At 68.4% G+C, this 55,548-nt stretch carries 53 protein-coding genes (2 of these 53 cut by a window edge); 26 read left to right on the top strand and 27 right to left on the bottom strand.

Annotation, left to right across the window (positions count from 1 at the left end; genetic code table 11):
* The 10 genes in view from BM198_RS09400 to BM198_RS09355 are tightly spaced (at most 55 nt apart) and all read right to left on the bottom strand, a layout consistent with a single transcriptional unit that may run on beyond the window.
* Window positions 1–381, bottom strand: partial view of a helix-turn-helix domain-containing protein gene (locus BM198_RS09400; RefSeq protein ID WP_074969462.1) — the start only. It extends 561 nt beyond the left edge of the window; only the first 381 of its 942 coding nucleotides appear in the window; the start codon lies at window positions 379–381; its stop codon lies beyond the left edge, outside the window.
* Between the two features lie 55 nt (window positions 382–436).
* Window positions 437–1,210: a 2-keto-4-pentenoate hydratase gene (locus BM198_RS09395; RefSeq protein ID WP_074969459.1), complete on the bottom strand. Its 774-nt coding sequence runs from the start codon at window positions 1,208–1,210 to the stop codon at window positions 437–439.
* Window positions 1,207–2,814: a bifunctional 3-(3-hydroxy-phenyl)propionate/3-hydroxycinnamic acid hydroxylase gene (locus BM198_RS09390; protein ID WP_074969457.1), complete on the bottom strand. Its 1,608-nt coding sequence runs from the start codon at window positions 2,812–2,814 to the stop codon at window positions 1,207–1,209. Before BM198_RS09390 ends, BM198_RS09395 begins: the two co-directional genes overlap by 4 nt.
* A complete protein-coding gene (locus tag BM198_RS09385) occupies window positions 2,811–3,680 on the bottom strand; it encodes an alpha/beta fold hydrolase (RefSeq protein WP_074969455.1) in 870 nt (289 codons plus the stop codon). Before BM198_RS09385 ends, BM198_RS09390 begins: the two co-directional genes overlap by 4 nt.
* A gap of 28 nt (window positions 3,681–3,708) precedes the next feature.
* Window positions 3,709–4,311 (bottom strand): amino acid synthesis family protein, encoded by a 603-nt coding sequence (locus BM198_RS09380; RefSeq protein WP_074969453.1) that lies wholly within the window; start codon window positions 4,309–4,311, stop codon window positions 3,709–3,711.
* A 10-nt stretch (window positions 4,312–4,321) separates the two neighbouring features.
* On the bottom strand, window positions 4,322–4,771 hold the full coding sequence (locus tag BM198_RS09375) for a VOC family protein (protein WP_074969451.1): 450 nt from the start codon (window positions 4,769–4,771) through the stop codon (window positions 4,322–4,324).
* 10 nt (window positions 4,772–4,781) lie between these two features.
* Window positions 4,782–5,837, bottom strand: coding sequence for a WD40/YVTN/BNR-like repeat-containing protein (locus tag BM198_RS09370; RefSeq protein WP_074969448.1), 1,056 nt, complete (start codon window positions 5,835–5,837; stop codon window positions 4,782–4,784).
* A gap of 12 nt (window positions 5,838–5,849) precedes the next feature.
* Complete coding sequence (locus BM198_RS09365; protein ID WP_074969446.1) at window positions 5,850–6,644, bottom strand: SDR family NAD(P)-dependent oxidoreductase; 795 nt, start codon at window positions 6,642–6,644, stop codon at window positions 5,850–5,852.
* Between the two features lie 25 nt (window positions 6,645–6,669).
* Window positions 6,670–8,157 (bottom strand): aldehyde dehydrogenase family protein, encoded by a 1,488-nt coding sequence (locus tag BM198_RS09360; protein WP_074969444.1) that lies wholly within the window; start codon window positions 8,155–8,157, stop codon window positions 6,670–6,672.
* A gap of 13 nt (window positions 8,158–8,170) precedes the next feature.
* Window positions 8,171–9,712 (bottom strand): acetolactate synthase large subunit, encoded by a 1,542-nt coding sequence (locus BM198_RS09355; RefSeq protein ID WP_074969442.1) that lies wholly within the window; start codon window positions 9,710–9,712, stop codon window positions 8,171–8,173.
* A gap of 188 nt (window positions 9,713–9,900) precedes the next feature.
* Here BM198_RS09355 and BM198_RS09350 point away from each other — a divergent pair, with 188 nt between their 5' ends.
* Window positions 9,901–10,665: an IclR family transcriptional regulator gene (locus BM198_RS09350; RefSeq protein WP_074969440.1), complete on the top strand. Its 765-nt coding sequence runs from the start codon at window positions 9,901–9,903 to the stop codon at window positions 10,663–10,665.
* Window positions 10,666–10,752: 87 nt separating this feature from the next.
* On the opposite strand, the gene BM198_RS09345 is transcribed toward BM198_RS09350, so the two are convergent.
* The 5 genes from BM198_RS09345 to BM198_RS09325 all read right to left on the bottom strand — a co-directional run bounded on the left by BM198_RS09345 (window position 10,753) and on the right by BM198_RS09325 (window position 17,487).
* A complete protein-coding gene (locus BM198_RS09345; RefSeq protein WP_139233595.1) occupies window positions 10,753–12,072 on the bottom strand; it encodes an alginate export family protein in 1,320 nt (439 codons plus the stop codon).
* Window positions 12,073–12,167: 95 nt separating this feature from the next.
* Window positions 12,168–13,517, bottom strand: coding sequence for an aminotransferase class III-fold pyridoxal phosphate-dependent enzyme (locus BM198_RS09340; RefSeq protein ID WP_074969438.1), 1,350 nt, complete (start codon window positions 13,515–13,517; stop codon window positions 12,168–12,170).
* An 11-nt stretch (window positions 13,518–13,528) separates the two neighbouring features.
* A complete protein-coding gene (locus tag BM198_RS09335) occupies window positions 13,529–14,950 on the bottom strand; it encodes an aldehyde dehydrogenase family protein (RefSeq protein ID WP_074969436.1) in 1,422 nt (473 codons plus the stop codon).
* Between the two features lie 68 nt (window positions 14,951–15,018).
* Window positions 15,019–16,473, bottom strand: coding sequence for an APC family permease (locus BM198_RS09330; RefSeq protein ID WP_074969434.1), 1,455 nt, complete (start codon window positions 16,471–16,473; stop codon window positions 15,019–15,021).
* Between the two features lie 210 nt (window positions 16,474–16,683).
* On the bottom strand, window positions 16,684–17,487 hold the full coding sequence (locus BM198_RS09325) for an AraC family transcriptional regulator (protein WP_044407889.1): 804 nt from the start codon (window positions 17,485–17,487) through the stop codon (window positions 16,684–16,686).
* Between the two features lie 84 nt (window positions 17,488–17,571).
* On the opposite strand from BM198_RS09325, the gene panB reads away from it, so the two are divergent.
* Window positions 17,572–18,402: a 3-methyl-2-oxobutanoate hydroxymethyltransferase gene (panB, locus tag BM198_RS09320; RefSeq protein ID WP_074969432.1), complete on the top strand. Its 831-nt coding sequence runs from the start codon at window positions 17,572–17,574 to the stop codon at window positions 18,400–18,402.
* Between the two features lie 34 nt (window positions 18,403–18,436).
* Here the strand turns inward: panB and BM198_RS09315 are convergent, their stop codons facing one another.
* From BM198_RS09315 to BM198_RS09305, 3 genes are all read right to left on the bottom strand, one after another.
* Window positions 18,437–19,444: a response regulator gene (locus tag BM198_RS09315; protein ID WP_074969430.1), complete on the bottom strand. Its 1,008-nt coding sequence runs from the start codon at window positions 19,442–19,444 to the stop codon at window positions 18,437–18,439.
* On the bottom strand, window positions 19,441–23,139 hold the full coding sequence (locus BM198_RS09310) for a PAS domain S-box protein (RefSeq protein ID WP_074969428.1): 3,699 nt from the start codon (window positions 23,137–23,139) through the stop codon (window positions 19,441–19,443). The genes BM198_RS09315 and BM198_RS09310 overlap by 4 nt, the downstream gene beginning before the upstream one ends.
* Window positions 23,140–23,284: 145 nt before the next feature.
* Entirely contained in the window at window positions 23,285–24,010 is a 726-nt protein-coding gene (locus tag BM198_RS09305; protein ID WP_074969426.1) for a dienelactone hydrolase family protein, read from the bottom strand.
* Window positions 24,011–24,269: 259 nt separating this feature from the next.
* On the opposite strand from BM198_RS09305, the gene BM198_RS09300 reads away from it, so the two are divergent.
* Window positions 24,270–24,872: a YajG family lipoprotein gene (locus tag BM198_RS09300; protein WP_074969424.1), complete on the top strand. Its 603-nt coding sequence runs from the start codon at window positions 24,270–24,272 to the stop codon at window positions 24,870–24,872.
* Window positions 24,869–25,456 (top strand): hypothetical protein, encoded by a 588-nt coding sequence (locus BM198_RS09295; protein ID WP_074969422.1) that lies wholly within the window; start codon window positions 24,869–24,871, stop codon window positions 25,454–25,456. Before BM198_RS09300 ends, BM198_RS09295 begins: the two co-directional genes overlap by 4 nt.
* 68 nt (window positions 25,457–25,524) lie before the next feature.
* Here BM198_RS09295 and htpG read toward each other — a convergent pair whose 3' ends face one another.
* From htpG to BM198_RS09275, 4 genes are all read right to left on the bottom strand, one after another.
* Window positions 25,525–27,429 carry a molecular chaperone HtpG gene (gene htpG, locus BM198_RS09290; RefSeq protein ID WP_074969638.1) on the bottom strand — a complete coding sequence of 635 codons (1,905 nt, stop codon included), beginning with the start codon at window positions 27,427–27,429 and terminating at the stop codon, window positions 25,525–25,527.
* Between the two features lie 157 nt (window positions 27,430–27,586).
* Complete coding sequence (locus BM198_RS09285) at window positions 27,587–28,828, bottom strand: MFS transporter (RefSeq protein WP_074969420.1); 1,242 nt, start codon at window positions 28,826–28,828, stop codon at window positions 27,587–27,589.
* Window positions 28,829–28,876: 48 nt separating this feature from the next.
* Window positions 28,877–29,320, bottom strand: a complete 444-nt coding sequence (locus BM198_RS09280; RefSeq protein ID WP_069561226.1) for a PaaI family thioesterase — start codon at window positions 29,318–29,320, stop codon at window positions 28,877–28,879.
* Window positions 29,317–29,781 (bottom strand): PaaI family thioesterase, encoded by a 465-nt coding sequence (locus tag BM198_RS09275; RefSeq protein ID WP_044407910.1) that lies wholly within the window; start codon window positions 29,779–29,781, stop codon window positions 29,317–29,319. Before BM198_RS09275 ends, BM198_RS09280 begins: the two co-directional genes overlap by 4 nt.
* Window positions 29,782–29,920: 139 nt before the next feature.
* On the opposite strand from BM198_RS09275, the gene BM198_RS09270 reads away from it, so the two are divergent.
* Together BM198_RS09270 and BM198_RS09265 are read left to right on the top strand one after the other, a co-directional pair.
* Entirely contained in the window at window positions 29,921–30,145 is a 225-nt protein-coding gene (locus tag BM198_RS09270) for a hypothetical protein (RefSeq protein ID WP_074969418.1), read from the top strand.
* 67 nt (window positions 30,146–30,212) lie between these two features.
* A complete protein-coding gene (locus tag BM198_RS09265) occupies window positions 30,213–30,431 on the top strand; it encodes a hypothetical protein (protein ID WP_074969416.1) in 219 nt (72 codons plus the stop codon).
* Between the two features lie 93 nt (window positions 30,432–30,524).
* On the opposite strand, the gene BM198_RS09260 is transcribed toward BM198_RS09265, so the two are convergent.
* The 4 genes from BM198_RS09260 to BM198_RS09245 all read right to left on the bottom strand — a co-directional run bounded on the left by BM198_RS09260 (window position 30,525) and on the right by BM198_RS09245 (window position 35,140).
* Window positions 30,525–30,914: an MAPEG family protein gene (locus tag BM198_RS09260; RefSeq protein WP_074969414.1), complete on the bottom strand. Its 390-nt coding sequence runs from the start codon at window positions 30,912–30,914 to the stop codon at window positions 30,525–30,527.
* The gene (locus BM198_RS09255) at window positions 30,911–31,639 is read right to left on the bottom strand and encodes a DUF599 domain-containing protein (protein WP_044407922.1); all 729 of its coding nucleotides are present in this window, start codon (window positions 31,637–31,639) and stop codon (window positions 30,911–30,913) included. Before BM198_RS09255 ends, BM198_RS09260 begins: the two co-directional genes overlap by 4 nt.
* 135 nt (window positions 31,640–31,774) lie before the next feature.
* The gene (locus BM198_RS09250) at window positions 31,775–33,919 is read right to left on the bottom strand and encodes a 3-hydroxyacyl-CoA dehydrogenase NAD-binding domain-containing protein (RefSeq protein WP_074969411.1); all 2,145 of its coding nucleotides are present in this window, start codon (window positions 33,917–33,919) and stop codon (window positions 31,775–31,777) included.
* A 15-nt stretch (window positions 33,920–33,934) separates the two neighbouring features.
* Window positions 33,935–35,140, bottom strand: a complete 1,206-nt coding sequence (locus BM198_RS09245; RefSeq protein ID WP_074969409.1) for an acetyl-CoA C-acetyltransferase — start codon at window positions 35,138–35,140, stop codon at window positions 33,935–33,937.
* A gap of 661 nt (window positions 35,141–35,801) precedes the next feature.
* On the opposite strand from BM198_RS09245, the gene BM198_RS09240 reads away from it, so the two are divergent.
* From BM198_RS09240 to BM198_RS09180, 13 genes are all read left to right on the top strand, one after another.
* Complete coding sequence (locus BM198_RS09240) at window positions 35,802–36,161, top strand: rhodanese-like domain-containing protein (RefSeq protein ID WP_044407931.1); 360 nt, start codon at window positions 35,802–35,804, stop codon at window positions 36,159–36,161.
* Entirely contained in the window at window positions 36,161–36,955 is a 795-nt protein-coding gene (locus BM198_RS09235) for a cytochrome c (RefSeq protein ID WP_074969407.1), read from the top strand. The genes BM198_RS09240 and BM198_RS09235 overlap by 1 nt, the downstream gene beginning before the upstream one ends.
* 90 nt (window positions 36,956–37,045) lie before the next feature.
* Window positions 37,046–37,489, top strand: a complete 444-nt coding sequence (locus BM198_RS09230) for a hypothetical protein (protein WP_074969405.1) — start codon at window positions 37,046–37,048, stop codon at window positions 37,487–37,489.
* 25 nt (window positions 37,490–37,514) lie between these two features.
* Window positions 37,515–40,337 carry a DUF4132 domain-containing protein gene (locus BM198_RS09225; RefSeq protein ID WP_074969403.1) on the top strand — a complete coding sequence of 941 codons (2,823 nt, stop codon included), beginning with the start codon at window positions 37,515–37,517 and terminating at the stop codon, window positions 40,335–40,337.
* Window positions 40,334–40,600, top strand: a complete 267-nt coding sequence (locus tag BM198_RS09220; protein ID WP_044407944.1) for a hypothetical protein — start codon at window positions 40,334–40,336, stop codon at window positions 40,598–40,600. Before BM198_RS09225 ends, BM198_RS09220 begins: the two co-directional genes overlap by 4 nt.
* A 254-nt stretch (window positions 40,601–40,854) precedes the next feature.
* A complete protein-coding gene (locus BM198_RS09215; RefSeq protein ID WP_044407947.1) occupies window positions 40,855–41,454 on the top strand; it encodes an amino acid synthesis family protein in 600 nt (199 codons plus the stop codon).
* Between the two features lie 26 nt (window positions 41,455–41,480).
* On the top strand, window positions 41,481–42,314 hold the full coding sequence (locus BM198_RS09210) for an alpha/beta fold hydrolase (protein WP_044407951.1): 834 nt from the start codon (window positions 41,481–41,483) through the stop codon (window positions 42,312–42,314).
* Window positions 42,311–43,792: an aldehyde dehydrogenase gene (locus BM198_RS09205; RefSeq protein ID WP_074969401.1), complete on the top strand. Its 1,482-nt coding sequence runs from the start codon at window positions 42,311–42,313 to the stop codon at window positions 43,790–43,792. Before BM198_RS09210 ends, BM198_RS09205 begins: the two co-directional genes overlap by 4 nt.
* A gap of 10 nt (window positions 43,793–43,802) precedes the next feature.
* On the top strand, window positions 43,803–44,288 hold the full coding sequence (locus BM198_RS09200; RefSeq protein ID WP_074969399.1) for a flavin reductase family protein: 486 nt from the start codon (window positions 43,803–43,805) through the stop codon (window positions 44,286–44,288).
* A gap of 60 nt (window positions 44,289–44,348) precedes the next feature.
* On the top strand, window positions 44,349–45,800 hold the full coding sequence (locus BM198_RS09195) for an NAD-dependent succinate-semialdehyde dehydrogenase (protein WP_074969397.1): 1,452 nt from the start codon (window positions 44,349–44,351) through the stop codon (window positions 45,798–45,800).
* A 19-nt stretch (window positions 45,801–45,819) separates the two neighbouring features.
* On the top strand, window positions 45,820–46,224 hold the full coding sequence (locus BM198_RS09190; protein ID WP_044407962.1) for a carboxymuconolactone decarboxylase family protein: 405 nt from the start codon (window positions 45,820–45,822) through the stop codon (window positions 46,222–46,224).
* A 65-nt stretch (window positions 46,225–46,289) separates the two neighbouring features.
* A complete protein-coding gene (locus BM198_RS09185; RefSeq protein WP_044407964.1) occupies window positions 46,290–47,042 on the top strand; it encodes a GntR family transcriptional regulator in 753 nt (250 codons plus the stop codon).
* Window positions 47,043–47,044: 2 nt separating this feature from the next.
* Window positions 47,045–47,608, top strand: a complete 564-nt coding sequence (locus BM198_RS09180; protein ID WP_044407968.1) for an NUDIX hydrolase — start codon at window positions 47,045–47,047, stop codon at window positions 47,606–47,608.
* A gap of 54 nt (window positions 47,609–47,662) precedes the next feature.
* Here BM198_RS09180 and BM198_RS09175 read toward each other — a convergent pair whose 3' ends face one another.
* A complete protein-coding gene (locus BM198_RS09175) occupies window positions 47,663–47,956 on the bottom strand; it encodes a DUF1330 domain-containing protein (RefSeq protein WP_074969395.1) in 294 nt (97 codons plus the stop codon).
* Between the two features lie 69 nt (window positions 47,957–48,025).
* Here BM198_RS09175 and ribBA point away from each other — a divergent pair, with 69 nt between their 5' ends.
* The 7 genes from ribBA to BM198_RS09140 all read left to right on the top strand — a co-directional run.
* Window positions 48,026–49,135 (top strand): bifunctional 3,4-dihydroxy-2-butanone-4-phosphate synthase/GTP cyclohydrolase II, encoded by a 1,110-nt coding sequence (gene ribBA, locus BM198_RS09170; RefSeq protein ID WP_074969393.1) that lies wholly within the window; start codon window positions 48,026–48,028, stop codon window positions 49,133–49,135.
* Between the two features lie 273 nt (window positions 49,136–49,408).
* A complete protein-coding gene (locus BM198_RS09165) occupies window positions 49,409–50,434 on the top strand; it encodes an ABC transporter substrate-binding protein (protein WP_074969391.1) in 1,026 nt (341 codons plus the stop codon).
* The gene (locus tag BM198_RS09160; protein WP_139233594.1) at window positions 50,419–51,357 is read left to right on the top strand and encodes an ABC transporter permease; all 939 of its coding nucleotides are present in this window, start codon (window positions 50,419–50,421) and stop codon (window positions 51,355–51,357) included. The genes BM198_RS09165 and BM198_RS09160 overlap by 16 nt, the downstream gene beginning before the upstream one ends.
* 6 nt (window positions 51,358–51,363) lie before the next feature.
* Complete coding sequence (locus BM198_RS09155) at window positions 51,364–52,176, top strand: ABC transporter permease (RefSeq protein ID WP_044407982.1); 813 nt, start codon at window positions 51,364–51,366, stop codon at window positions 52,174–52,176.
* A 19-nt stretch (window positions 52,177–52,195) separates the two neighbouring features.
* Window positions 52,196–53,347 (top strand): ABC transporter ATP-binding protein, encoded by a 1,152-nt coding sequence (locus tag BM198_RS09150; RefSeq protein WP_074969387.1) that lies wholly within the window; start codon window positions 52,196–52,198, stop codon window positions 53,345–53,347.
* A gap of 280 nt (window positions 53,348–53,627) precedes the next feature.
* A complete protein-coding gene (locus BM198_RS09145) occupies window positions 53,628–54,650 on the top strand; it encodes an ABC transporter substrate-binding protein (protein ID WP_083422360.1) in 1,023 nt (340 codons plus the stop codon).
* Between the two features lie 692 nt (window positions 54,651–55,342).
* Window positions 55,343–55,548, top strand: the beginning of a protein-coding gene (locus BM198_RS09140; RefSeq protein WP_074969385.1) for a glutamate/aspartate ABC transporter substrate-binding protein. 703 nt of this gene lie beyond the right edge of the window; only the first 206 of its 909 coding nucleotides appear in the window; it begins with the start codon at window positions 55,343–55,345; its stop codon lies off the right edge, out of view.

Genomic DNA, 55,548 nt, shown 5'->3' with positions numbered 1-55,548 from the left:
CTCGACCTCCGCCAGGCGGGCGAACCGCTCGGCGTCGATGTTGATGGCGAAGAAGCTCATGCCCTCCGGCGCGTGCAGCAGGAACTCCTCGCCGTCGCGCAGCAACGGCACGCTCTGCGGGCCGGCCTCGTAGCCCTGCACCACCGGGAAGCGCCCCGTCCCCAGCGACATGGCGATGCACAGCCGCCCACGGGGCGCGCAGCCGTGCTGCACCACCCGCTTGTCCAGGGTTTCCTGGAAGATCTGGAAGCGCTCGGCGGCCACCTGCTGCAGCTCGCTGGACAGGTGGCCCCGCCCCAGCTGGTCGTAGACCTGGTTCCAGCCCAGGATCGAGCCGGCGTGTTGCTGGGAATCATCGAAGGAACGCACTTCAGCCAACATCTGGGTCTCTCCTCCGGCGCCGAGCGGCGCCAGCCATTGAGCACGCCTCCCTGGCTCAGGAATCGTCCTGGACGAACCTCAGGGCAAGTTCCGTGCCCAGCATCCGCAAGCGGTACTCCACCGGCCGGATGTCCAGCGGCGGCAGCAGCGCCCCGCTGAGAATCACCTGGCCGGGCTGCAACGAGGCGCCGTCGGCCAGCAGGCGACGCAAGGCCCAGCAGGCATTGGGCAACGGCGCATCGCCCTCCCCCGGGCTGCTGCCCGCACCCAGCACGGCGCCCTCGGATTCCAGTTGCCAGTCCAGCCCGGCGTGATGCGCCGGGCCGAATGCCTGGGGTTCGCCCAGGCAGTAGAGGGCCGCCGCCGCGTTGTCCGCAAGGAACGCCCCCGCGCCGAACCTCCATCCCGACCAGCGGCAATCCGCCACCTCGAACGCCGGCGCCACCGCCGTCACCGCCCCGAGCAGTGCCGCGTCGTCCCAAGTGCCCGGCCGCAGCGGCGCACCGAGGATCAGCGCCAGTTCCACCTCCAGCTTCGGCTGGACCAGCCCGCTCAGCGCCAGCGTGGCACCCGGCGGCACGCACATGGCGTCGGTCAGCGTGCCGTACACCGGCTCGCTCAGGCCGAAGCGGCGCTGGGCAGCGGCACCGGCGAAGGCCACCTTCCACCCCGTCAGGCGCTCACCTGCTGCCAGGCGCCGGGCCAGCGCCTGGTGCTGCACCTGCAACCCGTCGTCCAGCGTCAGCCCCTCGCCGCAGGCGGGCGCCAGCGGCGTCGCGCTGGCCTGGGCCTGCAACAGGGCGGCCGCCAGCCCGGCACCCCGGCTCACGCCAGTTGCCTCGCCAGCTTGCCCAGCACTTCGTCCAGGCGCTCGGGGGTGGTGATGGCGGCGATGAAGCGATCCGGCCGCACCACCACGATGCTGTCGCGGGCGCTGGCGAACCAGTCGCCCAGCTGGTTATCGACGTCCTCCACGCTGATGGCGCCCTCGGCCACCAGGGGCTGGTGACGACCAGGGCCGCTGCGCGAGCGGTTGACCTGGATGAAGCGCGTCTCCAGCCCGTCCCAGAAGGCACGGGTCTGTGCCGACAGCCCCGCTGCGGGGTTGACCCGGTAGCCGATCACCGCGAACCAGGGGCCCAGCACCTCGTCCAGGCGCTCGCGGCGGCCCTTGCCGTCCTCGACAAAGGGCTGGATGAACAATTGCCCTTCCAGGTCGCCTTCGCGCAGGTCGGGGCGCTCGTGGTGGACGAAGCCCTTGGAGATGGTCGCCTTGGGCTTGAACTTGAACTCCAGCAGGTGCGAACGCAGGCTGTCGACGGTGTTCACCGCTTGGAACATCCAGTCCCGCACTCCGGCCATCAGCGGGTTGGTCAGGCCCAGCACGGCGCCCATGTTGTCGGCCAGCGAGATGAGGTCCAGCGCGTGCCCACGGCGCTCGGTGTCGTAGGTCTGCAGCAGCGCCGGGCGCGCACGGCCCTTGAGCACGGCGGCGATCTTCCAGCACAGGTTGGCCACGTCGCGCAGGCCGGAGTTGAGCCCCTGCCCGGCCCAGGGCGGGGAGATGTGCGCGGCATCGCCGATCAGCGCCACCCGCCCTTCCACGAAGCGCTCGGCCACCCTCGAGTTGTGGGTGTAGGCGCGGATGCGGACGATCTCCAGCTGGTCCACGGCCTCGCCGATGTGGCCACGGATGAGCCGGCGGATGTTGGCCTCCTCGCACATCTTCGCCTCGTCCTCGTGCTCCATCAGCATGAATTCCCAGCGGCGCTGGCGGTACGGCAGGTAGATGCACACGAAGGGCCGCTGCGGGTCGGCGTGCAGGGCCGTGTAGGGCGCATCCAGGGAATCGTTGGTGGCGTCCACCACCACCCACTTGCGCGGGTGGGTCAGCCCCACCAGCTCGATGCCCAGCTGCTTGCGCACCGCCGAACGACCGCCGTCCGCCGCGATCACGTAGCGGGCCTGGAGCGCGTAGACCTCGCCCTGGCGATCCTTGACCTGGAGCGTCACGCCGTCGTCGTCCTGCTCCAGCGCCAGCATTTCATGGCCCAGGCGGACATCCACGTGCTCGCGCCCGGCCAGTTCGTCCCGCAGGGTGCGTTCGAGCAACTGCTGCATGAAGATGTTGCGCATCGGCCAGCCGTACTGGGCGGTGCTCGGCTTCACCTCGGCGAAGCACACGCCCCGCGCGTTGTAGTAGCGCAGCGGGACGTTGCTGATCATGTCGCGGTGGGCCAGGTCGGCCACGCCGACGGTCTGCAGCACCCGCAGCGCCTCGTCGTCCATGCCCACCGCGCGTGGATAGGGCAGGATCTCCTCGGCCAGTTCCAGCACCACGCAATCGATGCCGTACAGGCCCATGTAGTGGGCCGCCGTGATGCCGTTCGGCCCCGCGCCGACGATCACCACCTCCGTGCGTTCGCGTCTCATGCTCTCTCACCCGCTTCTTGTTGTTGTCGTGCCAGCTGCTCGTCGAGGTACAGGGCCACCAGGCGATTGAAGGCCGTGCCCTGCTCGTCGTGCACATAGTGGCTGGCATTGGCGATTTCCGCCGTCGCAATGTTCGGATTGGCCTCGCGCAGGGCCGCCAGCATCGCCGGTGGCAGGAAGTCCGAGCGGCCGCCGCGGATGAACAGCGCCGGGCAGTCGAGCGCCCGCACCGCCGGCCACAGGTCCGTCGGCTCGATGCTCAGGCGGGCCTCGGCGATGCCCTGCTGGTCATGCCGCCAGGTGACGCCCTGGCCATCGGCTTTCATCGAATGGGCCAGGCGCGCGGCCAGCCCCTGCGCCGAGAGCCCGCTGCGCGCCTGGCGCCAGAAGGCCTCCGCCTCGGCCCAGTCGGCGAAGCGCAGGGGCGTCTCGCGCATCTCCCGGCGGATGCGCTCGGCGCCCTGGCCGCTGCTGGACGAGCCGGGGCCGATGTCCTCGATCACCAGCGCCCGCAGCCGCCCCGGATTGCGCCGCGCATACTCCAGCGCGTTGGCGCCTCCCAGGGAGTGCCCCACCAGCACGAAGCGCCCGAGCCCCAGATGCGCCACCCAATCCTCCAGGTCGTCCACGTAGACCTCGGTGCGGTAGCTGGGCCAGTCGGCCCAGTCGCTCAGGCCCCGGCCGCGCTGGTCCAGGGCATGACAGCAGTAGCCCGGCCCCAGGGCGCCGGCCAGCGCCTCCCAGGTCTGGGCATAGGCGCGCAAGCCGTGCAGCAGCAGCACCGGAATGCCGCCGGGCTCGCCCCAGCGCAGGTGGTGCAGCCGCAGGCCGCTGCGGTTGTTGAAGAACAGGCTGTGCGCAACCATCACGTCTCCCCCGGCGCCAAGGCGCTACTCAGACCAGGCCGTTGTCGCCCTGGATGTCCTTGGCTGCCAGGCCGCCCAGGCGCGCATGCAGGCGGCCACGGGTGGCGAAGGCCCAGATGATGATCACCTCGTCCGGCGCGGGGCCGTCGCCGAAGGACACGGAAACCGTGTCGTAGTGGGAGCGCACGTAGAGTGCGTCCTTGTGGGCCAGCGGCACGTCGATGGTCGCCCCCGGCGCGCCCCGCTTGCCAGTGGACGGCACCCAGGACTTGCCGCCCCCGAGCGCCACGCGCACCGGGTCGGCCGCCGGGTTGGTGAGGAAGGCGTTGCCGTGCTCGTACTCGCACTGGGTGCCCACCAGGCAGGCCTTGCCGTAGCTCTCGATGGCACGCTCCCCGGCCAGTTCCCGGATGCGCCGACCGAACTCGCGGCCCAGTTCCGGCGAGCCTTCCACCAGCTCGGCGAGGTCCTGGCTGAAGCGACTGGCATAGGGGTTGTGGATCGCCGCCGCGACCACGTACTTGAACAGCGGCTCGCCGTCGGCCAGCTGGCCGCTCTCGTTGGCCAGGGTTTCCTCGACGAAGCTGTACCACTTGCGGATGTGGTAGTGGGCGAAGGTGTTCGGTTTCATCAGTGGCTCCTCAGAGGGGGTCGAGATGGAAATGACGGCTCGGTGCGCCGGCGGCCTTGAAGCGCGCCTTGGCCCGTGCGTCGTCGTGGTCGGTTTCGAGGAAGAATTCGAGGCGGTTGCCGTCCGGGTCGTTGAAGTACACCCCGTGGCCGATCTCGTGGTCGGTGATCTTCACCACCTCCACGCCCTTGGCCAGCAACATGCCGTAGAGGCCCCGCAGCGTGTCCATGTCGCCGGCGATCTCCAGCCCGTAGTGCTGCAACCCCAGGCCGCCCTGCTGGGCGCCGGGCTCGGCCTCGATCAGGGCGATGTCGTGGTGCTTGCTGCCGAACGCCATCATGATCCAGCGCTCGCCCCGGGCGCTCTCGTGCATCCCGAGGATGTCCGCGTACCAGCGCGCGGAGTGCGCCGGGTCGCGCACGAAGAGCGACAGGTGGGTCCGTACGACCTCGACTTTCATGGCGGTCTCCTCAGGGTTGGGTGGCGATGGTCGGGGTGACGATGGACTGGTGCGCCGGACGGATGTCGGCCACCGCCGGGGTCCAGAGCACGTCGGCGATCTCGCTGAAGTCGCGCCACTGCTTCTGCCAGCCATCGCCGCCGTTCTCCGAGGTGAACAGGTGGCCGTACTTGGTCCCGGCCACGATGCGACGCGGGTTGGACGGGTCGAAGGCGATGGCCCAGACACAGGAGTTGGGCTGCTGCGGCAGGGGCAGGACCTCCCAGCTCGCCGCGCAATCGCGGGAGACCAGGATCTTGCTGGTGGTGCCCGGCGTGCCGTCGGAGATGCTCAGGAAGAGCGTGTCCTGGCTGCCCAGCGGGGCGTTCAGCGCACGCACGTAGTAGAGCCCGAAGGCTTCGCGGGCCAGGGTGCCCTCCCAGGTCAGGCCCTCGTCGACACTGCGGTAGACGGCGTTGACACAGGCGACCACGATCACCTTGCGCCCGTGGTTGGGCAGCACCTGGATGTTGTGGATGTCCGAGTGGTAGTCCCACAGCAGGCGGTCATCGACGCGGGTGAAGGTGTCGCCGCCGTCGCGGCTGTGGAACAGGCCGCCCTCCTCCAGGCCGAACCAGACCTGCTGGCGGTCGGTCGGGTCATAGGCGAAGGCCAGCAGCCGGGGGCGGTTCACCCCGCCGCAGAACTCGGGGATCTCCACCGGCACCCGGTACCAGCTGGCGCCGGCATCCAGGCTGCGCCAGAGCACCGCGCGGGACGGGGCGCCGGTGCCGACGAAGATCCGCTGCGGGTCCTGCGGGTCCACGGCGACCTTCCACACGGTCTGGCCGTTGAACGGCGACTCCACCCGCGTCCAGCTGTTGCCCACGTCGCGGCTGACGATCAGGCCCACGTCGGCGCCGGCGTAAATCACCTCCGGCGCCTGCGGGCTGAGGCTCAGCGAGCGGGTGATGGCGTCGAACTCCAGCGGCTGGCCGAGCCCCAGGCGGTGCCAGCTGCGGCCCTGGTCGGCACTGCGGATCACGGCCTGGCCGACGGTGGCGACGAGCAGCGTTCCGTTACTCATGTCTGGTCCTCCTCAGATGAAGATGCCGCGGGTCAGGCCGCCATCGATGCCGATGGATTCGCCCGTGACCGCGCCGGCCTTGGGTGATGCCAGGAAGCCGATCAGCCAGCCCATCTCGATGGGTTGCAGGGTGCGGCGGATGGGCGTGGCGTCGATGTAGCCCTGCTCCACCTGCTGCGGCGTCTTGCCCTGCTTGAGGCCTTCACGCTCGTACAGCTCCTGGATGTGCGGGGTGTCCACCACGCCGGGGTGGATCAGGTTGACGGTGACGCCGAAGGGGCCGAGCTGGTCGGAGAGCGTCTTGGTCATGTGGGCGATGGCCAGGTTGCGCATGCCCGACAGCACCTTGCTGCCGCGCCCGGTGAGGCCACCGATGTTGATGATGCGGCCGAACCCGGCGGCCTTCATGTGCGGCGTCACGGCCTTGGCACAGCGGAAGTAGCCGATGACCTTGGTGTTCAGGTCCGCCAGCAACTCATCGTCGCCGGCGTGCTCGATGTCGTTGCGCACCACGCCCGAGGGCGCGGCGGCGCCATTGACCAGGATGTCGATACGGCCGAAGTGGCGCTGGGTCTCGCTGACCATGTCGGCCACGGCGGACATGTCGTTGGTGTCGCAGAACAGCGGCAGCACCTCGTTGCCGGTTTCGGCGCTGATCTCCTCGGCGGCCTGCTTCAGGTATTCCATGCGCCGCGCACAGACCACCACCTTGCAGCCCTCCTGGGACAGGAAGCGGGCGACCTCCTTGCCGATGCCCATGCCGCCGCCGGTGACGATGGCCACGCGGCCGTTCAGTTCCAGATCCATGTTCGTTCCTCTTGTCGTGGGTGCGTCAGGCGAGATCGACGTACACGCTCTTGGTCTCGGTGTACGCGTCGATCACGTGCTTGCTCATTTCCCGGCCCCAGCCGGATTGCTTGTAGCCGCCGAAGGGCGAGGCCGGGTCGACCACGTTCCAGCAGTTGATCCACACCGAGCCGGCCTTGAGCGCGGCGGCGATGCGGTGCGCCGAGCGCAGATCGCGGGTCCAGACCCCGGCGGCCAGTCCGTAGGGCGAGTCGTTGGCGCGCAGCACCAGGTCGTCCAGGTCGGACCAGCGCATCACCGTGAGCACCGGGCCGAAGATCTCTTCCCGGGCGATGCAGGCGCGCTCGGCGCGGTCGAGGAACACCGTCGGTTCGATGAAGTGGCCGCGCTCCAGGTGCCCGGGGCGAGCACCGCCGCACACCAGTTCGGCACCCTCGGCCAGGCCACGCTGCAGGTAGCCGCTGACGGTGCCCCATTGGCGGCCGGAGACCAGCGGCCCGAGGGTGGTGGAAGGTACCAGGCCCGCGCCCAGCACATGGGCGGCGGCGTGCCGGCGCAGTTCGTCCAGCACCGGCTCCAGCACGCTGTCGTGGACATAGAGCCGGGAGCCGGCGGTGCACACCTGGCCCTGGTTGTAGAAGATGCCGTCGGCAGCGCCCTTGGCGGCGCGGGCGATGTCGGCATCCGGCAGGATGATGTTCGGCGACTTGCCGCCCAGCTCCAGGGACACCTTCTTCATGTTGCCGGTGGCCGCCTGGGCGATCAGCCGGCCGATCTGGGTCGAGCCGGTGAAGGCGATCTTGTCCACGTCCGGGTGCTGCGCCAGCGGCGCGCCGGTGTCCACGCCGAAGCCGGTCACCAGGTTGACCACGCCGGCGGGGAAGCCCGCCGCCTCGATCAGTTGCACCAGGCGCACCGCCACCAGCGGGGTCTGCTCGGCGGGCTTGAGCACGGCGGTGCAGCCGGTGGCCAGGGCCGGGCCGAGCTTCCACACGCACATGGTCAGCGGGAAGTTCCACGGCACGATGAGCGCGCAGACGCCCACCGGTTCGCGCAGGGTGTAGTTGAGCATCGGCCCGCTGGCCGGCGACACCGGCAGCGTGCCGCCCTCGATCTTGGTGGGCCAGCCGGCGAAGTAGCGAATGATGTTGGCCGCGCTGGCGGCCTCGCCCCGGGCATTGGCGATGGGCTTGCCGTTCTCCAGGGTGATCAGCTGCGCCAGCTCCTCCTGGTGGGCCTCGATCAGCTCGGCCAGGCGCCACAGCAACAGGCCACGCCGGGCGGGGGTCTCGCGCCGCCAGGGGCCTTCGAAGGCGGCACGGGCGGCGGCGACGGCGGCGTCCACATCCGCCGCCGCGCCCTGGGCCACTTCGGCGATCGGCGACTCATCGGCCGGGTTCTCGACGCTGAAGCGGCGCCCGCTGGCGGCCTCCTGCCAGGTGCCGCCGATGAACAGCTGGCGGGGCGTGGCGAGGAACGCGCGAACACTGGGAAGCAAGGGAATCGGGTGCATGGGCGGGCCTCCGTCAGAGTGCCATTTCGATCAGGCAGGGACCGTCCGCCGCGCTGGCGAGCGCCAGGGCGCGCTGCAGCTCGGCGTTGCTGTGGACGGTGCTGGCGGGCACACCGTAGCCCTTGGCCAGGGCCTTCCAGTCGACCCGGGGGCGGTCCAGCTCGGTGAGGCTCAGCGCTTCGGGGCCGAGTTCGCTGACGCCGAAGCGGCGCAGCTCGTTCTGCAGGATTGCGTAGCGGTGGTTGGCGGCGATGAGGATCACCACCGGCAATTGCTCGCGGGCGATGCTCCACAGCGTCTGGATGGTGTACTGGGCGCTGCCGTCGGACTGCAGGCAGAACACCCGGTTGCCGCGCTCGGCCAGGGCCGCACCGAAGCCCACCGGAATCCCCTGGCCGATGGCGCCGCCGGTGTTGGTCATCACCCGGTGCCGCGCGGCGTTGGCCGAGGCGGTGAAGAACGGGTAGCCGCAGGTGCCCCCCTCCACCGAGACGATGCTGTCTTCCGGCAGGGCCGCCGCCAGCACCCGGCCGACGGACTGCGGCGTGAGGGCGGCATCGGCCGCCGGCAGCTCGACACCCACCGGGGTCGCCACCCAGTCCGGCGCCTCCATCAGCTCGGCCAGCGCATCGAGGGCGGCGGCCACGTCGTCCCCCACCTCGGCCAGGTGCAGCAACCGGTCGCGCTCGGCGAGGCGCGAGGGGATGCCCTCGTAGCCGAAGTAGCTGATGGGCTCGGGCACGCCGGCACAGACCACCGCGTCGTACTGGTCGAGTATCTCGATAGCCACCTCGGGGAAGTACGGCAGCCGATCCAGGTCGGGCAGGCCGCCGCCCCGCTGGCTGAGACGCGGGAAGGTCTCGGCGAAGCAGCGCACGCCCGGCAGGCAGGCCAGGCGACCGGCCGCCTTCAGGCCGACGTCTGACAGGCCGCTGTCGCCAACGATGAACACCAGGCGCTTGCCGGCACGCAGTGCGCGGGCCAGCGCCTCCACCTTGGCGTCGTCGTAGCGGCGCTGCGGCGCGCGAATGGCCGTAAGGGGCCGCAGCGGGCCGACCGCCTGGGCCTGGAAGTCCATCGGCAGCACCAGGCTGGCGACCTGGCCACGGGGCTGCCAGGCAGCCTGCACGGCGCTCTGCAAGTCCTCACCGATCAGCGCGGCACTGCGGGTGGTGCGCACCCAGCCGGACACGGCGCCGGCCAGGGCATCGATGTCGCTGGCCAGGGGCGGGTCGTAGTTGACGTGCCAGGAGGCGTGGTCGCCGATCACGTTGACGATCGGCGTGTGGGCGCGGCGGGCGTTGTGCAGGTTGGCAATGCCGTTGGCGAAGCCCGGCCCCAGGTGGGTCAGGGTCAGCGCCGGCCGCTCGGCGATGCGGCCGTAGCCGTCAGCAGCGCCGGTGCAGACCCCTTCGAACAGCGACAGCACGGGCTTCAGGCGGGGCTCGCCGGCCAGGGCGGCGACCAGGGGAATCTCGGTGGTCCCGGGGTTGGCGAAGCAGTATTCGATCCCGCTGGCGACAGCGGCCTTGATGAGCAGTTCGGCACCATTCATGGGAAGCGATCTCACTGGGTTGCATGACTCGATGTGAGATTTATTCCACTCGGAATGACGCGCTACAACGCATTACGATTCGAAAAGCTCAAAATACGAGATAAATGAGATTTTTCAGCCCCTTTCAAACGCCATAACGCGGTATCGTTCCGTCCACCGCCCAGCCCGCCCCGCAGGTACGCCCCCCAATGAGCAGCTTGAGCAAGACCCTGGCCGTCCTCGACCTCTTCGGCCCCGACCAACTCCAGGTGGACCCGGACACCATCGCCTCGCGCATGGGGCTTTCCCGCGCCACGGTGTACCGCTACGTGAAGGACTTGTGCGAAGCCGGCCTGCTCACCCGGGTGGGTGCCGGCAGCTATGGGCTGGGGCCACGCATCATCGAACTGGACTGGATGATGCGGCAGTACGACCCGATCCTCAGCGCCGGCCGCGAGCTGATGCATGCCCTGGCGGAAGAGACCGGGCTGGCGGTGTTCGCCAGCGTCTTCTACGACGACCGCATCATCAACACCTACATCACCGAGAACAGCGACACCTACCACTTCGCCTTCGGCCGGGGGCAGCCGCTGCCCCTGTTCCGGGGCGCACAGTCGAAGGTGCTGGTGGCCTACCAGAAGGGCAAGCGCCTGCAGAAGCTGTTCGAGGAACGCATTTCGAAGGACCCCGGCAACCCCTACAGCGCCGGCAGCTGGTCGGAGTTCGCACGGGCCGCCAAGCGCATCCGCAAGGACGGCTACTGCCTGACCCGCGACGAGCTGAACATCGGCCTCACCGGCATCGCCGCGCCCATCCTCAGCCTCGATGACAAGAGCATCCTCGGCAGCCTCTCCGTGGTCGGCCCCACCCACGACTTCAAGCTGCTGCGCCAGGAAACGGTGACCGACATGCTGGTGGACACCACTCGCCGCATCGCCGCCAACATGCAGCGGCAAGGGGGTTCGGGCGGCTGACGCCGGGGGAACATGCAGCGGATTTGCAATCCGCTGCATGGGGTCGATTGCGGGCCTGAACGCCAGCGGCCAGGCCCGCCTTCTGTCCTAGAACGGCACCGCCACCACCAGCTGGCTGTAGACATTGGTGCCATTGCCGCCCGCCTGGTTGCCGCCGTTGCTGGCGCTTTTGTCCGGCTGGTAGAGACCGATCAGCGGCGTGATGATCAGGTGCTCGGTGGCCGCCCATTCGACGTAGAGGTCCAGCTCGCGGGCATCCAGGTCGAGGCTCTGGCGGTCGTGCAGGGTGTGGAAGTCGAAGTACAGCGCGCCGACCTTCACCGTCTCGGTGGGTTGCAGCGTCAGGCCAAGGTGGTGGATGCCGGTGTTGCGGTTGAACGGCCCAGCGTAGTTGGCCGCCACCTCGCCCTGGAACCAGGTGCCGTAGGTGGTGCTGAGGCCGGTGAACAGCGCATCCCAGCCTTCGGAGTAGCGGGTGTAGCGGTAGGTGAGGTCCGGGGTCCAGGGCAGCTCGGCGAAGGTGTAGCCGGCCTCGGCGTACCAGGCCTTCTCGCGGCCGGCGTCCTTGTCCTGCCAGGCGTATTCGAAGGCGAAGTGGGCGTGTTCGATGCCGGCATCGCCCTCCCCGCGCAGGCTGACGATGTCCATGCCTTCGCGCTGCTTCTGGAAGTCGCTGGCCCAGCGGTCGGTCACGTCGAGGCCATGCACCCAGGTCAGGCCCAGGGTGCCGGCCTGGCCGGTGTAGTCCAGGGTGCCGGCGGCAAGCTCGGTTTCGGCCTGGGCGCGGTTGTCCGACTTCAGCCACACCGCGCTGCCGTGCAGGCCGTCCTCGCCGCCCAGGCGCACGACGGCGGTGCGGTCGAAGGCATGGCGTGCGGCAATGTAGTAGGCACCGCCACGGTCGAGGGCACCGTCGGCCGGGCCCTGGCCGAGGTTGGGGCCGTCGTCGTTGACGATGAAGCCGCGCCCCAGCTTGACCACCTGGCGGCCGGCGGAGAGGTCCAGGCCGTCCTGGCCCAGCTGCGGCAGCAGGTCGCCGGAGCGCCAGCCCAGGTAGGCGTCCTCGATCCGGGTGGTGCGCTCGCGGCCGATCGTGTTGCCGCCGGCATCGCCATCGCCCCAGGTGCCGGAGCTGACCCAGTTGAGGGCGCCGTAGGCGCTGCCACGGTCGCCAAGCCCCTGGTCGCCGCTGAGGCCGTACTTGACGAAGCCTTCGCGCCAGGTGGAGCCGCCCGAGGTGCCGTCGTAGTTCTTGCGGCTGTTCATCCAGCCGAACACGGCGAGGACATCCGCGTTCAGGTGGGTGTCGTCGTCGGCGTAGAGCTCATGGACGCTGGCCTGGCCGCCGAGCCCCAGGGCCAGGATGAATCCGCCGGTGATGGCCTTGCCGGTTTTTCGTTGCTGCATGACTGATGCTCCTCATCCGCGCTGGGAGGTTGTTGTAGGTCTTCTGGGCAGAGGAAGGCCCGCGCGGCGCTGGCCGCGCGGGCGGGGCCGCGTGGTCAGCGGTTCTGGGCGAGCGCTGCGTCGAGCGCGGCCGCGAGGGTGCCGGCTTCGTCCAGGGTCAGGGTCAACGGCGGCGAGAGGATGATCTTGTTGCCCACCGGGCGTACCAGCACGCCTTCGGCACGGGCGCTCTCGGCAATGCGTGCGGCGTGGCCGGCAGCCGGGTCCAGGGGTTGCCGGGTGCGTTTGTCGGCCACCAGGTCGAGGGCGATCATCAGCCCCTTGCCACGCACCTCGCCCACCACGTCGTAGCGTTCGGCCAGGGGCAGCAGCTGCTCGATGAGCGCCGCCCCGACCCGTGCGGCGTTGCCGGGCAGGTCCTCGGCTTCGACGATGTCCAGCACCGCCAGGGCGGCGGCGCAGGCGGTGGGGTGCCCGCTGTAGGTGTAGCCGTGCATGACCACGTTGCTGAAGCCGGGGCCGTGCTCGATGGCGTCGCTGATGCGCTGGTTGAACAGCGTGGCGCCCAGGGGGATGTAGCCGGCGGAGATGCCCTTGGCCAGGCAGAGGATGTCGGGGGCGACGCCCCAGCCACGGCTGCCGAGCATGCAGCCGGAGCGGCCGAAGCCGGTGACCACTTCGTCGGCGATCAGCAGGATTTCGTGGCGGTCGCAGACCTCACGCAGGCGCTTCCAGTAGGTGGCCGGCGGCACGATCACGCCACCGGCGCCCTGCACCGGCTCGGCGATGAAGGCGGCGATGGTCTGGGCGCCGAGCAGGGCGATCTGCTCTTCGAGCTGGCGGATGCAGTGCTCCACCAGTTGCTCCGGGTCGCGGCAGTCCCAGGGGTTGCGGTAGAGCCAGGGGGTGTCCAGCAGGTGGCAGCCGCCCAGCAGCGGGCCGTGGTTGTAGTGGTACACGCCGTTGCCCCCCACCGAGGTGCCACCGATGTGCACGCCGTGGTAGCCGTTGCGCAGCGACAGGAAGCGCGTGCGACCGGGCTGGCCGGCGGCGATCCAGTACTGGCGGGCCATCTTCAGGGCGGTTTCCACGGCGTCCGAGCCGCCGGAGTTGAACAGCACCCGGGTCATGCGCTCCTGGGCGAACATCGCGGTGAGCCGGTCGGCCAGGTCGAAGACCCGGGGGTGGGCGATGCCGTCGAAGGTCTGGTAGTAGGCCAGCTCGTCCAGTTGCGCGGCGATGGCGACCTTCACTTCGGCGCGGTTGTGCCCGACGTTGACGTTCCACAGCCCGCCGACGCCATCCAGCAGGCGGTTGCCGTCGATGTCGGTGATGTGGTTGCCGTCGCCCCGGGCGATGACCAGGGTCTTGCCGCGATGGGCGGCGGCGGAGGCACTCATGGGGTGCCAGAACTTCTTCTCGGCGGTCTTGTAGCGCTCGTACATGGTGCTGCTCCTCACTGGCCTTGTTGCTTGCGTACGTAGAGCAACTGCTGGGTGGTGAACTCCAGCAGGCCCTCCAATCCGAACTCGACGCCGAAGCCGGAAAGCTTGCAGCCGCCGAAGGGGGTGTTGGGCTGGATCTGGGCGTGGCAGTTGACCCAGGCCACGCCGCTTTCCAGGCGCTGGGCGAGTGCCTGGGCCTCGCCGGCATCGGCGCCCCAGACGGAGCCGCCCAGGCCCATGTCGCTGGCGTTGGCGCGGGCCAGGACGTCCTCGACATCGCGGTAGGCGATCAGCGGCAGCACGGGGCCGAACTGCTCCTCGTCCACCAGGCGCTGGCCGTCGGTGACGTCGGCAACCAGGGTCGGCGGGTAGAAGAAGCCCTCCCGGTCCAGCCGTGCGCCGCCACACAGCACGCGGCCGCCCCGGGCCTGGGCATCGGCCACCAGGTTCTCCACCAGCGCCAGCTGCTCGGCGTTCTGAACCGGGCCGAAGGTGACGTCGGCTTCCAGGCCGTCGCCGATCACCTGGCGCCCGGCCAGTTCGACCAGGGCCTGGGAGAACGCCTGGTACTGGGACTCATGGATGTAGAGGCGCTTCAGCGCGGCGCAGGTCTGCCCCATGTTGAGGAAGGCGGCCTGGAAGATGGCCTCGGCCACCTGCTCCACTGGCGTGCCGGGCAGGACGATGCCGGCATCGTTGCCGCCCAGTTCCAGGGTCAGCCGCTTGAGGTTGCCGGCGGCGGCACGCATCACGCTCTGGCCGGTGGCGGTGGAGCCGGTGAAGACGATCTTGCGGATGCCCGGGTGGCTGGCGATGGCGCCGCCGAAGCCGCGCTCGCCGGTGACGATGTTGATCACGCCCCGGGGCACGTGGCGGGCGATGATTTCCACCAGCTTGAGGGTGCTCAGGGGCGTGAGGCTGGAGGGTTTGCTGACCACGCAGTTGCCGGCGCGCAGGGCGGGCATGATGTGCCACACGGCGATCATGAACGGCCAGTTCCAGGGGGTGATGGAGGCCACCACGCCCAGCGGCTTGTGGTGCAGTTCGATGCGCTGGGTCGGGGTGTCCTCCACCAGCCGCACGGGGATCTCGCTTTCGGCGCTGTAGCGGGTCCAGGCGGCGCCGCCCATGATCTCCGACATCGCCAGGGCGAAGGGCTTGCCCTGCTCCTGCACCACCAGGGTGGCCAGGGCCTCGGCTTCGGCCTCGATGTCGTCGGCAATGCGCTGCAGGGCCGTGCAGCGGGTGGCGTGGCTGCTAAGCCGCCATTGGCGGAAGGCCACCTGGGCCGCGTGTACGGCCTGGTCGACCTGCTCCAGGGAGCCGGCGGGACACTGCGCGAAGGCACGTCCGCTGGCGGGGTTGATCACCTCGAAGTGACCGTTTTCGCCTGCTACCCAGGCGCCGTCGATGAGCATTCGATAGTCGTGCATGACCGTCTTCCATTCACGTGCCACCGCTTGGGCCGGCGGCTACAGGGTTTGCGTTGGGAAAGGCGCCGCTACAGCTTGTGGCTGCCCAGGGCGTGGAAGCGCTCGGGGGAGAGCTTGCGCAGCCGCGCCGCCATGGCGACGCCGAGCAGCAGCGCCACCGGGATCACCGCGCACAGCCCGTAGGACAGGAGCTTGCTGGAGCCGGTGAGCACGTCGAAGTGCAGCACCGCGATGCCCAGCACACCCAGCAGGGCGATGCAGGAGAAACCCGGGAGGATGCGGCTGCGCAGGATGCCCAGGCGCAGCTCGGGGTGGCGGCTGAAGTACACCAGCACCGCCGCCGAGGTCAGTGCCATCAGCAGCACCAGGCAGAGGGTGGCGAGGCTGGAGAACCAGGCGAACAGCTGCAGGATCGGGTCGGCCCCCAGGGCGGCGAAGGCCAGCACCACCACCGCCGCGATCAGGCTCTGCAGGGCCGACCCCATGTGCGGGCTCTGGTGCAGCCGGTGGGTGGTGCCGAGCTGGCGCGGCAGCAGGCCGTCGCGGCCGATGGCGTAGAAGTAGCGGGCGGCGGCGTTGTGGAAGGCCAGCAGGCCGGCATAGATGCTGACCATGAACAGCACGCGGATCAGCGAGGTCAGGCCCGGCCCGACGAAGTGGTCGGACATGCCGTAGATGAAGGTGGTCGGGTCCGGCAGGGCCAGCAGGGTCGGGACGATCTTGTCGACCCCGACGCCGATCACCAGGGACCAGATGGACAGCGCATAGAAGCAGCCGATCAGCAGGACCGAGGCGTAGGTGGCGATGGGGATGGTGCGCTGCGGGTCCTTGGCCTCCTCGCCGTAGATGGTGGTGGCCTCGAAGCCGATGAAGGCGGCGAAGCAGAACAGCAGGCCGATGGCGGGCGCGCCGCTGAGGACGTGGGACGGCTCGAAGGAGGCGAAGTTGATGCCGCTGTCGCCGCCGCTGCGCAGGATCGCCACGTCGAGAGTGAGGATCGCCAGGTACTCGGCGATGACGATGACCGACAGCAGCCGTGCCGAGAGGTCGATGTTGCGGTAGCCGAGGATTGCGATGCTCAGCATGGCCAGCAGCGAGTACGCCCACCAGGGCAGGTCCAGCCCGAAGACGTTGGACAGGGTGCCGGCCGCGACGCCGCCGAACATGCCGTAGAGCCCCACCTGGAGGATGTTGTAGGCGCACATGGCGAGGACGCCGGCGGCACCACCCGCCAGCCCGCCAAGCCCCCGGGAGGAGAAGGCGTAGAAGCCGCCGGCGTTGGTCACATGGCGGGACATGGTGGTGTAGCCGACCGAGAACGCCAGCAGCACCAGCAGCGCCAGGACCAGCAGCGCCGGCGTGCCCGGGCCGTTGCCCAGCATGATGCCGATGGGGAAGCCGCCGGCGATGACGCTCAGCGGGCTGGCGGCGGAGACCACGAAGAAGATGATGAAGCCGACGCCCAGTGCGCCGCGCCTCAGCTCGTTGGATGAGGAGCCGTTGACCGACATAGATACGCTCATTTTCTTGACCTTGTTGTATGAGGCAGCCGATGTGAGGTTCGCCCGGGAACCGGATGGAGCTTGTTGTTGTGCAATCACAGGCAGGTTCGATCCTAGGGAGATCCCCCCGGGCGCGTTAACCCAAATCGGCAGCATCGGTCACCCTCGCCCCCGGGCGACGGTCAGGTCAGGCAGGGGAAGGCGCGCCGGTTGGGCGGCCTCCCGCATCGGTCAGGCGGCCCCGCCCAGGCGCTTGGCCCAGGCACCCGGGGTGCAGCCGTAGTGGCGCTGGAACAGGGCGATGAAGGCAGAGGTGGAGTCGTAGCCGAGCTCGCCCGCCAGCGCGGTGACGCTGACGCCTTCGGCCAGGCGTGGCAGCGCGGCGAGCAGGCGCAGGCGTTGCCGCCATTCGCTGAAGGAGAGTCGCGTCTGGGCCTGGAACAGCCGTGCGAGGGTGCGGCGGGTGGCGCCCACCTCCTGGGCCCAGGCCTCGATGCCACGCCCATCGCCGGGGTCGGCGCGCAGGCTGTCGGTGATGCGCCTGAGGCGCGGGTCGGTGGGCAGCGGCAGCTTGAAGGGCGCCTCGGGCAAGGCGCGGATCTCGTCCACCAGCACCCGCAGCAGGCGCGCTTCGACGCCGTCCTCGGGGTAGTCCGGGGTGAAGTTGGCGGCGCGCTCCATCAGCTCCCGCAGCAACGGGGTGACCTGCAGCACGGCACAGGGCCGCTGGAAGCCATCGAGGATGCTGGCGTCCAGGTAGAGGCTACGGAATTCCAGGGTGCCCTCGCTGGAGGCGGTGTGGGCCAGGCCCGGCGGGACCCACAGGGCGCACTGTGGCGGCACCAGGTAGCTGTGGTCTTCGGTCAGCACCTGCATGAGCCCGGAGCGGGCGTAGGTGAACTGCACCCAGGGGTGGCTGTGCAGGGCGATGGGGTGGCCTCCCGGAATGTCGAACATGCGCGGGTACACCGGGCGCGGCAGGCGCGCGCAGGTGGGGATCGGCGGGATCACGGCATCTTGTCCCCGGTGCGGCATGGGCTGTCTCTTCTGCTCAAGTGGGAAGCGAAAGGCCGATGGTAGCCTGCCTCGCGTTTCCATTGCCCTCCCCCGGAGTCCGTCATGAGCAGCCACACCCGCGTTTCCCGCATCAGCGTCCCCGAACTCGCCCGGCGCAAGGGCCCCGGCAGCATCGTGTCGCTGACCGCCTACAGCACGCCGATGGCGCGCTGGGTGGACGCCCAGGCGGACCTGATCATCGTCGGCGACTCGCTGGGCATGGTGCTCTACGGCCTGCCCAGCACGCTGGGGGTGAGCCTGGAGATGATGATCGCCCACGGCCAGGCGGTGATGCGCGGCTCGGAACGGGCCTGCGTGGCGGTCGACCTGCCCTTCGGCAGCTACCAGGCCAGCCCGGAGCAGGCTTTCCACGCTGCGGCGCGGGTGCTGCGGGAAACCGGGGCGGCCGCGGTGAAGCTGGAGGCCGGCGAGGCGCTGGCCGAAACCGTGGCCTTCCTGGTGGCGCGCGGCGTACCGGTGCTGGCCCACGTGGGGCTGATGCCGCAGCAGGTGAACGTGCTGGGCGGCTTCAAGGCCCAAGGGCTGGAGGCAGCCGGCGCCGAACGGGTGCGCCGCGATGCCCTGGCGATGCAGGCAGCCGGGGCCTTCGCGGTGGTGCTGGAGGGCATCGCCGAGCCGCTGGCCCGGCACCTGAGCGAGGAACTGGTGATCCCCACCATCGGCATCGGCGCGTCACCGGCCTGCGACGGCCAGGTGCTGGTGACCGAGGATGCGCTGGGCCTGTTCGGCGACTACCAGCCACGCTTCGTCAAGCGTTATGCGGCGCTGGCGCCGAGCATCGAGCAGGCCCTGGCGGCCTATGCCGAGGACGTGCGCCAGGGGCGCTTCCCCGAGCTGGGGCATTGTTTTGGCGTGAAGACGGCGGTGGGCTGAAGCGGAGCGCCGCCCGGCCCACCCTGGGGCGAGGCTACGCCGTGCGCCCTTCGGCCCAGCGCGCCTTGACCTCCAGCACGGCGGGCAGTTGCTGGATGAACAGCTCCACCAGGTCCGGGTCGAAGTGCTGACCGCTCTGCTCGCGGAGGAAGGCCACCGCCTCCTCCACCGGCCAGGCCTGCTTGTAGGGACGCTCGCTGGTGAGGGCGTCGAACACGTCGGCAATGGCGACGATGCGGCCCTCGATGGGGATGTCTTCACCCGCCAGGCCGTTGGGGTAGCCACTGCCGTCCCACTTCTCGTGGTGGGTCAGGGCGATGCGCTGGGCCATGCGCAGCAATCCGGAGGGGTGCTCGCCGATGATCTTGGCGCCGATGCTGACGTGCTGGCGCATCACCGCCCACTCGTCCGCATCCAGCTTGCCTGGCTTGCGCAGCACGGCATCGGGGATGCCGATCTTGCCCACGTCGTGCATCGGTGCGGCGTTGAGCAGGTCGTCGCAGTCGGCCTCGCTCCAGCCCAGGGCGCGGGCGAGGATGCGCGAGTAATGGCTCATGCGGATGACGTGCAGGCCGGTCTCGTTGTCCTTGTATTCGGCGGCGAGGCCGAGCCGCTGGACGATCTCCAGGCGGGTGCGCTTGAGTTCGTCCATGCGCACCAGGGACAGGTGGGTGCGCACCCGCGCCTTGACGATGGCCGGGCTGACCGGCTTGGTGATGTAGTCGACGGCGCCGACCTCGAAGCCCTTGGCCTCATCCTCGGTATCGGCCAGGGCGGTGACGAAGATCACCGGGATCTCGCGGGTGGCCGGGTCGTTCTTGAGCTGCTGGCACACCTCATGGCCGGTCATGCCCGGCATCATCACGTCCAGCAGGACCAGGGCGGGCCGCTCGCGGCCGGCCAGTTCCAGGGCCTTGGGCCCGTCCTTGGCGAACAGCAGGCGGTAGTCGTCCTGGAGGATGTGGCGCAGCACCTGCAGGTTGGTGGGTTCGTCGTCCACCAGCAGCAGGCACTGGCGCGGGTCCGGCGAAGTCGGGCTCATGATGGGGATAGCTCTCCTGTCTCCAGCCAGGCCTGCAGCTCGGTGAGCTGCTGGAGGGCCTGGTCGAAGTCGAAATCGTCAATGGCATGTTGCAGCGCGTGCAGGCGTGCCTGGGCGGCCTGCCCCTCCAGCCCCTGGCGCAACAGGGCGAGGGCCTCGTCGTCCAGCCCGCCGCGGGCCAGCTCGGCGGCCAGACGGCGGCTGGCCTCCAGCAGGGCCTCCCGCGGGACCGGCGCGGACGCCACCTTGGCCTCCGCCGGGAACACCGGGACCGCGGCGCGGACCCTGGTCATGATAGCCGCCAGTTGTTGCAGCAGCGCCTCCAGGGCCTGCGGCTGGCCGCCACTGCCGGCATGCTCCAGCTCGGCGGCGCAGGCGGCCATCTCGTCCAGCCCGAGGTTGGCGGCGGCGCCGCGCAGGCGGTGGGCGTTGGCCACCACGTCGCTGAAGTCGCCCTGCCGGACAGCCTCGCGCAGGTGGCCGAGAAGCCGCTCCTGCTCGTCGAGGAAGCGCACGATGGCGGCGGCCATCTGCACGGCGCCGCCCCACAGCTGCTGGCCCCGGACCCAGTCGAACAGCGCATCCGGGTCCGCCGGTGCCTGGGCCGCTGCCGGGTCGGTATCACGGCCCGGCTCCACGCCCAGCAGCCGGGCCATCTCGTGCAGCAGCTCGGCCATGTCCAGGGGCTTGCCGGCAAAGCCGTTCATGCCGGCGTCCAGCGCGTTCTGCCGGTCGCGGTCGAGCACGCTGGCGGTCAGGGCGATGATCGGCACCGGGCGCCGGCCTTCGGCCTGCTCGCGCTGGCGGATCGCACAGCTGGCTTCCAGGCCGTCCATGCCGGGCATCTGCACGTCCATCAGGACCAGGTCGAAGGCCTGCTCGCCAAAGGCGGCGACCGCGGCTGCGCCGTCTTCCACGCCGTGCACGCGGTGCCCCAGGCGTTCGAGGTTAAGGGTGAGCAGCTCCAGGTTCTGCGCCACGTCGTCCGCTGCCAGGATGCGCAGCGGTGGCAAGGTGGGTGCGCTCTGGCGCAGTGCATTGACATGGGCGCGCTCACCGGCGGCCAGCGGCACCTCGACGGTGAACACGCTGCCCTCGCCTTCCCGGCTCTCGACACGGATGCGCCCGCCCATCAGTTCCACCAGTTGGCGGGAGATGGTGGTGCCCAGCCCAGTGCCGCCAAAACGCCGGCTCATGGAGGCGTCGGCCTGGGCGAAGGGGTCGAAGATCTTCTCCAGGCGGTCGGCGGCGATGCCGATGCCGGTGTCGTGGATGGCCAGGCGCAGGGCGCCGGGGGCGCCGTCCACCACCAGGCGCACGCGGCCTCGCTCGGTGAACTTGACGGCGTTGCCCAGCAAATTGGTGACCACCTGCTGCAGGCGCAACGGGTCGCCGCGGAAGTAGTCGCCCAGGTGCTCGGCGTAGTTCAGCTCCAGGCTCAGCCCCTTGCGCTCGGCGCCCAGGCGCTGTGAGTCGCAGACCTGTTCGCAGAGTTCGCGCAGGGAGAAATCGATGTCCTCCAGCTCGATGGCGCCCCGGTCGAGCTTGGCGGTGTCGAGGATGTCGTTGAGCAAGCCCAGCAGGGAGCGCGAGGAATGCTGCACGGTGCGCAGGTGGCGGCGCTGGGTTTCGCCCAGGGGCGTGTCCAGCAGCAGTTCGGTGAAGCCGATGATGGCGTTCATCGGCGTGCGGATCTCGTGGCTCATGTTGGCCAGGAAGCTGCTGCGGGCAGCGGCGGCCTGCTCGGCGCGGTCGCGGGCGTTGCGCAGGTCCTGCTCCATCATCCGACGTGGGGTCAGGTCGGTGGCCAGCTTGAGGATCTTGAAGGGGCGACCGTCGGCATCGAGGATCGGGTTGTAGGTGGCCTGGATCCAAACATCGCGCCCGTCCTTGCCGAGCCGGCGGTACTCCCCGGAGCGGAAATGGCCCTCGCGCAGGTCTTCCCAGAACAGGCGGTAGCGCTCGCTGGCCACCAGGTCGGCGTCGCAGAAGATGCGGTGGTGCTGGCCGATGAGTTCCTCGCGGGTGTAGCCGAACAGGTCGAGGAAGTTCTCGTTCACCTCCAGCACGTGGCCGGTGAGGTCGAACTCGATCAGCGCCATGGCCTTGCTGATGGCGGTCACCTTGCCCTCGTATTCGGCGTTGCGCAGCTTGGTCTCGGTCTGGTCCAGCATCACGCCGTCCACCCAGCGCGGCACACCCTGGGCATCGACGTCGACGCTGCCGCTCTCCCACACCCAGTGCTCGTGGCCATCGCGGTCGAACAGGCGGTACTCCACCACGTAGCTGCGCCCCAGGCGGGCGGCGTCGTTGACCTCGTCCAGCACCCGCTCGCGGTCATCCGGGTGGCACAGCTCGATCAGCGAGCGCTCGCCACTCATGAAGGACTCCGCCGGCCAGCCGGTGACGCGGCGCACCGCGTCGCTGACGAAGCGGGTGCTGCAGCGCTCGTCCATCAGGCAGCGGAAGGACACGCCGGGGATGTTGCGGATCAGCGAGCGGTACTGCTGCTCGCTGTCACGCAGGGCCTGCTCCATGGCCTTGCGCTCGCTGATGTCGGCGACGAACACCACGAACCAGGGGTTGCCGTCGCGCTGGGTCACGCCCAGGCTGACCCGCACGGGAATCTCCCGCCCATCGCGGCCGATGCCCGACACCTCCAGCTCGCTGCCGGAAAGACGGGACATCCCGGTCAGCCGGTATTGCTCCAGCGCCTCGGTGAACTGCCGGGAATGCCGCTCGGGCATCAGCAGGCTCATGTGACGGCCGATCAGCTCCTCGGGTTGCCAGCCATACAGGCCGGAGACGGCATTGTTGACGGAGCGGATGACGCCCTGGTGGTCGATGGTGAAGATCACCTCGAAGGCGGCATCCAGCAGCGAGTTGAGGTGGTCGCGGCCGGCCTCCAGTTCGCGGAACAGCTCGCGGTAGCGCAACAGGCCGTTGACCGCCGCCACCAGCAGGCTCAGGGCCACGGTGGCCATGGCCACCGCCATCGCCAGGTAGGCCGCGCCCACCACCGGCTGCGGCATGCTGAACTCCTCAATGCCGGTGAAACGCGCCGCCGCCATGCCGGTGTAGTGCATGCCGCTGATGGCCAGCCCCATCACCGTGCCGCTGAGCAGGATGGCGCGCACCCCGCTGACGCGTCCCCGCAGGCCGAAACGCACCCAAAGGGCAATGATCGCCAGCACCACGGCGACCAGGATCGACAGCCCGAACATCAGCGGGTCGTAGCGCAGCAGCGGCGCCAGTTGCATGGCCGCCATGCCGCTGTAGTGCATGGCACCGATCCCCGCCCCCACCAGCACGCCACCCATGACGAACTGCACCGGCGACACCCGGCGGCGCGACAGCAGGTTGAGCGCGATCCAGGAGGCGAACAGGCTGGGCAGCATGGAGAGCACGGTCAGGCCGGGGTCGTAGCGCACGGCGGCGCACAGCTGGAAGGCCAGCATGCCGATGAAGTGCATGGCCCAGACGCCGCCACCCAGGGCCACGGCACCGGTGCCGATGGCCAGTTGGCGGTACAGCGGGACGCGGCTGAGACGGGCCATGCCGGCCAGTTGCAGGGCCATGGCGGAGGTGAAGATGGCGATGCAGACCGACAGCAGCACCAGCCAGGGATTGTGACTGCCGAAGACCAGCAGCGTGGGCTGGTCGTTGTCGAAGAAGAACCGGGAGAACTCGAACATCGGGTGGGTCTCGAGGGCAGCGACTGGCGTGTCTGGAGTCAATGCCCTCTTGCCCATCCGGTCAAATGCCGATGGGCGGAAATCAGGGGGCGGGGCTCCGGCAAAATGCCATCATCTCGCCCCCTTGCCAAGCGCCGGCTGGCCGCTACAGGAAGACTTCGTCCAGCAACGCGTCCATGGCGGCGAAGGCCCGTCGCGCCACCTTGGGGTGGTACTGCGCGACGCCGGGGCGATTCGCCTCGGGATCGGTGAAGGAATGCACCGCTCCGCCGTAGCTGAGCAGTTGCCAGTCGACCCCGGCAGCGCTCATTTCCTCGGCGAAGGCCGGCAGTTGCGTGCGCGGTACCAGCGGGTCGGAGGCGCCGTCCAGCACCAGCACGGCGCCCTTGATGTGGCGGGCGTCGGCGGGGTCGGGGGTGTCCAGCGCACCATGGAAGGAGACGAAAGCCTTGAGCTCGGCCCCGGCACGGCCCAGCTCCAGCGCGCAGGTGCCGCCGAAGCAGAAGCCGAAGGCCGCAAGACGCTGGGGATCGATGGCCACCGCGTGTTGCTCCAGCAGGGCCTGCAGCGCAGCCTGCATGCGGCGGCGCAGCAAGGCGCGATCCTCCTTCAGCGGCTGCATGGCGGTAGCCGCCGCCTCGGCATCCTTCGGCCGCACCTCGGCGCCATAGAGGTCCGCCACCAGCACCACACGCCGCTCCTCGGCCACCTGGCGTGCCGTTTCCACGGCGGTCTCGGTGATGCCGAACCAGTTGGGCGCCATCACCAGCCCGGGGCGCGGGTCCTGCACGCTGGGGTCGTAGACCAGTTGGCCTTCGAAGGCCTGCCCGTCGAGTTCGTAACGGATGGCATGGGCACGGATCTGGGTCATGGATCACCTCTCTCGGGACGGATGGGATTGGGCAGCCACTCGGCGGGCCTCATCGGCCGGCAGTGGAGCTTAGCGCCACCGCGCACCGAGCGCATGCGACCGTTTGGACAGGCTCCGCCGGCCATTCGTGCAGGGTTTCGCGTTTCGCTGCACGGATTCACCGCGCCCCATTGCGAGCGCGCCATCATATCGGCATCATTCCGCCGCCGTTTTTCCGGCGCCAAGAACACTCGACCATTTCCCTCACAAGGAGCGTGACATGAAGGGGCCTTTCGCCGCTGTCCTTCTCGCCCTGTCCATGCTGACGGGGTGCGCTACCGTGCCCCAGGGCACGGATTTCCCAACTCCCGACAAGACCGCCACCACCAGCCAGCAAAGCGTCGCCCTGGCCAGCGTGGAGGTCACCGACAAGACCTTCGTCAACTGGAATGCCGGAAAGACCCAGTCCACCGGCATGACCCTCAGCCTGGGCAACTACCTCAAGGCGAGCAATCGGTTCAGCAATGTGCGCATGCCCGGCCAGGCCGTCGCGGCCGATGACCAGGTGCTCTCGTTCAGCTTCGACACCTACAACGTCCACCGTCGGCCCTATGGCGGCTACTTCCCCTTCGCCATCGTGACCCTGACCGGCTACATCTGGTTCGGCGGCACGACCCACATCGACGAGTCCAACGTCAGCGGCCGCCTCCAGGTCAGCGATGCGCAAGGCAAGCTGCTCTACAGCTACCAGACCCGCCAGCACGCCGAACACAGCGTCTCGCTCTACTCGATGGGCACCGTCGACGGCAGCCCGGAGCGCCGCAGTGCGCTCGACGACCTGCTCAACCAGTATCAATCCGACCTTGGGAAACACACGAAATGACCCGTCTCCTGCGAATCTCCGCCCTCTTCCTGGGCCTGGCCCTGCTCACCGGTTGCGCGGGCGTCCGCTCCGGCGAAACCGCTGACCTGGGCGCCTGGCCGGCAGCCAAGGAACAGAAGCCTTCGCTGCGTTATGTCGTGGAAGGCCGGATGAAGATGAACGATGCGGACAGCACGGCTGCACCGGCCGTGGTCAAGTCGTGGTCCGACATCGTTGGCAAGGCCTACCAGGAGTCGAACCTGTTCTCGTCGGTCAACGAAGGCTTTGGCGATGCCGACATCACGGCGGAGGTCAAGGTGACCAACGATGGCCACGGGAGCATGGCGCTGGCCGTGATCAGCGGCTTGACGTTCGCCGTCATTCCGGCAACCGGTGAAGACCGCGTGATCACCGAAACCATCTACCGCGATCGCAACGGGCAGGTGCTGGCCACGCTGACCAAGGAGGATGGCGTCCGCACCTGGATCCAGATCCTCCTGCTTCCGGGCGCCTTCGTGGCCAACCCCTTCACCAAAATCAACCAGGTTCACTACGACAACAACAAGGCCACCATCCTGGAGGCCAGCAAGAAAGGCATTTTCTGATCGCCAATGCCCCATGAAAAAGCCCGCTGACGCGGGCTTTTTCATGGCAGCGGTTACGACCGTTCGACTCAGGCGGAGAGTTCCACCAGCAGCTTGTTCAGGCGGCGCACGTAGGCGGCCGGGTCCTTCAGGCTGTCGCCGGCGGCCAGGGCGGCCTGGTCGAAGAGGATGTGGGACAGTTCGCCGAAGCGCTCTTCATCCTGCTCGTTGTCCAGCTTCTCGATCAGCGGGTGGCTGGGGTTGAACTCGAAGATGGGCTTGGAGTCCGGCACCTTCTGCCCGCTGGCTTCGAGGATCTGGCGCATCTGCAGGCCCAGGTCCTGTTCGCCGATGGCGAGGATCGCCGGGGAGTCGGTCAGGCGGTGGGAGACACGCACCTCGGCCACCTGCTCGCCCAGTGCGCCCTTCAGGCGCTCCACCAGCCCTTCCTTGGCCTTGGCGACTTCTTCCTGGGCCTTCTTGTCCTCTTCCGAGTCCAGCTTGCCGAGGTCCAGGTCGCCACGGGCGACGTCGACGAACTGCTTGCCGTCGAACTCGGTGAGGTAGCTCATCAGCCACTCGTCGATGCGGTCGGTGAGCAGCAGCACTTCGATGCCTTTCTTGCGGAAGACTTCCAGGTGCGGGCTGTTCTTCACCTGGGCGTAGGATTCGCCGGTGAGGTAGTAGACCTTGTCCTGGCCGTCCTTCAGGCGGCCGAGGTAGTCGACCAGGCCGACGCTCTGCTCGCCGCTCTCGTCGTGGGTGGAGGCGAAGCGCAGCAGGCCGGCGATCTTCTCCTTGTTGGCGAAGTCTTCCGCCGGGCCTTCCTTGAGGACCTGGCCGAAGTTCTTCCAGAAGCCCTTGTATTGCTCGGGTTCGTTCTTGGCCAGTTTCTCCAGCATGTCCAGCACGCGCTTGGTCAGTGCCGACTTCATGGAGTCGATCACCGGGCCGTTCTGGAGGATCTCGCGGGAGACGTTCAGGGACAGGTCGTTGGAGTCCACCACGCCCTTGATGAAGCGCAGGTACAGCGGCAGGAACTGCTCGGCCTGGTCCATGATGAACACGCGCTGGACGTAGAGCTTGAGGCCCTTCGGCGCTTCGCGGTGGTACAGGTCGAACGGTGCGCGGCCCGGTACATAGAGCAGCGAGGTGTATTCCAGCTTGCCTTCGACCTTGTTGTGGCTCCAGGACAGCGGGTTCTCGAAGTCATGGGCGATGTGCTTGTAGAACTCCTGGTACTCCTCGTCCTTCACCTCGGTGCGCGGACGGGTCCACAGGGCGCTGGCACGGTTGACGGTTTCCCACTCCGGCTCGGCCGGTTTGTCCTTCTCTTCGCCGTGGTGCTCCTTCGGCAGTTCGATGGGCAGGGCAATGTGGTCGGAGTACTTCTTGATGACGTTGCGCAGGCGCCAGCCATCGGCGAACTCTTCCTCGCCGGCCTTCAGGTGCAGGACGATGCGGGTGCCGCGCTCGGCCTTCTCGACGTTGGCGATGTCGAATTCGCCCTCGCCGCGGGAGGACCAGTGCACGCCATCGGCGGCGGAGAGGCCGGCGCGACGGGTGAACACGTCTACCTTGTCGGCGACGATGAAGGCGGAGTAGAAGCCCACGCCGAACTGGCCGATCAGGTGCGAATCCTTCTTCTGGTCGCCCGACAGGTTCTTCAGGAAGTCGGCGGTGCCGGACTTGGCGATGGTGCCGAGGTGGGCGATGACTTCATCGCGGCTCATGCCGATGCCGTTGTCTTCGAGGGTGACGGTCTTGGCGTCCTTGTCGAAGCTCACGCGGATCTTCAGCTCGGCACCGCCTTCGAGCAGCTCGGGCTTGGCCAGGGCTTCGAAACGCAGCTTGTCGGCGGCGTCGGAGGCGTTGGAAATCAACTCGCGGAGGAAGATTTCCTTGTTCGAATAGAGGGAATGGATCATCAGGTGAAGCAGTTGCTTCACCTCGGTCTGGAAGCCCAGGGTTTCTTTTTGAGTTTCCACACTCATGGTCATCTAGCTCCAAGGACGGTTGAAGCCGCAGGGGCGGCGGATGTCAGCCGAGATGGGGCCATGCTGTGGAATTTCAAGGGCTTTTTTCACACGACGCTACGAGCGGCGTCGCCAGGATGCGCGGGAGCGCACGCCTGGCGGGGTGGAAGCGGGCTCAGGGCTCCAGCAATTCGATCCGGGCGATTTCCTCGGGACGCAGCACGAAGCTGGCGGAACCGGCGCCGGAGACGTTGCGCTGGATCACCACCTGGCCATCGGGGTTGATCCCGGTGAAGCGCCCTTCCACCTGGCTGCCTCGGGCGGTCTGCACCCGTACGGTGAGGTTCTGGTAGCGGTTGGGGTTGGTCAGCAGGCGCTCCAGGGAGAAGCGCTGGCGGCGGTCAACCGGGCGGCTGGGGCGCGCCTCTTCGGGCTCGGCCTCGGCGGTGGCGGGCTTGGCCTCCACGGCCGGCAACGGCGGGAAGGCATCGCCACGGATGCCCCAGCCACGCAGGTCGCTCTTGAAGAACTGCAGCGGCAGGCGCTGGGCCACGCCGTCGATGCGGGCCTCCACGTCCAGGTCCAGGTCGCGGGCCGGCAGGCTCACCGGGGGCAGGTGAGTGACCTGCACCTCGCGGGTGGCGAAACGACGCTGCAGGTAGTCACGGGCGACGTAGGCGAGGGTGTCCTGGGAGTCGTGGCGCAGGTCGACCTGGCCGTTGGCGTAGCGCAGGCGGTCGGTGAACAGCTCCAGGTCGCCGCTCAGGGTGGTGCGCAGTTGCGGCGGCAGCACCAGGTGGAAGCCGCCGGCCAGCGTGTTGGGGCCAGTGCGCTTGAGGTCCAGGTGCAGGGTGTAGCCCTTGCTCAGGCGGCGGGCCTCCGGCAGATCCTGCTCGGGGAGCAGCCAGCTTATTTCCACTTCGGGCTTGCTGCCCGGGTCTTCCGGGAGGATGTCCAGGCGCACGTCGCCTTCGGGCTGGCTGGGCAGGCGGATGCTCACCTCGCGCCGTGCGAAGAAGTCCTGCCCTTCGCGCAGGCTCAGCACGCCGTCGATCAGCTCGGCCTGCTGGGGCAGGAAGGGCTCGCCGTTGAGCTCGCCCCGCAGGTGGATGGCCAGCTCGCCCGGGGCCTGCTTCTCCGGCTTGGCCCAGTCGAGGCTGAGCAGCGCATGCAGGCGCTCGGGGTCGCGGTAGGCCAGCATGGTCAGGCCCACCACCAGCGGGATGATGCCCAGCGCGAGGAGCATCACGGCCTTGCGCGCGGTGCGCCAGTGCGCCGCGATGTAGGCCAGGGTGATCGGCGGCAGCAGCAGGCTGCCGAAGCCCCACAGCAGGCTGGTACCGAAAGCCAGCATGATCAGCCAGACCAGGCTGAAGAGGATCGACAGCAGGCCGCCGAGGATCAGGAGCGCATCCATCCAGGATTCCTTGTTGCATGGACCGGGCGCATCGCGCCCGGCCACGGGTCAGGGTTCGTCGACCTTGAAGTGGGCTCGAGCGGTGGCGATGGGCTCGGTCTGAGTGGTTTGCCAGGCGGTGATGGCGACGTTGGCGACGCGCCGCCCCTGTCGCCAGACCTGGCAGTGGGCGTAAGTGTCACGATAGTGCCCGGCGCGCAGGTAATCTATCGAGAAGTCGATGATTTTGGGCAAATGTGGCGTGCCCATGAAGGTCAGCAGGTGCAGCATCGCGGCGTGTTCCATGAACCCCGCGATCACCCCGCCGTGGATCGCCGGCAAGGTCGGGTTGCCGATGCTGTCCTTGCTGGCGGGCAGGCGGAAGACCATGTCGTCGCCCAAGCGCAGGCATTCGATGCCCAGCAGGCGCGCATAGGGAATGGCACTCACCAGGGCGTCGTAGTCGTTCTTCTCGTGGGCTTCGCGCACCAGGGCGCTCAGGTCCAGGCTCATGCCGCACCTCCGGATTTCCCGGTCTTCCCGCCGATGGCCTTGCCCATGCGCATGAAGGCGCCGACCACGTGGGCGATGGGCTGCTCGGGGTCGTCCTGGTAGGCGTAGCCACGGGTGAAGATCACGTTCGGGGTGACGCGGTAGCACTCGGCGAACCCGTAGACGTCCTTGTTCGGCTCGGCCGGGTGCATGTAGTCGATGCGCAGGTCCAGGGTCGGGCAGATCTCGAAGGACGGCAGCACGCACACGGTGGAGATGCCGCAGGTGGTGTCCATCAATGTGGTGATGGCGCCGCCATGGATCACGCCAGTCTCCGGGTTGCCGATGATCTGCTCGCTGTACGGCAGGCAGAGGGTCAGACCCTGGCGGTCGGCGCTGTGCACGCGCATCCCGAGGACCTGGCAGTGACGCAGCACAGCGAGGAATCGCTGGGCGTTGTCGAAGATCGGGTTTTCGCTCATCCGGTACTTCCCATGGCGTTGGCGGTAAGGCGCGCATGATACCGCCGCCGGCCAACCGCCGGGCAGGCCCGACTGAACTTCCGGCCGACCATGGGGTTCGAAAGGGGGTCTCGACATTCATCGGACCAAGGAGACCTACATGAAAAAGCCTCTCGCCTACAGCCTGTTGCTCGCCTCTGCCCTGGGCCTGGCCGCCTGCGACAAGCCCTCGGATGAGAAAGCCGCCCAACCGGCGACCCCGCCGGCCACTACGCAACCGGAAGCGACTCCGCCGACCCAGCCGGCACCCGCCCCTGCCGCCCCCAGCACTGCACCGGGCGAAACCACTTCGCCGGCCGCCCCGCAAGGCGGCACCCAGCAGTAACCTGCAGGCCGCCAGCCCCAGCTGGCGGCCTCATGCCCTACCGTCCGCCTTGTCCAGGAGGACCACCGTGCGCAAACGCCTCGCCCTGCCCCTCTGCCTCGTCCTCACGCTGGCGCTCAGTGCCTGCGAACCCACCACCGAAGACCGCCTCGCCGCTGCCGAGGAGTCCGCCTCCCAGGCGCTGGATTCATTGCTCGCGGCCAGCCAGCCGCCCCAGGCCGAACCGGCCCGCCCGGCCACCCGGGATGCCTCCGCCGGGCAGCCTTCCGCCGCCCGTGATGGGTGAGGTTGTACGAGCGGGAATGCCTTGAAAGGCCGGGCACTGCCAGCAAGGCAGCGCTCGGCAGGAGGGTGCCCCGGCCTGGCCGGGGCCATGGGATCAGAGTGCCGGGCTGAGCATCAGCACCAGGCAGCACAGCAGGCTGACGAACCAGGCCAGGCTGCGAAGCGTCGACAGGTCGCGCAAGTAGCAGAACAGGAACACCAGCCGCGCCGCGATGAAGGTCAGCGCCAGGCCGTCCACCAGCCAACCACGGGTGTCGGTGGTGTGGGCCATCAGCACCCCGCCGAGGAACAGCGGGAATATCTCGATGCTGTTGAGGTGCGCCGCCAGCGCCCGCGCCCCGAGCCCGGTGAGGCGCGCCTGCTGGATCCGGGGGTTGTGGTTGTCGTAACCACTGCCCTCCTCCTTCATTGCCTTGCCCACGAAAATCCGTGGGATGTAGGTCAACAGCACAGCGAGAAGCACACACCAGAACGGCAGACTCATTCCTCTTTCTCCTTGGGCGGCTCGGGCGCCCGGGTCGGGGTGTAGACCATCACGTCCAGAACGGCGGAATGGAACTCGCGGCGGTACAGCACCAGCACCACGCCCGCCGTCACGATCATGAAGAACCAGGGGTTGATGAACCAGGCCAGCATGGCCAGGCCGAAGTAGTAGCTGCGCAGGCCCAGGTTGAACTGGTTGGCCGCCAGGGAGATGACCCGCGCGGTGCGCTCGGCGAAGTCCTTGCGCTCCTGGTCCCCCACGTTGCGCTCACCGATCAGCGGCGCCGACCCCACCAGCACGGCGGCGAAGTTGTACTGGCGCATGCACCAGCTGAAGGTGAAGAAGGAGTAGACGAACACCACCGCGATGGACAGCAGCTTGACCTCGGAGATGCCCCGGGTGGCCGACTGCACGAACGGCAGGTCGGCGAGGATCGACACCGCGCGCTCGGTGGAGCCCAGCACCGTGAGCACGCCGGCGAGGATGATGAGGGTGCTGGAGGCGAAGAACGACGCGTTGCGCTCCAGGTTGGCGATCACGCTGGCATCGGCGATGCGGTTGTCGCGCATCAGCAGCCGGCGCATCCAGTCCTCGCGGTAGAGGTGCATGACCGAGGCGAGGCAGGGGGTGTCGCGGCCCTTCCAGATGGCGTAGCGGGTATAGCCGACCCAGCAGACGATGAACCAGATGATTGCGATGACGTTGTGCAGGGCGTGGCTCGACATGAAGGCTCCTAGGCAGAATGCCGCGCATTATAACGGCCGGCAGTCGCCCGAGCGCGTGCGGACAGCGCCCTGCAGGTCGCTATCCGCACGTTTTTCAGCAGGGTGCGGGCCTGTGGTGACAGACCCGCGCGGGGCTCAGAAGGTTTCCCCTTTCGCCGCCTTCTCCAGCAGCAGCGCCGGCGGCTCGAAGCGCTCGCCGTACTGCTCGGCCAGGTAGCGGGCACGGGCGACGAAGTCGTCCAGGCCGTACTGGTTGATGAACTGCAGCGCCCCGCCGGTCCAGGCGGCGAAGCCGATGCCGAAGATCGAACCGATGTTGGCGTCGGCGGTGGACAGCAGCACGCCCTCCTCCACGCAGCGCACGGTCTCGATGGCCTGGATGAACAGGATGCGGTCGCGCACGTCTTCCTGCGGGATCTGCCGGTCGGCCTTCTCGAAGCGCGCCTTCAGCTCCGGCCACAGGTGCTTCTTGCCGCCTGCCGGGTACTCGTAGAAGCCGCCGCCGGCCGCTTTGCCGGGGCGCTTGAACTCGTTGACCATCAGGTCGATCACGGCAAAGGCCGGGTGCTGCGGCATCGCCTTGCCTTCGGCCTTGAGGTCGGCGGCGGTCTGGTTGCGGATGTGGGTCATCAGGCTCATGGAGACCTCGTCGGAGATCGCCAGCGGGCCCACCGGCATGCCGGCCTTGCGGGTCTCGTTCTCGATCATCGCCGCCGACACGCCCTCGCCGAGCATGGCGATGCCTTCGTTGGTGAAGGTGCCGAACACCCGCGAGGTGAAGAAGCCCCGGCTGTCGTTGACCACGATGGGGGTCTTCTTGATCTGCAGCACGTAGTCGAAGCCACGGGCCAGGGTCTCGTCCGAGGTCTTCTCGCCACGGATGATCTCCACCAGCGGCATCTTGTCGACCGGGCTGAAGAAGTGCAGGCCGATGAACTTCTCCGGCTTGGCCACGGCGGTGGCCAGCCCGGTGATGGGCAGCGTGGAGGTGTTGGAGGCGATCACAGCATCGGCCAGGGCGCTGGCCTCGGCGGCGGCGGTGACCTTGCCCTTCAGCTCGCGGTTCTCGAACACCGCCTCGATGATCAGGTCGCAGCCGTCGAAGTCGGCGTCATCCACGGTCGGCTTGATGCGGGCGAGGAAGGCGTCGCGCTTCTCCGCGCTCATGTGGCCACGGGCGACCTTCTTGTCCAGCAGGCCGGCGGAGTAGGCCTTGCCCTTCTCGGCGGCCTCGATGGACACGTCCTTGAGCACCACCTCGATGCCGGCGGCGGCGGAGACGTAGGCGATGCCCGCGCCCATCATGCCGGCGCCGAGCACGCCGACCTTCTTCGTTTCATGGCGGGCCGGGCCCTTGGGTCGGGAGCTGCCGGCGTTGATCTCGTTCAGCTGGAACCAGAAGGTGCCGATCATGTTCTTCGCCACCTGGCCGGTGGTCAGCTCGGTGAAGTAGCGCGCTTCGATCAGCTGGGCGGTGTCGAAGTCCACCTGGGTGCCTTCGACGGCGGCGCACATGATCTTCTCCGGCGCCGGGAAGCAGCCCTTGGTCTTGTCCCGCAGTACGCTCGGGGCGATGGCCAGCATCTGCGCCACGGCCGGGGTCGACGGGGTGCCGCCGGGGATCTTGTAGCCCTTCACGTCCCAGGGCTGCACGGCCGTGGGGTTGGCGGCGATGAAGGCGCGGGCCTTGGCCAGCAGCTCGTCGCGGTCCTTGGCGATGTCGTGGATCAGGCCGGCCTTGAGGGCCTGGTCCGGGCGCACCTTCTTGCCTTCGGCGAGGTACGGCAGCGCCTTCTCGATGCCCAGCAGGCGCACCATGCGCACCACGCCGCCGCCACCGGGCAGCAGGCCCAGGGTGACTTCCGGCAGGCCGAGCTGGACGTGGCTCTCGTCAAGGGCGATGCGGTGGTGGCAGGCCAGGCAGATTTCCCAGCCGCCGCCCAGGGCCGCACCGTTGATGGCGGCGACCACGGGCTTGCCGAGGCTTTCCAGGCGGCGCAGCTGGCCCTTGATCTTGAGGATCATCTGGTAGAAGCCGTTGGCATCGGCCTGGGTGACCTTGATCAGCTCATTGAGGTCGCCGCCGGCGAAGAAGGTCTTCTTGGCGGAGGTGACGATGACCCCGGCGATGTCGCCCTTCTCTGCTTCCAGGCGGTCCACGATGGCGCCCATGGCCTCGCGGTACACCGCGTTCATGGTGTTGGCGCTCTGGCCGGGCATGTCGATGGTCAGGACGACGATATTGTCCTGGCCCTTTTCGTAACGGATGGCGTCAGTCATTTCTGTTCTCCGGCCTCAAACTCGCTCGATAATTGTCGCGATACCCATGCCGCCGCCGACACACAAAGTGGCCAGGCCGTAGCGCAGCTGGCGCTTCTCCAGCTCGTCGAGCAGGGTGCCGAGGATGGCGCAACCGGTGGCGCCCAGGGGGTGGCCCATGGCGATGGAACCGCCGTTGACGTTGACCTTCTCCTCCGGCACGCCCATGTCCTTCATGAACTTCATCACCACCGAGGCGAAGGCTTCGTTGACCTCGAACAGGTCGATGTCCGCCACCGACAGCCCGGCCTTGGCCAGGGCCTTGCGGGTGGCCGGCGCCGGGCCGGTGAGCATGATGGTCGGGTCGGTGCTGGTCACCGCCGTGGCGACGATGCGTGCGCGGGGCTTGAGGCCCAGTTCCTTGCCCTTGGCTGCGGAGCCGATGAGCATCGCGGCGGCGCCGTCGACGATGCCGGAACTGTTGCCCGGGGTGTGCACGTGGTGGATGCGTTCGACTTGGCTGTACTTGCGCAGCGCGGTGGCGTCGAAGCCCATCTGGCCCATCATCTCGAAGCTCGGCTTGAGCGCGCCGAGGCCTTCGAGGGTGGATTCGCCCCGGATGAACTCGTCGTGGTCCAGCAGCACGATGCCGTTCTGGTCGGTGACCGGCACCAGGGATTTGCTGAACGAGCCGTCGGCGCTGGCGCGGGCGGCCTTCTGCTGGGAGCGCAGGGCGAAGGCGTCCACGTCCTGGCGGCTGAAGCCTTCCAGGGTGGCGATCAGGTCGGCGCCGATGCCCTGGGGCACGAAGTTGGTGTGCAGGTTGGTTTCCGGGTCCATGGCCCAGGCGCCACCGTCAGAGCCCATGGGGATGCGCGACATGGATTCCACGCCGCCGGCCACCACCAGGTCCTCGAAACCGGAGCGCACCTTCATCGCGGCGAGGTTCACGGCCTCCAGGCCCGACGCGCAGAAGCGGTTGATCTGCTGGCCCGAGACGGTCTCGTCCCAGTCGGCCACCAGCGCGGCGGTCTTGGCGATGTCGGCGCCCTGGTCGCCCACCGGGGTCACGCAGCCGAGGACGATGTCGTCCACCTGGCTGGTATCCAACTTGTTGCGCGCCTCCAGGGCCCTGAGCAGCCCGGCGATCAGGTTGACCGGCTTGACGCTGTGCAGCGCCCCGTCCTTCTTGCCCTTGCCGCGGGGCGTGCGCACCGCGTCGTAGATAAATGCTTCGGTCATGGCGTTCTCTCTTGTCGTTAGGCAGACGGGCCGACCCGGGGCCGACCGCGGTGGGTCTACCTTAACGGCGACGCCCGCCGGCTCAATGACCGAACTGCTCAGCGCCATTGACCACGGCGCTCAGACGAACGGTCGGCTGACCCCGGGGTCAACGCGAGGCTCTGGCCCAAGGCTCGCCCCTGCCGCTATGGCAAAGCCGAGGGTAAAGGCCGGCGGCTTGATCCCAAGCGTTCTAAGCCGCCGGGCGGGCCGCACCTAGTGTTCAACGGGCAAGGGGCCGTTGCCGGGTCATGCCGGAGCGGTCGATCAGCAACGCCACGGGGCGCCAGCACCAGGCCAGGCCGTAAGGGCCCGACGCCGCGCCCCAACAAGAAGAAAGGCAGTTGGCCATGTTCAAACAGCCGAAGATGCGGCAGGCGAGCCTTATCGTCTTTGCCACCACGCTCATCCTGATCCTTCCCAATCTGACTCGCCTGGTCGGTTGACCACCGCCTGCCTGCGCTACGCCCCGCTCAATGCGGCGCAGCGCGGGCAAGGAGCGTCCGCACGCCATCAAAACGACATCCCCCACAGGGCTGGAACCCGCGTTCCAAAGCGGTCGGACAGCCTTTTTGGAGTGTGCTAGGGTCCAACCGGTCACTGTTTGGAAGGAACTGAACCCATGCGCTATCTGATCACCCCGCTCGCCCTCTCCCTCAGCCTCCACGCGGTCGCCGGCGACGTCGACCAGGCCGCCGCCCTGGAGGCCCTGAAGCAGGAGGGCGCCGTGCTGATCGATGTGCGTACGCCGGAGGAGATCCAGGAAGGTGCGCTCCCCGGTGCCCGCTACATCGGCTTCGAAGACATCGGCGAGCGCATCGCCGAGGTCGCCCCGGACAAGTCCACCCCCATCGTCCTGTACTGCCGCAGCGGCCGGCGCTCCGGCATCGCCCAGGACGACCTGCTCGCCCGGGGCTATACCAACGTGCAGAATGCCGGCGGCTACACCCGGCTCAAGCCCCTGTTGGAGAACGCCCCCTGATGCGCCACCTGCTCCTTGCCCTGCTGCTTGCCACCGGCCTGGCCCGCGCCGCCGACCTGACCCTGGAACTGCCCGGCGGTACCCGCACCCTGAGTACCGCCGAGCTGCTCGCCCATCCCCAGGCCCAGGAGGTGCGCATCCCCCAGGACGTCGCCTACAAGCGCGCCATGACCTACCGGGCCGTGCCCTTGGCGGCCCTGCTGCCCGGGGTGGCACCGGAGCAGCACCTGCAGGCCGTGGCGGCCGACGGCTTCGCCGCCGAACTCAGCGCCGCCCCGCTGCTGGCCCGCGAGGGCGCCCGCGCCTGGCTGGCCGTGGAAGACCCGGCCAAGCCCTGGCCGGGCCTGGCCAAGGACAAGCCCAGCGCCGGCCCCTTCTACCTGGTGTGGACCGCCCCCGAAGCCGGCGGCATCAGCCCCGAGCAATGGCCCTTCCAGGTGGTGAAGATCCGCGCCCTGGCCTCCGTCGCTGAGCGCTTCCCTGCGCTGCTGCCAGCCTCGGATGCCGGCGCCGACGTCCAGGCCGGCTTCGCCCTGTTCCAGAAGAACTGCCTGGCCTGCCACCGCCTCAACGGCGCCGGGGACGCCCAGTTCGGCCCCGACCTGAACCTGCCCTACAACCCCACCGAATACTTCGCCGAGGGCTTCCTGCAACGCTACATCCGCGACCCGCAGAGCCTGCGCCGCTGGCCGGAAGCGCGCATGCCGGCCTTCCCCGCCCAGGTCATCGATGACGCGCAGCTGGAACAACTGGTCGCCTACCTGCGCCACATGAGCGGCCGCAAGACGCCGTGACCGCCGCCACGAACCCGCGCAGTCGGCCTTTTCCGCCGGCCTCGCCAGCGCTACGCTCGCTCACCTGAATCGCCGGCCTGGAGGGCCAGCATGAGCACCGAGCTGCACGTCGAGAGCCTGGTCCTTCGCGGGGCCCGCAACGAAGCCTTCACCCCCGACCTCAACCTGCACCTGGCGGACTCCCGGCTCACCCTGGGCGAGCTGATCCGCCGGGTGGTGCTGCACCAGGTGGCCGAACGGACGGTCGCCGGCTGGCTGGACCGCCTCCAGGCCAGCCCCCCTGGCGACTACCTCAGCGACGACGAGATCCGCCGCCAGGCCGCGCGAGGCGCCATCAAGCCGCACGCCGAGCGCCCCGATGCCCCCCGGATCGACGCCGAAGCCGAAGTGCAGCGCGCCCTGGAGGGCTTTCGCCAGCGCCGCTACCGCATCCTTCTCGACGGCCAGATGCTCAACGACCTCGACCATTCCCTCGACCTGCCCGCCCAGGCCCGGCTCACCTTCCTGCGCCTGGTGCCCCTGGTCGGCGGCTGACCCCCAACACGAACGGACACCCCCCATGCAGCACTACCAAGCCGATGCCCATCAGCAGGCCCGCATCGCCCTGCTCGAAGCCTTCCTCGACCGCACCCTGGATGCCCTGCCCGAACGCGACGCGCTGCTGGCCGAAGACGGCCACCATCACCCGTTCTGGGATGAGGTGGACGGCCTGGCCCTGGCCAACGCCTTCCTCGCCGAAGCCGGCCCCGACGGCCAGCAGGCCCTGGTGGACGCCCTGGTCTTCCCGCGCAGCTTGGGCCACGACGAAACCGAACACCTCTACACCCGCCAACGCCTGCTGCAGATCACCAGCAGCGCCGGTGTCGCCGCCTACCCGAGCACCCGCAGCTTCCAGGCCCTGGAGCGGCGCGTGCGGCACATGCTGGCCCACGCCTTCGAGGACAGCGACCACGCCCTCCGCCCTGGCTACGTGGCCCGCTATTACTGGCACGACCCCGCCAACGCCTGGACCACCCCCAACCTGGCAGACTGCCTGGAGCTGCTGGCCGAACACCCCGTCGACAATGCCTGGCTGGACGTTGCCCAGTGGCTGCTCAGCGGCGACTGGGACCGCCGCAACCCCCTCGAAGACGCCTATCACCCACGGCTGGCCGGGAGCTACCAGGGCAGGGCCGAGGACGCCATCCGGCGCTTCGCCGTGGGCCTGGCCGACGCCGGCCGCCTGGATGCCGCCCGGCACGAGCACGCCGTGCGCACCTGGGCCGAGAGCCTGTGCACCCTGCCGCCGCTCGCAGCAGGCGGCAGCCCAGGCGAACAACGGCTGGACGCGCTCAACGCCGACTTCGTCCAGCGCTCGTTGGCCCAACTGCCGGAAAGCGCCGAGCAGCTGCGCAGCCTGATCGGCGAGCGCGGCACCTCCACCGCCCACTGGTTGCTGGCCGGCGTGCGCGAGCTGGCACGCCTCGGCCTGGAGCCAGAAGCCCTCGAAAGGCACTACGAAAACCATCAGGGCCGCGTACTGACCGCCCTGCTCGACGTCGGCCACCTGGAAAAGGACGAAGAGGCCGCACTGGCCGAACAGCTCGCCGGCTTCCCCCGCGCCAGCCTGCTCACCGCCCTGCCCTTCAGCGGTGCAGCCAGCGAAGCGGTGCTGGACGCCCTCGGCTGGAGCGACCTGAAGCCCCTGCAGCGCCTCTACCTCGACCTGGCGCTGGCCGTCGACCACAGCGGGCACCTGGTGGAAGACCTGCAGAGCAGCGACGACCCGGAGCTGGGCGTGGTGGACCGCGACGCCCTGCAAGCCGCCCTGGACCAGGCCGACGCCGGGCACCTGGCCGACTACTTCACCGCGCTGGAAGGCACCCCCTGGGCCTTCCCCAACACCCGCCTGCTGCTGGACGCCTTCCGCGGCCTGGAGCGCAAGGCCCTGGAGAAGAAGCTGCAACGCCACGCCCAGGCCGCCCTGCGCGCCTACGGCCTGCTGCCCACAAGCGGCACGGACGAAACCCGCGAGCGCTACCTGGCCCTCAAGCGCTACCACCGCGAAGTCGAGCGCTACGGTGCCGAACGCCAGGCCAACTCCCAGGCCTCCATCCAGGCCGGCCTGGAGAACCTCGCCCGCACCGCCGGCTACGGCGACGCCACCCGCCTGGAATGGGCGATGGAAGCGGAGATCGCCGAACAGACCCCGGACCGCCTGCACCTGGACGGCTACGACCTGTGGCTGGAGTTGCAGGGCCTCAACCCGGTCATGGTCGCCAGCAAGGGCGGCAAGCGCCTGAAGTCGGTGCCCGCCGCCCTGCGCAAGCACGACGGCCACGCGGAGCTGAAGGCCCTGCAGGGCCGCATGAAGGACCAGATCCGCCGCTTCCGCCTGACCCTGGAAACCATGATGGCCCGGGGCGAAGCCCTGGAGCCGGCGCAACTGCGCCAGCTGCTGCGCATGCCGGCGGCGCGCCTGCTGCTGGACCACCTGGTACTGCGCGATGGCGACGGCCTGCTGGGCTGGCTGGACGGCGACGCCTTCGCCCTGCGCCCGCTGACCGGACCGGCGCGCCCCATCGAAGGCCCGCTGCTGATCGCCCACCCGCTGCACCTGTACCAGGCCGGCGCGCTCTCCGCCTGGCAGCAGGCCCTGGTGGCCCAGCGCCGGGTGCAGCCCTTCAAGCAGGTGTTCCGCGAGCTGTACCTGCTGACCCCGGCCGAACGGGAGAACGGCCTGAAGTCCATGCGCTTCGCCGGTCACGTGCTGCGCAGCGCCGTGGCCGCCCGCCTGCTGCGGGCCCGGGGCTGGACCACCCACGACGGCGAGGAGGTATTCCGCAACTGGGGCCAGGGCCTGTACGCCTTCGTCGACTTCCCCGATGCGCAGCGCTACCTGCCGCTGACCGAGACCATCACCCTGCAGGCCATCGAATTCGTCCGCGACCGCGCGCGCCTGCCCCTGGAGGAGGTCCCGCCGCTGGTGTTCTCCGAAACCCTGCGCGACGCCGACCTGATCGTCTCCGTGGCCTTCACCGGTGAGACCGGCACCCACGCCGGCAGCGCCGAGGTCATCCAGCGCCGCGCCGAACTGGTGCAGGCCCTGGTGGGCAACCTGGGGCTGGCCAACGTGCGCTGCGAGGGCCACCACGCCCACATCACCGGCAGCCGCGCGCGCTACCGGCTGCACCTGGGCAGCGGCGTCATCCATATCGAGCCGGGCAACTACCTGTGCATCGTCCCGGCCGGCAAGCCGGCAGATGACCTCTACCTGCCCTTCGCCGACAGCGACGCGCGCACCAGCGAGATCATCAGCAAGCTGTTCCTGCTGCTGGACGACGGCGCGATCGACGACCCGAGCATCCTCGAACAGATCCGCCGCAGCGAGGCGCCGGCATGAGCGCCACGCTGAACGAGCGGCTGGAGCAGGTGGAGGACGCCGCCAGCTTCCTCGCCTTCGTCCGCGCCCTGCGCGAAGACCGCCTGCGCGCCCTCGCCGCCCCGGAGACCGGCGCCTGGGCCCACGACACCATCGAGGACTTCCTCGACGGCGCCCTGGCCTGGGCCGACGACAGCGACTTCGGTGCCCGCCAGGGCCTGGCAGGCGCCAACCCCTGGCGCTGTGCCGCCACCTTTCTGCTGTGCGGCAGTCTTTACGAATAGCCGCTCTTCCATAGCGGGCTGACGCGTACCCGGCCGCGCCCGGGTACGCGCGCCCGTTGTCCCGCCTGTTAACCGGCCCTTCGGCAGCACGCCACGCCGGTCTCCTCCACCTTCCTGCAACCGTCTCGGCATGTGGCTACACGGCGCCGGCCATCTGCACCCCTTCAGAAAGTCACAGCTGATACTTGCACTGCTGATATTATGGTATACCATCATACGCACAGACACTTCCGCCCACCTGACTGGAGCCATTCATGAGTTTTGAAATCCGCAAGATCGTCAGCTACGTCGAAGAAACCTTCATCGAAGGCGGCAAGGCCGCCGAGAAGCCCGTGACCATGGCCGGGCTGGCTGTCGTGATCAAGAACCCCTGGCTGGGCCGCGGTTTCGTGGAAGACCTCAAGCCCGAGATCAAGGCCAACTGCTCCGACCTCGGCGCCCTGATGGTCGAGCGCCTGGTGGCCCTGGTCGGCGGTGCCGACAAGATCGAGGCCTACGGCAAGGCGGCCGTGGTCGGTGCAGACGGTGAGATCGAGCACGCCTCGGCGGTGATCCACACCCTGCGCTTCGGCAACCACTACCGCCAGGCGGTGGACGCCAAGAGCTACCTGAGCTTCACCAACAAGCGCGGTGGCCCCGGCACCTCCATCCAGATCCCGATGATGCACAAGGACGACGAAGGCCTGCGCTCCCACTACATCACCCTGGAAATGCAGATCGAGGACGCCCCGCGTGCCGACGAGATCATCGTCGTGCTCGGCGCCGCCGACGGTGGCCGCCTGCACCCGCGCATCGGCAACCGCTACATCGATCTGGAAGAGCTGGCTGCCGAGAAAGCCGAGCAGAACCGCTGATCCAACAAGAAGTGCAGGAGCGCTCCATGATTCGGCTCACCGCTGAACGTACCCCCGCCGGCACCAGCTACCTGGCGACCGGACAAGGCCAACCCGTGGTGCTGATCCACGGTGTGGGCCTCAACAAAGAAATGTGGGGCGGCCAGGTCGTCGGCCTGGCCACGCAGTACCGCGTGATCGCCTACGACATGCTGGGTCATGGCGACAGCCCACGCCCGGAGCCCGGCACCGAGCTGCTCGGTTACGCCGACCAGTTGCGCGAGTTGCTCGATCACCTGGGCCTGACCCAGGTCACGGTGATCGGCTTCTCCATGGGCGGGCTGGTGGCCCGCGCCTTCGCCCTGCACTACCCCCAGTACCTGCAGGGCCTGGTGGTGCTCAACAGCGTGTTCAACCGCACGCCGGAGCAGCGTGCCGGCGTCATCGCCCGCACTGCCCAGGCCGCCCAGCACGGGCCGGACGCCAACGCCGAGGCGGCGCTGTCGCGCTGGTTCAGCCGTGAGTACCAGGCTGCCAACCCGGCGCAGATCGCGGCGATCCGCCAGACCCTGGCGAGCAACGACCCGCAGGGCTACCTGACCACCTATGAGCTGTTCGCCACCCAGGACATGTACCGCGCCGACGACCTGGGCAACATCCGCGTGCCGACCCTGATCGCCACCGGCGAACTGGACCCGGGCTCGACGCCGGAGATGGCCGAGCAGCTCGCCCAGCGCATTCCCGGTGCGCGGGCCGCCGTACTGGCCGAACAACGGCATATGATGCCGGTCGAGTCGCCGCGCCTGGTCAACCAGCTGTTGCTGGACTTCCTGGCCACGGCACAGGCCCGACCCAATCCAATCAAGGGGATCGTTGCATGACACTCGCACGCTTCCAGATGTGCATCGGCGGGGCATGGGTCGACGCCCTGTCCGGCAAGACCTTCCAGAGCCTCAACCCGGCCCTGGCCGAACCCTGGGCCGAGCTGCCCGACGCGGACGAAGCCGACGTCGAGCGCGCCGTCCAGGCCGCCCAGGCCGCCTTCGAAGCGCCGGCCTGGCGCAGCCTCACCGCCACCGCGCGGGGCAAGCTGCTGCGCCGCCTGGGCGACCTGATCGCCGAGAACAAGGAGCACCTGGCCCAGCTGGAAAGCCGTGACAACGGCAAGCTGATCCGCGAGACCCGCGGCCAGGTCGGCTACCTGCCGGAGTTCTTCCACTACACCGCCGGCCTGGCGGACAAGCTGGAAGGCGGCACCCTGCCGATCGACAAGCCGGACATGTTCGCCTACACCGTGCACGAGCCGCTGGGCGTGGTGGCCGGGATCATTCCCTGGAACAGCCCGCTGTACCTGACGGCGATCAAGCTGGCCCCGGCCCTGGCCGCCGGCAACACCATCGTGCTCAAGCCGTCCGAGCACGCCTCGGCAACCATCCTCGAACTGGCGCGCCTGGCCCTCGAAGCCGGCTTCCCGGCGGGCGTGGTCAACGTGGTGACCGGCTACGGCCCGAGCACCGGCGCTGCTCTCACCCGCCACCCGCTGGTGCGCAAGATCGCCTTCACCGGCGGCGCCGCCACCGCCCGCCACGTGGTGCGCAGCAGCGCGGAGAACTTCGCCAAGCTGTCCCTGGAGCTGGGCGGCAAGTCGCCGAACATCATCTTCGCCGACGCCGACCTGGACAGCGCCATCAACGGCGCCGTGGCCGGCATCTACGCCGCCTCCGGGCAGAGCTGCGTGTCCGGCTCGCGCCTGCTGGTGCAGGACAGCATCTACGACGAATTCGTCAGCCGCCTGATCGAACGCGCCCAGCGCATCCGTATCGGCAACCCGCAGGACGACGCCAGCGAGATGGGCCCCATGGCCACCGCGCAGCAGCTCGCCGTGGTCGAGGGCCTGGTGGCCGACGCCCTGGCCGAGGGCGCACGCCTGCGCCTGGGCGGCAAGCGCCCGGCGCACCTGGAACAGGGCTGGTTCTACGAGCCGACGCTGTTCGAGTGCGACCGCAACTCGATGAAGATCATGCAGGAGGAGGTGTTCGGCCCGGTGGCCTCGGTGATCCGCTTCAAGGACGAGGCCGAAGCCCTGGCGATCGCCAACGACTCGCAGTTCGGCCTCGCCGCCGGCATCTGGACCCGCGACCTGGGCCGCGCCCATCGCCTGGCCCGGGACATCCGCTCGGGCATCGTCTGGGTCAACACCTACCGCGCGGTGTCCGCCATGGCGCCCATCGGCGGCTTCAAGAACAGCGGCTATGGCCGCGAGAGCGGCATCGAGTCGGTGATCGCCTACACCGAGCAGAAGACGGTGTGGATCAACCTGTCCCAGGCGCCGATGCCTGACCCCTTCGTGATGCGCTGAGAGGCACGCCATGATCGAACCCGGTATCTACAAAGACGTGATGAGCCGCTTCCCGTCGGGCGTGACCGTGGTCACCACCCTCGACGCGGACGGCCAGATCGTCGGCATCACCGCCAGCGCCTTCAGCGCCCTGTCGATCGACCCGGCCCTGGTGCTGTTCTGCCCCAACTACGCCTCCGACACCTACCCGGTGCTGCGGGACAGCAAGCGCTTCGCCATCCACCTGCTGGCCGCCGAGCAGACCACCGAGGCCTATGCCTTCGCCGGCAAGGGCAAGGACAAGGCCAAGGGCATCGACTGGCACCTGAGCGAGCTGGGCAACCCGCTGCTGGCCAAGGCCACGGCGATCATCGAGTGCGAGCTGTGGCGCGAGTACGACGGTGGCGACCACGCCATCATCGTCGGCGCGGTGAAGAACCTGATCCTGCCCGAGGAGCCGGTCATCCCGATGCTCTATCACAAGGGCAAGCTGGGTGCGGTGCCGCCCCTCGCCTGATCCCCTTTATGGGGCCGTGATCTGTCACCCCACGGCCTCTTTTTTCTTTCTGGAGTGGGCATGAACCCGACCGCTTCCCCCCTCTTCCGCCAGCAGGCCTACATCGACGGCCAGTGGCTGGACGCCGCCGACGGCGCGCGACAGGACATCTTCAACCCCGCCACCGGTGCCTGCATCGGCCAGGTGCCGAACCTCGGCGCCGCAGAGGCCCGGCAGGCCATCGCGGCCGCCGAACGCGCCTGGCCGGCCTGGCGCGCACTGACCGCCAAGGAGCGCAGTGCACGCCTGAAGCGTTGGCATGCGCTGATGATCGAGCACACCGAGACCCTGGCGCAGATCCTCACCCTGGAACAGGGCAAGCCCCTGGCCGAGGCGCGCGGCGAGATCGTCTACGCCGCCAGCTTCATCGAATGGTTCGCCGAGGAGGCCAAGCGCATCTACGGCGACACCATCCCCAGCCACAAGGGCGATGCACGCATCGTGGTGACCAAGGAGCCCATCGGCGTGGTCGCCGCCATCACCCCGTGGAACTTCCCCGCCGCGATGATCACCCGCAAGGCCGGCCCGGCCCTGGCCGCCGGCTGCCCGTGCATCGTCAAGCCGGCACCGGAGACGCCCTTCTCCGCCCTGGCCCTGGCGGCCCTGGCCGAGCAGGCGGGCATCCCGGCCGGGGTGTTCAACGTCATCACCGGCGACGCCGTGGCCATCGGCGGCGAGCTGACCGCCAGCCCGGCCGTGCGCAAGCTCTCCTTCACCGGCTCCACCGCCATCGGCAAGCTGCTGATGGCCCAGTGCGCGCCGACCCTGAAGAAGGTGTCCCTGGAGCTGGGCGGCAATGCGCCCTTCATCGTCTTCGACGACGCCGACCTGGAGCGCGCCGTGGAAGGCGCCCTGGTGGCCAAGTTCCGCAACGCCGGGCAGACCTGCGTGTGCGTCAACCGCTTCCTGGTGCAGGACGGCATCCACGATGCCTTCGTCGCCCGCCTGGCCGAGCGCGTGGCGCAACTGAAGGTCGGCAGCGGCTTCGACGAGGGCGTCACCCAGGGCCCGCTGATCAACGAGCGCGCCGTGGCCAAGGTGGAAGACCACGTGCGCGACGCCCTCGCCCAGGGCGCCCGCCTGCTCTGTGGCGGCGAGCGCCACCCGCTGGGCCACGGCTTCTACCCGCCCACGGTGCTGGCCGAGGTCAACACCGGCATGAAGGTGGCCCGCGAGGAAACCTTCGGCCCGCTGGCGGCGGTGTTCCGTTTCCATGACGAAGCCAAGGCCGTGCGCCTGGCCAATGACACCGAGTTCGGCCTCGCGGCCTACTGCTACACCCGCGACCTGGGCCGCGCCTGGCGCATGAGCGAGGCGCTGGAGTACGGGATGGTCGGCATCAACGAAGGGCTGATCTCCACCGAAGTCGCGCCGTTCGGCGGCATCAAGGCCTCGGGCCTGGGCCGCGAAGGCTCGCACTACGGCATCGAGGACTACCTGGAAATCAAATACACCCTCATGGGCGGCCTGTGAGCCGCCGGGAGCTGGACGCATGAGCAACGAGAAATACGAGAAGGGCCTGGAGATCCGCACCCGCGTGCTGGGCGAGGCCTACGTGAAGCGCTCCATCGAGAACGCCGACGACTTCACACGCCCGCTGCAGGAGATGGTCACCGAGTACTGCTGGGGCCATGTCTGGGGCCGTGAGGGTTTGTCGCCCCAGGAACGCAGCATGATAAACTTGGCCATGATTTCGGCCCTGAACCGGCCGCACGAGCTCAAGCTGCACGTGCGGGGCGCCTTGCGCAACGGTCTGAGTCGTGAACAAATACGCGAAATCCTGCTTCAGGTCGGTATCTATTGCGGCGTTCCCGCAGCCGTGGACAGTTTCCGGCTCGCCCGGGAAGCCTTCGCCGAAGCCGACGCCGAAGCCTCCAGTCAAACCCCGGCTGTTTAGATGACGAGCACGATCACTGCGCATCGTGCTCGTTTCGCATGGACAGCCCATAAAGAGCGGACCCCATGAAACGCCTGCCACTCGACGACAGCTTCAAGGTCAATCGCAACCCCGTCACGCTCCGTGAAATCGTGCTGGACAAGCTGCGAAGCGCCATCATGAACTTCCAGCTCCTGCCCGGTGACCGCCTCGTGGAACGCGACCTCTGCGACCGCCTGGGCGTGAGCCGTACCTCGGTGCGCGAGGCCCTGCGCCACCTGGAATCCGAAGGGCTGGTGGAATTCGCCGATGCCAAGGGCCCGCGCGTGGCCATCATCACCCTGGAAGACGCCGTCGACATCTACGAGCTGCGCTGCGTGCTCGAAGGCCTGATCGTCCAGCTGTTCACCCTGCGGGCCAAGGCTAAGGACATCAAGGCGCTGGAAAAGGCCCTGGAAGAGAACCGCAAGGCCCTCAAGGACGGCGAGCTGCAACAGGTGCTCGACTCCGTCCAGGGCTTCTATGACGTGCTGCTGGAAGGCTCCGGCAACCACATCGCCGCCACCCAGCTGCGCCAGCTGCAGGCCCGCATCAGCTACCTGCGCGCCACCTCGGTGTCCCAGGAGAACCGTCGCGGCGCCAGCAACCAGGAGATGGAGCGCATCGTCGAGGCCATCAAGAGCGGCGACCCGCTGGCCGCCCACCAGGCCTCGGTGGACCACGTCCGCGCGGCCGCGAAGGTGGCGCTGGAGTACCTCAAGCGCAAGCAGGACGAGAGCGGCGACCTGCCCGAGATCACCGCCCCCATCGCCCTCAAAGAGCCACGCATAGGCCGCTGAACATGAGTCGCCCGAACTTCTGCGCCCAGTGCGGCAGCCAGGACCTCGGCCTCCAGCGGCCGGCGGGCGACACCCATGAACGCCTGATGTGCCGCGCCTGCGGCTACATCCACTACGTCAACCCGAAGATCATCGCCGGCTGCATCATCGAGCGGGACGGCAAGTACCTGCTCTGCCAGCGCGCCATCCCGCCGCGTCCGGGCACCTGGACCCTGCCGGCGGGCTTCATGGAAGGCAACGAGACCACCGAGCAGGCGGCCCTGCGCGAGGTATGGGAAGAGAGCGGCGTGCGCGCCGAGATCCTTTCGCCCTACTCCATCTTCAGCGTGCCGCGCATCAGCGAGGTCTACATCATCTTCCGCGCCATCGTCCTGGAAGACACCGGCCAGTACGGCCCGGAAACCCAGGACTGCCGCTTCTTCGCCCCCGACGAGATTCCCTGGGACGCCATCTACTACCCCGCCATCCGGCAGATCCTCGAACGCTATATCGAGGAACGCCAGGCGGGGGTCTACGGCATCTACATGGGCAACGACGACAGCGGCAAGGTGCACTTCATCCGCTAGCCGCCATCACCGCGTCGCCCCTCAGGGGCGCGTGCGGAACGCAAGCCGCCCGGCTCAGGGCGCCATGCCCTCGACGATGATCACCTCGGCCCGTGCCACGCCTTCGCGGTGGCGGCGGGCCTCCTGGTATTCCGGCGAGTGGTAGCAGGCCAATGCCTGCTCGTAGGAGTCGAACTCGATCACCACGCTGCGCTGCGGGGTGTCACGCCCTTCCAGCGCCTCGCTGCGCCCGCCCCGTGCCAGGAAGCGCGCCCCGTAGCGGGCGAACGCCGCCGGCGCGCGCTGGGTGTACTGGCTGTATTGATCGGCGTCCTCTACGTCTACATGAGCAATCCAGTAAGCCTTCATGGTGACCTCTCGCGTTAATTCGTATTATGGTATACCACATTACGTCTTACACCCCACAGAGAGAAGCCCATGGCCTTCCACCCCATCGAAGAACTCATCGCCGATTACCGCCAGGGCAAGATGGTGCTGCTGGTGGATGACGAAGACCGCGAGAACGAAGGCGACCTGCTGCTGGCCGCCGAACGCTGCACCCCCGAGGCCATCAACTTCATGGCCCGGGAGGCCCGTGGCCTGATCTGCCTGACCCTGACCGACGAGCACTGCCAGCGCCTCGGCCTGGAGCAGATGGTGCCGAGCAACGGCAGCGCCTTCAGCACCGCCTTCACCGTCTCCATCGAAGCCGCCACCGGCGTCACCACCGGCATCTCCGCCGCCGACCGCGCCCGCACCGTGGCCGCTGCCGTGGCGGCGGACGCCGTGCCGGAAGACCTGGTGCAGCCCGGCCACATCTTCCCCCTGCGCGCCCGCGAAGGCGGCGTGCTGACCCGTGCCGGCCACACCGAGGCCGGCTGCGACCTGGCGCGCCTGGCCGGCTTCAGCCCAGCCTCGGTGATCGTCGAAGTGATGAACGACGACGGCAGCATGGCCCGTCGCCCGGACCTGGAGCGCTTCGCCGAGAAGCACGGCATCAAGATCGGCACCATCGCCGACCTCATCCACTACCGCCTCAGCCACGAGCACACCGTGGTGCGCATCGGCGAGCGCGAGCTGCCCACCGTGCACGGCACCTTCCGCCTGTTCACCTACGAGGACCGCATCGAAGGCGGCGTGCACATGGCCATGGTGATGGGCGAGATCGACCGCAACCACCCCACCCTGGCCCGCGTCCACGTCATCGACCCGCTGCGCGACCTGGTCGGCGCCGAGTACCACGGCCCGGCCAACTGGACCCTCTGGGCCGCCCTGCAGCGCGTCGCCGAGGAAGGCCACGGCGTGGTGGTGGTGCTGGCCAACCACGAGTCCTCCCAGGCGCTGCTGGAGCGCGTGCCGCAGCTCACCCTGCCACCGCGCCAGTACACCCGCTCGCAATCACGCATCTACTCCGAGGTGGGCACCGGCGCCCAGATCCTCCAGGACCTGGGCGTGGGCAAGCTGCGCCACCTCGGCCCACCGTTGAAATACGCCGGCCTGACCGGCTACGACCTGGAGGTGGTGGAAAGCATTCCCTTCACCGGCTGAAGGCGGCAGCGGGCCGCGCATCCCGTGGCCCGCCGGCCCCCTCGGGAATCGCGCTGCAGCAGGACGACCGGCACGGCAAAGTGCTTGCACAAAGTTTGGAATACCATAATATGATATTCCGTAGACCGAACAGTTTCAGCCAGGCGAGCCCGTCACGGACAGCGTGAAAACAGGCCCCTGGCACGGTCGCCACACAGGCTCCGATGGACCCCACTGCTCCCGAAAAGCGGGCGTAGCAGCCCGCTCACAAACACAACAAATGAGGGCGTCACAATGGTGTTGAAAAAAGGTGTATCTGCCGCACTGATCGCCGGCCTGCTGGGAACCGCCAGCACCCTGGCCATGGCGGCCGAGAGCGTGAACTTCGTCAGCTGGGGCGGTACCACCCAGGATGCGCAGAAGCAGGCCTGGGCCGACCCGTTCAGCAAGGCCAGCGGCATCACCGTCGTGCAGGACGGCCCCACCGACTACGGCAAGCTGAAAGCCATGGTCGAGAGCGGCAACGTCCAGTGGGACGTGGTCGACGTGGAAGCCGACTTCGCCCTGCGTGCTGCCGCCGAAGGCCTGCTGGAGCCCCTGGACTTCACCCAGATCCAACGCGACAAGATCGACCCCCGCTTCGTCTCCGACCACGGCGTCGGCTCCTTCTTCTTCTCCTTCGTGCTCGGCTACAACGAGGGCAAGCTCGGCGCCAACAAGCCGGTGGACTGGAGCGCCCTGTTCGACACCAAGACCTACCCCGGCAAGCGCGCCCTCTACAAATGGCCGAGCCCCGGCGTGCTCGAACTGGCCCTGCTGGCCGACGGCGTGCCCGCCGACAAGCTCTACCCGCTGGACCTGGACCGCGCCTTCAAGAAGCTCGACACCATCAAGAAGGACATCGTCTGGTGGGGCGGCGGCGCCCAGTCCCAGCAACTGCTGGCCTCCGGTGAAGCCACCCTCGGCCAGTTCTGGAACGGCCGCATCTACGCCCTCCAGGAAGACGGCGCCCCGGTGGGCGTGAGCTGGAAGCAGAACCTGGTCATGGCCGATTTCCTGGTCATCCCCAAGGGCGCCAAGAACAAGGACGCGGCCATGAAGTTCCTGGCCAACGCCAGCAGCGCCAAGGGCCAGGCCGACTTCTCCAACCTCACCGCCTACGCCCCGGTCAACGTCGACAGCGTCCAGCGCCTCGACTCCGTACTGGCCCCCAACCTGCCGACCGCCTACGCCAGCGAACAGGTCACCCTGGACTTCGCCTACTGGGCCAAGAACGGTCCGGCCATCGCCACACGGTGGAACGAATGGCTGGTCAAATGAAAATGACGGCGAGCATGCCCCGTCAGCCCGCCACCGGTAGCGCAGCCCGCGCTACCGGTGGCGCGGCCGCCCACCAAGGCCCGAGCCTCGCACAACGCTGGAAGGGCTTCGGCAACCTCGGCCCGGCCCTGTTGTTCCTCGGCCTGTTCTTCCTCGCCCCGCTGATCGGCCTGCTGCTGCGCGGCGTGCTGGAGCCGGAGCCCGGCCTCGGCAACTACGCCCAGCTGTTCGCCAACTCGGCCTACTCCCGGGTGCTGATCAACACCTTCTCGGTGGCGGGCCTGGTGACCCTGTTCAGCCTGCTGCTGGGCTTCCCCCTGGCCTGGGCCATCACCCTGGTGCCACGCGGCTGGGGCCGTTGGATGCTGAACATCGTGCTGCTGTCGATGTGGACCAGCCTGCTGGCCCGCACCTACTCCTGGCTGGTGCTGCTGCAGGCCTCCGGGGTGATCAACAAGGTGCTGATGGCCCTGGGCGTGATCGACCAGCCGCTGGAGATGGTGCACAACCTGACCGGCGTGGTGATCGGCATGACCTACATCATGATCCCGTTCATCGTCCTGCCCCTGCAGGCCACCATGCAGGCCATCGACCCGATGATCCTGCAGGCCGGCTCGGTCTGTGGCGCCAGCCCCTGGACCAACTTCTTCCGGGTGTTCCTGCCGCTGTGCCGTCCCGGCCTGTTCTCCGGCGGCCTGATGGTCTTCGTCATGTCCCTGGGCTACTACGTCACCCCGGCCCTGCTCGGCGGTGCGCAGAACATGATGCTCCCGGAATTCATCATCCAGCAGGTGCAGTCGTTCCTGAACTGGGGCCTGGCCAGTGCCGCCGCCGCGTTGCTGGTGCTGATCACCCTGGTGCTGTTCTACGTCTACCTGAAGCTCCAGCCGGAATCCCCGGTGGGTGCCAGCAACGCGAGGTAAGTCGACATGCTCCTGACCCCCTCCGCCATGAGCCTGCGCATGCGCCTGGGCCTCTACGGCGTCACCGGCGTGATCGCCCTGTTCCTGCTGCTGCCGATCCTGTTCATCGTCCTGCTGTCGTTCGGCTCGTCCCAGTGGCTGGTATTCCCGCCGCCGGGCTGGACGCTGAAGTGGTACGGCCAGTTCTTCTCCAACCCCGACTGGATGAACGCCGCCCTGGCCAGCCTCAAGGTCGCCGTGCTGACCACCGTCTGCGCCGTCGCCCTCGGCCTGCCGACCGCCTTCGCCCTGGTGCGCGGGCGCTTCCCCGGCCGCGAGATGCTCTACGGGCTGTTCACCCTGCCGATGATCGTGCCGCTGGTGATCATCGCCGTGGCCGTCTACGCGCTGTTCCTCAAGCTCGGCTTCACCGGCACCCTGTTCGCCTTCGTGGTGAGCCATGTGATCGTCGCCCTGCCCTTCACCATCATCTCCATCATCAACTCGCTGAAGCTGTTCGATCAGTCCATCGAGGATGCAGCGGTGATCTGCGGCGCCTCGCGCCTGCAGGCGGTGTTCAGGGTCACCTTCCCGGCGATCCGCCCCGGCATGGTCGCCGGCGCCCTGTTCGCCTTCCTGGTGTCCTGGGACGAAGTGGTGCTGAGCGTGATGATGGCCAGCCCGACCCTGCAGACCCTGCCCGTCAAGATGTGGACCACCCTCCGCCAGGACCTGACGCCCGTGATCGCCGTCGCTTCGACGCTGCTGATCGGCCTCTCCGTACTGGTCATGGTGATCGCCGCCGTACTGCGTCGGCGCAACGAGATTCGCGCCGCCTGAGGCGCCCAGGAGTACCCCCATGAGTGCAGTCAAAGATCCCGCTCACCAGGCCGACAAGACCCTGGTCAGCCTGCGCAACCTGAACAAGCACTACGGCGACTTCACCGCAGTGGACAGCATCAACCTGGACATCAAGGACGGCGAGTTCCTCACCTTCCTCGGCTCCAGCGGCTCCGGCAAGAGCACCACCCTGTCCATGCTCGCCGGCTTCGAGACCCCGAGCAGCGGCGAAATCCTCGTCGACGGCCAGTCCCTGGTGAACGTGCCGCCGCACAAGCGCGACATCGGCATGGTGTTCCAGCGCTACTCGCTGTTCCCGCACCTCTCGGTGCGCGACAACATCGGCTTCCCCCTGGACATCCGCAAGATGCCCCGCGCCGAGCGTGAACGCCGCGTCGACGCCATGCTCAAGCTGGTGCAGCTGGACACCTTCGCCCACCGCCGCCCCGCCCAGCTCTCCGGCGGCCAGCAGCAGCGCGTCGCCATCGCCCGTGCGCTGGTCTACGAGCCACGCATCCTGCTGATGGACGAACCCCTCGGCGCCCTCGACAAGAAGCTGCGTGAAGACCTGCAGGACGAGCTGCGCCAGCTGCATCGCCGCCTCGGCATCACCATCGTCTACGTCACCCACGACCAGGAAGAAGCCATGCGCCTGTCCCAGCGCATCGCCATCTTCAGCCACGGCCGCATCGTCGGACTGGGCAGCGGCTACGACCTCTACCAGAACCCGCCGAATGCCTTCGTCGCCTCCTTCCTCGGCAACTCCAACTTCCTGCGGCTCAAGGCCCGGGGCAACGCCGTGGCCAGCTTCGAGAACCAGCCGCTGGCCATCCGCCTCACCGCCAACCTCACCCAGGACCAGGACGTGCTGCTGATGGTGCGCCCGGAGAAGGCCCAGGCCCTGAGCCTCCAGCAGGCCGAGCAGGAGCCCCTGGCCGCCGGCTGGAACCAGATCCGCGCCCGCGTCAGCGAAGTGCTGTTCCTCGGCGAAAGCCAGACCTGCAGCGTGGTCACCGACGGCGGCACCGCGCTCACTGTCAAGGCACTCTCCGCCGCCGGCATGCCGCTCAAGCCGGGCGATGCGGTGTGCGTGCGCTGGGCCACCGCCGACGCCTGCGTCTACACCGAGTGGAACGAAAGCGACCTGAACAAGGCTGCTGGCAGTCACTGAACACACCGGGGCGGCATGGCCGCCCCGGTCCGTTCCAGGCCCATCGTGGCCGCCAGGAACGGCGCGAAAAGTGCGCTCGGCGTCACCAATCGCGAACTGCTTCAATTGTCGGACAAAGAGGCTCCCGCGCCCCTTCTAGAGCCCTTCGCGGAGTGCGATAGTGGCGCCGGCCATCATGATCTCCCGGACGAGATCCAGCCCCGGGTTCATCCTGGCCAGCCTTGCCTCCGCGCCCCTGGCGCCGCGAGTCGACCATGGAAACCCATCCTGGGACAGGATCATGAACAAGAAAAACACCACACTGGCGCTCTCCCTCCTCCTGGCCGCCCTCCCCGGCCTCACCCCGCACAGCGCCGAACAGACGCTCACCTTCACCAGCTGGGGTGGCACCACCCAGGCTGCCCAGGAAGCCGCCTGGGCCAAGCCCTTCGAGCAGGAAACCGGCATCCGCGTGAACCAGGCCGGCCCCACCGACTACGACAAGCTGCGGCAGATGATCAAGGCCGGCGACGTCACCTGGGACGTGATCGACGTCGAAGCCGACCAGGTCCTGCGCCTGGGCCGCGAAGGCCTGCTGGAACCCCTGGACCTGAAGCAGATCGCCCAGCGCAACATCGACCCGAGCTTCGTCACCATCTACGGCGTGGGCTCGTTCTACTTCTCCTTCATCCTCGGCTACAACACCGAACGCCACGCCAAGGCCCCGCAGGGCTGGTCCAGCCTCTTCGACACCCAGGCCTACCCCGGCAAGCGTGCCCTCTACAAATGGCCGAGCCCCGGCGTGCTGGAAATGGCCCTGCTGGCCGACGGCGTACCCGCCGACAAACTCTACCCGCTGGACCTGGACCGCGCCTTCAAGAAGCTCGACACCATCAAGCAGGACATCGTCTGGTGGGGTAACGGTGACGAATCGCAGAAGCTGCTCAGCTCCGGCCAGGCCAGCCTCGGCATGTTCTGGAACGGCCGCGTCACCGCCCTCAAGCGCTCCGGCTCACCGGTGGCCATCGGCTGGGAGCAGAACCTGGTGACCGGGGACTTCCTCGTCATCCCCCGTGGCGCCAAGCACCTCGACGCCGCCAAGCGCTTCCTCGGCTTCGCCACCGGCATCAAGCCGCAGGCCGACTTCGCCGTCGCCACCGGCTACACCCCGGTGAACCTGCAGAGCCTCCCGCAGATCCCCGCCGACCTCGCCGCCGACCTGCCCAGCGCCCACCGCGACGGCCAGATCACCCTCAACTTCAAATACTGGCGCGACCACGGCGAAACCATCGCCCAGCGCTGGAACGCCTGGCAGACCCACTGATCCCCTCCCCGCAGCCCGCCGTCAGGGCGGGCTGCAGCCGCTTCCGTCAGCGCCCGCCCCTGGCTTTTGATGCAGCCCTTCACAGCACGTCTGGCGGTGACCGTTCCTTGTTCCTGGCACTCCATCAGCACGTCATGAGCGCACACTGCGCTGCTGCCTGACGCCAAATGGTGAGGCGGGGACAGTGCCCCGTCAGGAGGCCGAGCGCAGTCGTTGCGCAGGGGGACGAACGGCATGGATGCCGTGAGAGACGCGCCAGGCCATGGATGGCCCATCGCGTCGGCCCCCGGAGCAACGATGGAGCGAGAGAACCCCGGCGAAGCCGGGGCCGGATGTCGGGGCGAGCCCTTTTGGTTACTTTTCTGGCGATTGAGAAAAGTAACTCGCCCGGCAAGGCGAAACAGACGCCCCCAGTGAGCCTCGATAACCAGCCCTCCCGCCCAACAACAACCCAACCGACACACCACCCTCTACGTTCGGATAACCGAACGCCTTTACCTCCAATATCCGAACCACCGAACAAAGCCCTTCCGAGCCCAACCACCCATAAAAATAAAAGCCAATAAATTCAATTACTTACAAACAAATCCCAACACCATACAGATGGCACGCATCCTGCCATTACAGATCCCCGACGGCGCCGAAAACCGCATCGCGCCGATAAGAACAAACAAAGTCGAGGACTGAAACACATGCGTACCCTTCCCAAGGTTCTGGCCGCCGCCATCGCTGCGACCCTGATTTCCGCTCCCGCCATCGCCGACGAACTGACCGGCACCCTGAAGAAGATCAAGGACAGCGGCACCATCGTCCTCGGTCACCGTGACGCCTCCATCCCGTTCTCCTACCTCGGCACCGAGCCGGGCAAGCCCATCGGCTACTCCCATGACCTGCAACT

It is taken from the genome of Metapseudomonas otitidis (genome assembly GCF_900111835.1).
GTDB lineage: Bacteria > Pseudomonadota > Gammaproteobacteria > Pseudomonadales > Pseudomonadaceae > Metapseudomonas > Metapseudomonas otitidis.
Note: the sequence above shows the minus strand (reverse complement) of the source record. Positions and strands in the feature narration are given on the sequence as shown.

Excerpts from the sequence above, each read along its gene's own strand:
- BM198_RS09390 (WP_074969457.1), bottom strand. The coding sequence starts at position 2,814 with ATGAGACGCGAACGCACGGAGGTGGTGATCGTCGGCGCGGGGCCGAAC.
- BM198_RS09385 (WP_074969455.1), bottom strand. The coding sequence starts at position 3,680 with ATGGTTGCGCACAGCCTGTTCTTCAACAACCGCAGCGGCCTGCGGCTG.
- BM198_RS09380 (WP_074969453.1), bottom strand. The coding sequence starts at position 4,311 with ATGAAACCGAACACCTTCGCCCACTACCACATCCGCAAGTGGTACAGC.
- BM198_RS09375 (WP_074969451.1), bottom strand. The coding sequence starts at position 4,771 with ATGAAAGTCGAGGTCGTACGGACCCACCTGTCGCTCTTCGTGCGCGAC.
- BM198_RS09370 (WP_074969448.1), bottom strand. The coding sequence starts at position 5,837 with ATGAGTAACGGAACGCTGCTCGTCGCCACCGTCGGCCAGGCCGTGATC.
- BM198_RS09365 (WP_074969446.1), bottom strand. The coding sequence starts at position 6,644 with ATGGATCTGGAACTGAACGGCCGCGTGGCCATCGTCACCGGCGGCGGC.
- BM198_RS09360 (WP_074969444.1), bottom strand. The coding sequence starts at position 8,157 with ATGCACCCGATTCCCTTGCTTCCCAGTGTTCGCGCGTTCCTCGCCACG.
- BM198_RS09355 (WP_074969442.1), bottom strand. The coding sequence starts at position 9,712 with ATGAATGGTGCCGAACTGCTCATCAAGGCCGCTGTCGCCAGCGGGATC.
- BM198_RS09350 (WP_074969440.1), top strand. The coding sequence starts at position 9,901 with ATGAGCAGCTTGAGCAAGACCCTGGCCGTCCTCGACCTCTTCGGCCCC.
- BM198_RS09345 (WP_139233595.1), bottom strand. The coding sequence starts at position 12,072 with ATGCAGCAACGAAAAACCGGCAAGGCCATCACCGGCGGATTCATCCTG.
- BM198_RS09340 (WP_074969438.1), bottom strand. The coding sequence starts at position 13,517 with ATGTACGAGCGCTACAAGACCGCCGAGAAGAAGTTCTGGCACCCCATG.
- BM198_RS09335 (WP_074969436.1), bottom strand. The coding sequence starts at position 14,950 with ATGCACGACTATCGAATGCTCATCGACGGCGCCTGGGTAGCAGGCGAA.
- BM198_RS09330 (WP_074969434.1), bottom strand. The coding sequence starts at position 16,473 with ATGAGCGTATCTATGTCGGTCAACGGCTCCTCATCCAACGAGCTGAGG.
- BM198_RS09325 (WP_044407889.1), bottom strand. The coding sequence starts at position 17,487 with ATGCCGCACCGGGGACAAGATGCCGTGATCCCGCCGATCCCCACCTGC.
- panB (WP_074969432.1), top strand. The coding sequence starts at position 17,572 with ATGAGCAGCCACACCCGCGTTTCCCGCATCAGCGTCCCCGAACTCGCC.
- BM198_RS09315 (WP_074969430.1), bottom strand. The coding sequence starts at position 19,444 with ATGAGCCCGACTTCGCCGGACCCGCGCCAGTGCCTGCTGCTGGTGGAC.
- BM198_RS09310 (WP_074969428.1), bottom strand. The coding sequence starts at position 23,139 with ATGTTCGAGTTCTCCCGGTTCTTCTTCGACAACGACCAGCCCACGCTG.
- BM198_RS09305 (WP_074969426.1), bottom strand. The coding sequence starts at position 24,010 with ATGACCCAGATCCGTGCCCATGCCATCCGTTACGAACTCGACGGGCAG.
- BM198_RS09300 (WP_074969424.1), top strand. The coding sequence starts at position 24,270 with ATGAAGGGGCCTTTCGCCGCTGTCCTTCTCGCCCTGTCCATGCTGACG.
- BM198_RS09295 (WP_074969422.1), top strand. The coding sequence starts at position 24,869 with ATGACCCGTCTCCTGCGAATCTCCGCCCTCTTCCTGGGCCTGGCCCTG.
- htpG (WP_074969638.1), bottom strand. The coding sequence starts at position 27,429 with ATGAGTGTGGAAACTCAAAAAGAAACCCTGGGCTTCCAGACCGAGGTG.
- BM198_RS09285 (WP_074969420.1), bottom strand. The coding sequence starts at position 28,828 with ATGGATGCGCTCCTGATCCTCGGCGGCCTGCTGTCGATCCTCTTCAGC.
- BM198_RS09280 (WP_069561226.1), bottom strand. The coding sequence starts at position 29,320 with ATGAGCCTGGACCTGAGCGCCCTGGTGCGCGAAGCCCACGAGAAGAAC.
- BM198_RS09275 (WP_044407910.1), bottom strand. The coding sequence starts at position 29,781 with ATGAGCGAAAACCCGATCTTCGACAACGCCCAGCGATTCCTCGCTGTG.
- BM198_RS09270 (WP_074969418.1), top strand. The coding sequence starts at position 29,921 with ATGAAAAAGCCTCTCGCCTACAGCCTGTTGCTCGCCTCTGCCCTGGGC.
- BM198_RS09260 (WP_074969414.1), bottom strand. The coding sequence starts at position 30,914 with ATGAGTCTGCCGTTCTGGTGTGTGCTTCTCGCTGTGCTGTTGACCTAC.
- BM198_RS09255 (WP_044407922.1), bottom strand. The coding sequence starts at position 31,639 with ATGTCGAGCCACGCCCTGCACAACGTCATCGCAATCATCTGGTTCATC.
- BM198_RS09250 (WP_074969411.1), bottom strand. The coding sequence starts at position 33,919 with ATGACTGACGCCATCCGTTACGAAAAGGGCCAGGACAATATCGTCGTC.
- BM198_RS09245 (WP_074969409.1), bottom strand. The coding sequence starts at position 35,140 with ATGACCGAAGCATTTATCTACGACGCGGTGCGCACGCCCCGCGGCAAG.
- BM198_RS09240 (WP_044407931.1), top strand. The coding sequence starts at position 35,802 with ATGCGCTATCTGATCACCCCGCTCGCCCTCTCCCTCAGCCTCCACGCG.
- BM198_RS09235 (WP_074969407.1), top strand. The coding sequence starts at position 36,161 with ATGCGCCACCTGCTCCTTGCCCTGCTGCTTGCCACCGGCCTGGCCCGC.
- BM198_RS09230 (WP_074969405.1), top strand. The coding sequence starts at position 37,046 with ATGAGCACCGAGCTGCACGTCGAGAGCCTGGTCCTTCGCGGGGCCCGC.
- BM198_RS09225 (WP_074969403.1), top strand. The coding sequence starts at position 37,515 with ATGCAGCACTACCAAGCCGATGCCCATCAGCAGGCCCGCATCGCCCTG.
- BM198_RS09220 (WP_044407944.1), top strand. The coding sequence starts at position 40,334 with ATGAGCGCCACGCTGAACGAGCGGCTGGAGCAGGTGGAGGACGCCGCC.
- BM198_RS09215 (WP_044407947.1), top strand. The coding sequence starts at position 40,855 with ATGAGTTTTGAAATCCGCAAGATCGTCAGCTACGTCGAAGAAACCTTC.
- BM198_RS09210 (WP_044407951.1), top strand. The coding sequence starts at position 41,481 with ATGATTCGGCTCACCGCTGAACGTACCCCCGCCGGCACCAGCTACCTG.
- BM198_RS09205 (WP_074969401.1), top strand. The coding sequence starts at position 42,311 with ATGACACTCGCACGCTTCCAGATGTGCATCGGCGGGGCATGGGTCGAC.
- BM198_RS09200 (WP_074969399.1), top strand. The coding sequence starts at position 43,803 with ATGATCGAACCCGGTATCTACAAAGACGTGATGAGCCGCTTCCCGTCG.
- BM198_RS09195 (WP_074969397.1), top strand. The coding sequence starts at position 44,349 with ATGAACCCGACCGCTTCCCCCCTCTTCCGCCAGCAGGCCTACATCGAC.
- BM198_RS09190 (WP_044407962.1), top strand. The coding sequence starts at position 45,820 with ATGAGCAACGAGAAATACGAGAAGGGCCTGGAGATCCGCACCCGCGTG.
- BM198_RS09185 (WP_044407964.1), top strand. The coding sequence starts at position 46,290 with ATGAAACGCCTGCCACTCGACGACAGCTTCAAGGTCAATCGCAACCCC.
- BM198_RS09180 (WP_044407968.1), top strand. The coding sequence starts at position 47,045 with ATGAGTCGCCCGAACTTCTGCGCCCAGTGCGGCAGCCAGGACCTCGGC.
- BM198_RS09175 (WP_074969395.1), bottom strand. The coding sequence starts at position 47,956 with ATGAAGGCTTACTGGATTGCTCATGTAGACGTAGAGGACGCCGATCAA.
- ribBA (WP_074969393.1), top strand. The coding sequence starts at position 48,026 with ATGGCCTTCCACCCCATCGAAGAACTCATCGCCGATTACCGCCAGGGC.
- BM198_RS09165 (WP_074969391.1), top strand. The coding sequence starts at position 49,409 with ATGGTGTTGAAAAAAGGTGTATCTGCCGCACTGATCGCCGGCCTGCTG.
- BM198_RS09160 (WP_139233594.1), top strand. The coding sequence starts at position 50,419 with ATGGCTGGTCAAATGAAAATGACGGCGAGCATGCCCCGTCAGCCCGCC.
- BM198_RS09155 (WP_044407982.1), top strand. The coding sequence starts at position 51,364 with ATGCTCCTGACCCCCTCCGCCATGAGCCTGCGCATGCGCCTGGGCCTC.
- BM198_RS09150 (WP_074969387.1), top strand. The coding sequence starts at position 52,196 with ATGAGTGCAGTCAAAGATCCCGCTCACCAGGCCGACAAGACCCTGGTC.
- BM198_RS09145 (WP_083422360.1), top strand. The coding sequence starts at position 53,628 with ATGAACAAGAAAAACACCACACTGGCGCTCTCCCTCCTCCTGGCCGCC.